Source organism: Caballeronia zhejiangensis (genome assembly GCF_000698575.1).
Taxonomy (GTDB): Bacteria; Pseudomonadota; Gammaproteobacteria; order Burkholderiales; family Burkholderiaceae; genus Caballeronia; species Caballeronia zhejiangensis.
On record NZ_JFHD01000013.1, the window covers coordinates 112,365 to 168,886 of the forward strand.

Sequence of the window (56,522 nt, forward strand, 5' to 3'; positions counted from 1 at the left end):
GTCCTTAGCCCTGTTATAGTGCATCCATCGCATCGGACATGTTCGATATTTCGAACGCATTTCCGATATGCCGAACACTTTACGGGATTGGTCGATTCATGGCAAGCACGGGTTCAGAGGGAAAAGCAGCCGATCTGGCGGGCGCAGGCGCAACACCGCCGCGCGTCGGAGAGATCATTCAACGCTTGCGCAGCGAACGGAAGCTGACCCTCGACGATCTGTCGCGCGCGGCCGGCGTGTCAAAGTCGATGCTGTCGGAGATCGAGCGCGACAAGGCAAATCCGACGATCGCCGTCGCGTGGCGACTGACCAATGCGCTCGGCATCAGCCTCGACCAATTGTTCGCGCAGCAAAGGCCCGCCGAAGCGATCCGCGTTTCGGGGCTGCATGAAATACCGACCCTGAGTGGGGACAACGGCGGCTATCAGTTGCGCGTGTGGGGACCGATTGAACTCGCCGGCAAGTTCGAGTGGTACGAACTTACGCTGCAATCGGGCGCCGCGCTCACGTCGAACGCGCACGAACCGGGAACGCGCGAGCATCTCACAGTGCTGAACGGTTCCGTTGAGGTCGATGCGTCGGGTGCGACGCGTCGTCTGAAGGCGGGGGAAACCGCGCGGTATGCCGCGGACGAGGCGCACGCGATCCGGAATGTCGGGCGCGCGGAGGCCAAGGCGTTGCTCGTCGTCATCCACGGCTGATGCGCTGAGCGTCCGGAACTTTTTGCGCATAAAGTCGGCGCGCCGCCGTGCGCCCGCCAATAAAAACGGGACGCGCATCGAGCACGTCCCGCTCAAAGCGGCGCCGGAGTCGCGGCGCCGGTTGGCCCGTCTTACGGGTTCTTTTTCACGCTGTCCTTCAGATCCTCGCGTGCATCGCCCACGCCTTTTTGGACCTTGCCGGCTGCTTGCTGCATGTCGCCCTTGGCTTCCTGAGCCGTGTCCCCCGTCATTTTGCCGACGCCCTCGTTGATCTTTCCCTTGACCTGCTTGCCAACGCCTTCGGCTTGATCCTTGTTCATGTCAGTTCTCCCGTGGTTTGCAGCGCTGTTGGCCGCGCGGTGCCGTCGAACGAACGCAGAAACTGCCTGCGCGTTCCGCTCAGGAGTTTCCCAAGCACGGTTAAACGATGCGCTTTGTCGGCAGGCGCGCATAGCCGCGCATGTCTGAAACGCACGTAGGCGGAATCGCACATACAGCCGGTTCGACTCGCGCGACGCTATTTTCATTGCAACAAGTACTGTATATTTGTACAGTACAATAAGACCGGCTGGAAGGGGTGGATCATGGAGTCGAATGGTGAAAACCTGAGCAGAAGGCAGTTCGCCCGCGCGGTGCATGACCTCGAGCGCATCACGCGTCAGATCGCGGGGCGTTACATCGATAAAGGAGTGCCGCTGACTTGGCGGCTGTTGCATGCCATCGAGGCGGAGGCCGTCGCGGACCTCGGATTCGCGGGACGACACGAAGCCGCCTTGCGCGAGCTGTTCGCGCGTCCCGATGACTTTCATTTCCCCGAAACCGATGACGTCGTCGACGTTGCATCCTCGGATGCCTTGCCCGCCGTTTTCGCCTTCGCCGTAGACGCCTACGAGCGCGCATCGCGACAGGATCGGCCGCGAGCAGTCAGCGCCGCGCATTGACGCATCCCCGCGGCACGCGACTGAACCCGCGTGCCCCGGTTCATGTCATCGCGCAGCGGATCGTTTCACGGCGCGAACTCCGCCGCGATGTCCGCATCCGAACGCGATTCGAGCTTGCCGTCCCGGCACGCAACGCGAAACACCTCGTAGTCCTTTTCCACCTGATCCGCGTAGGCGCGACCGTAGCGCACTAGAACTTCGGCCATTCGATCGCTGTTGCCCAGGTAGCCCGAGATTTCCGGCGCGCATCCGCCGGACTTCGCGTGCGCGCGGGCAAGCGCCCAGCCGCAAAGCACGGCGTATTCGCGAAAGACGTCGTCGCTGAAAGTATCGAGTTCTGCGGAGATTTTCATGTCGCGTAACTGGCGGATGTAGAGCGTGCGCCCGAGCGGTCCGGTCGCCCAGCCGAGAAACGGGTCCGTGGCGGCCTGCATCAGACGTTGTCCGTGAACGACGCGGTGCCCGTCGTGTTTGATATCGTCGGCGTGCTTCGCATGTTTCGTGAATCTCGCGACGACCGACGTCGATGCCTCCTTCATCTGCAGGAAAAGCGGCTTGTCGTGATGATCCGTGAGCAGCAAAACGAGGCAGCGCGTGCCGACGCTGCCCACGCCGACCACCTTGAACGCGACATCCTGCAGGCTGAATTGCGACAGCAATCTCGCGCGCTCCGGCGTAAGCGTCGCGACATAATCGCGCACGAGCGTCGCGAGCGCATCTTCACGACTGGCTTTGAGCGTCATCCAGCCGTCGTTCTTATCGATCAGCGTGCTCTTGCCGTGGATGTGAAACACGGCAGGCGGCGCATCGCGAATGCGCCACGTGTCGCCGGTTCGGTCGGCGAGTTTCGGCAGCATCGTTTCGTGCGTGCGGCGCGAAGCCCGTTCGATGCCGCGCTTGATGCGCCGCCGCGCGTCTTCGCTCTGCACGGCCTGGTACATGCGATCGAAGGTGATGCGCTCGTACCAGAGATCGAGCACGCTCATTTCAGCGTACTCGCGCAGATGCGTCTGATAACTGCGCGCGGCGACAAACGCGAACTCGTCCGCAGCCAGATCGCCGTGGCCGAGATGCCGGCCGGCGATCGTGAAGCTCGCGACCAACCGTTTCAAATCCCATTCCCACGGACCGGGCGCGGTTTCGTCGAAGTCGTTGAGATCGAAAATGAGCGCGCGCTCCGGCGTTGCGAAGCCGCCAAAGTTGGAAAGATGACAGTCGCCGCAGATCTGAATGGCGATGCCGCTGTCCGGTGTGCCGGCCAGGTCGTGCGCCTGAAGGATCGCGCTGCCGCGATAAAACGTGAACGGCGAAACGAGCATGCGGCCGTAACGCAAGGGAATCAGCGCATCGACGCGGCCTTTGCTGCTTGTCCGCAAAAGCTCGATGGGATCGCGATCGACATCGCCGATCGCCTCTTGCGCGGCCCGCGGTGTGCGTTCGCGCCTGGCGCGTCCATTCGCGCGACGTTCCTGCCAGGATTGCTGGGGCATCGCTCGCTCCTTTTTGCTCTTGTGTTCGTGGATGGAAGGAAGCCGTATAGACGACAGTAGTCGACGAAACGCACGCCCGCCAAGACAGTTATCGACACTTTGGCGGACACACGCGCTTGACGTCGCGCGCCCGAAGCCCGACCCTGTGCGCAGTGCAATACAGCGCGCAACGCGCCTTCGAACAATATGCCGAACACTTCCGATCTCTTCGACCAACAGCGCGCCGACTGGCAGGCGGACCCGCACGCCGCGTTCGATGCATGGCTCGCCCAGCAATCGTTCAGGGCGTCATCGGCCGATGTGTATCGCGCGCAATGGGGAAATTTTCTCGAGTGGCTGGCCACCAAACGCGCGACGCTGCATACGGTGCAACGTCCGGTCATCGAACAGTTCGTCGCGCAACTGGACATCCGACGCCCGCAGCGCATGCGGTATCTGCGGCTGATCGAGCGCGTGCTGGATCACGTTCGGGAAGTGGAATCGGCGGCGACGAATCCGGCGCGCTTCATCGCTCAGGACGGCGACGCGGCATGGCGCAAGGCACGCGACAACGAGCCGACGGGCTTTCTCACCCACGATGAGCGCGCGCTGCTCGTCGCGCATCTGTTTTCTCCGATCGGCGCCTTGCCGGCCGGGCAGCGCTGGCGCGAGCGGCGCGACCGGGCGTTGGTCGCCGTCTTTCTCGGCGCAGGCGTGAAAACGGGCGAAGCGGCGCAATTGACCGTCGATTGCTACGCGGCCGGCGCGCCTTACGTGACCGTCGACGCGTCGAATCCGCTGCTGATCCGGCAGGCGCGGCTCGCTCCGTTCGCGGTCGAACTGCTCGACAACTGGATCAGCGAGCGCAAGACGGCTGGCCTTGCAGGCGAATTGCTATTCCCGGCAGCACCGACGGGACGCTCCATGCACAAGGCGACGATGCTGCGCGCGATCGACGCCGTCGTGGCCGCGTCCGGGATAGCGGCATCGCGCGTCGCGCGCGCAAGTCCGCAGACCTTGCGCAACACGTACGCGGCGGAGTTGTTCGAGGATGGCACGGACCCCGATCGCGTCGGCCAGTGGCTCGGATTCCAGCAGACGATCTCGGTTCACCGGCTGCATCGTGCCTGGCAAGAATGGATGGGTGAGCAAATACGGGAGCGTGACATTGCTCACGCGCGCGCCGACGGGGAACGGCACATGTCCGTCGACGATCCCGAAAACCCTCACCTTTGACGCCGGCGCTCACTCGACGCGCGATTACGAGGTGCTGACACGCGCCGACCGGATAAATTCGTCGACGGCCGCAAGCTTCGATGCCGTGGCCCCGGACGTGCGCTCGCAGTTCGGGCAGGAAAGCTCGTATTCGTCTTCGTGGCGCTGCAGTTCCGGTTCGCCAGCCTCGCACGCCGGACAGGAAGTTGGCGCGGCGACGTGCGCGTCAATCTGCGTGCCGAGGCGGGCGATCTCGGCGGAAGTGAGGCGCCCCTGCGCCGCCAGCGACGCGATCAACGCGCCGACTTCCGCGCTCGCACCGGATTGAACCCGCCGTGCATCGCGCTCGAGAACTAGCGCATCGATTTCGTCGGACTGCGCCCGCACTTGCGACTCGAGCCGGTCGGCGCGGCTTCGGGCTGCGCTAAGTTGTTGAATGAAATCGAATTCTTTCTGACTCGCTTCGCGTGCGCTGGTCTGATAGGTGGCGGCCATGCCGCGCAGGGAGTCGAGTTCGACGAGCATCGGATGCACGCGCCGTTCGGCCTCCTTGACCGCGTCCTTGATCTGCTGAGCGTAGTGCTCGGTGCTGTGGCGCAGCTCGTTTTGAAGCTCGTCGATGCGGTCGCGCAGCCGTGCCGCAGCGTCCTGCTCGTGCTGCAGACGCGCCGAGAGCGTCTCGTTCTCCTTCTCCCATCGGGCGATGACTTCGCGCAAGCCCGCCTGAGCGTCTGTGCCTTGACTGCGCAGCGTCTTCAATTCGGCTTCCAGCGCCGCGATCTGAGCAGCGCCTGCTTCGGCGCGCGCCTCGGCACGCTGCTGAGCCCGCTCGATCGCCTCGCGACGAATATCGGCATCGCGAGCCTGGGCTTGCGCGGCCTGGATGGCCATGTCCAGACGGGCCTTTTCCTCGTTAAGGGCGGCACGCGCGGCCGTTTGCGCCTCGTCATATAACGCCGCCAGCAGTTCGCCGGCACGTTCCTGCAATGATTCCGGCATCGCCCCAGCGTCGATGCGAACGCGCAACGTCGAACGCAGACCGGCCCAGAACGCCTCGATGTCCTTGGGGATGTCGCTTGCGCTGCCGGTTTGAGTCAGTTCGCGGACAGTCGTAACCGAGGGCCGAACGCCCAGGTCGAAGAAGAGTCGCTTGCAGGCGTGTTGAGAGAGGTCTTGCCGCCGTGCGCCGGTGGCGCGCATCGCTTCGATTTCTTGGCGCAGCGTGTCGCGAGTAGATTGATCCATGGTGAAAATCTAGCAGTTCAACATGATGATCATAACGTTTTACGTGTTGATCGTTATGTTTTTCGTTCGATCGTTCACACCAACGTCGATAACAGAGCATTTAGGCCGTTTTCGACAACTTGGCATGGTACACATGTCCGCCGTCGTGAAACATCCTGAAGATATCCCTGCAAGTCGATGATTTGTCGCGGATTTTAGTCCCATACGCGCCATGGGTGTCTGTTTCACGCAGCTTTTCGTTTTTCTAATTACTGCGTGCAAAACACTGCACCGCTAGAGAGTATTAGAAGTAAACACCTTTGAACCTTGTTAACATCGTTAACGCCAGCCAGAACCCTTATCGGATAAGGCTTTGCCGGACGTCAGGTGAGATTGTACGGGAACTAGGGTGAAGCTCTGCGGGAGCGAACGGTGACGGGCTTCGGGATGATCGGTGAGGGCTCTCGGGAAGAATCGTGAGCGGGTTCGGGGAGGCTCCAAAATGATGGGTGAGTTTATTCGGGGGCACGCGCACGCTAACGCGTTGATTTCCGAGGGCGCCCCCCTGGTCTGTCGGCTTCGTTCGGTGAGAATTTTCGGGAGCATGCGAATCGCACTATTTTGGAGTCGATTCGGGTAAAGCTTACCGATCGGTGAGGGTTTTCAGGGTAATTCCCGAGAGAAAGGTGAGCGTTTTCGGGGGCGAAGGCTGCTTTTCGCTGAAATTTTCATCTGCCGACGCCTGAGGTGAGCTTTTCCGGGTGCGAAATGGAAGATGCACGTCTCGGTGCAGCCGTAGTCTCTTCTTGGATGGGCTCGCAGGGCCGGTGAGAGCGTCTAAGGTGAGCCTTTCCAGGAGTGTCTGCGCCTGCTTTTTTCAGTCCATCTTCCCTGTCATGCGCCTCGCATGGTGAGGCAATCCGGGATCACGCGCGCTGTACGAGAACTGTCGCTGCACTAGATGAGAAATCGCGCGCATGAAAAAACATATTAAAAACAGCTGGATAGACCAGGATGGTCTGTCGTTGCGTTTAGCGGAAACACGGTATGGTGAGGGAATGCGGGAGCTACGAGCGTCGGTGCGGGACAGTGCCAAGAAACCGTCGGTGAGGGTTTACGGGAGCCGCCTTCTTCACGTTTTGTGACGAAAGCGAGATAAGTGCCTGGGAGAGCACCATTTTTGAGCGATGACAGGAAAAGGTGAGGCTTTGCAGGACGCAGCAGGGTGAGCCTTTGCGGGACAGGCGATATGACGTGCAGCAGGTCAAAAAGTGATAGTTTTCGGGAGGCCATAGGCGGCGCGAAGCCCGTAGAACGGGGCTGAACGGGGGCGATCGGGTTGAGGAAAACTCGATGAGGTGAGACTTTTCGGGACCTGTCGATGCCGATCTGTTGAAGTGAGTGCGCCCCGTTATAACTTTGCACCGCACCGATGCGCGGCCGAAGCGGAGAAGGACGGACTTTTGGCTGTCTCTGCCGCGCCACACGTCGTTCAACGAGCCGAAAAATTTTTAAGGTGAGCCTATCCGGGAGACTGCTTGAGCTCCCGGATGGCGCCGAAAAACCGTCGCAATCCGTTTACCCGCGTGGACACTACAGCTAAAAGATACCTTCGATCGGTGAGCGGTGAGTGTTTTCGGGAGCGCACCGCAGTGAGCCGTGCTGTCTGTCTGGCAATCACCCCTGTGTGGTGAGGGTGTCCCTATAGACGGGCTTCACCCCAATCGGTATCCTTGCTCGCAATATCGATCTTGACCATTTCATGGCCACCAAGCGCGCAAAGAAAACCGATGTCGTTAGCCCCAGTTCGGCGGAACTGCGCAAGGCAGTCGAGGCCATTGCGATTCAGCCGAAAAGCGGCAAGATCACGCTGCTCACCAGAAAGTTGTTCAATGTGCTGCTAGCCGTTGCTCAACAAGCCGACGACTCCGGTGACACGTATCGCGCGCTGCTGTCGGATATCGTCGCAAATTCGGCGTTCGATTCGAACGACACTGCGCTCGTGAAGGAGCATTTGCGTCGCATGGTGTCGGTGCAGGTCGAATGGAGCACCGGCACATCGAGTCAGAAGCCGGGTCGCAAGTGGGGCATCTCGACGCTGATCGCCGACGCCGAAATCCTCGAAGATCCGACGACGCGCCGCGTCTGGGTCGAATTTTCATTCGCGCCGAAAATCAAAAAGAAGCTGCTGGATCCTGTGCAGTATGCGCGCCTGAGCCTGCAATTCCAGAGTCAGTTGCGCAGCAGCGCCGGCCTCGCACTCTATGAAATCTGCGTTCGCTATCTCACGAATCCCAGCCATCTGACGATGCGCGAGACGTGGGAATGGTGGCGGCCTATTCTTTCAGGAACGCCCGATACCGAAGCCGGCGACGAAGCCAAGCGCGAATACAAATACTTCAAACGCGATTATCTGCGGCCCGCAATCGCCGAGGTGAATGCGGTGACCAATATCTTCGTCGAACTGGTGGAACACCGCGAAGGGCGCCGCGTGGCTGAGATTCAGTTCCGCGTGACCGAACAAAAGCAGCCGATGCTCGCGCTGGACGAACATCCGAACGTCTTCGACAGCACGTTGGTGGATCGGATGGTGAAGATTGGCATTCCGCTCAAGGACGCGCAGACGCTGTATGCCGACAGCGAGGAAAACCGCATCCGCGCGGCGTTGCAGATGACCGAACAGCGCATGCGCAGCACGACTTTGCCGCCGGTTCGCAGCGGCGCGGCGCTTTTCAAGGACGCGCTCAAAAAGGGCTACGCGCCACCGGTAGAAGCGCTGCCTCCGGCAACGAGCGGTACGGCCTCCCGCACGCCGGCTGCCGCCGACGATCTCAAAGCCCGCTTGTTGAGCGAATTCTCGGCGTACCGCCGCAAGGAAGCGCGCGTGCTGTACGACGAGCAAGGTGAGGAAGAACGGGAGGTCGCGCGTCAATCCTTCGAGGAAGACGTTTTGCCGGGGCTCGGTGCCCACATGCGCGACGACTGGCGCAAGCGCGGACTGGATTCGAAGCTGGCGGAAACATCCTTCTTCGACTGGCTGGCGCGAAAGACGTGGGGCGAGCCGACCGATGGCGACTTGCTGGCATTTACGCTCAGTCAATCGCGCTAAAGTCTCCGCGGGCAACCGAAAACGTCCCAATTCGAAAATGGCCGCCGGTCCATGATCTCGGCGGCCATCGTGTGCATTTACTTCTTGGTCTCGACAGGCTGAAGCATCAGTTCGATCTGATGCAGCAGCTCATCGCGCTTCTCGCGCGACAAGCCGCGCAAACGCAACTCGAGACGATCTTCGCCGTATGACTTCAGATCGCCGACTGCGACGCCGTCCAGCTTGATTTCGAGGCGCTGCGCATAGCGTTGCCGGCCAGGCGTCTTCGGCGCTTCCTGAGCGTTCGCGCGGCCCTTGACGATATCGGCGACCTGCCGCGTGCTCAGGTCATCCGACGTGATCTTGTTGATCAGCCGCAGCGTGGCGTCGGTGCCGCGCGCGGCGTGATAGCGCACGATCTGATAGGCCATGTTCGAGCCGAATCGGTCCGGCCGCGCAACCATCTCGTGCATGACGTTCTCAGGAAGCTTCGCGATCGACAAAGCGACGGCGATCGTCGATTCGTCCAGCCCGAGGTGATCCGCCAGTTCGCGCTGGCTCTGGAAATGCTGTTCGTCGAGAAAGCGTCGCCAGACCACGGCGTTGTCGAAAACAGTCTGCGAGTCGCGCTGAACGTTCAGGTCATAACCGAGCTTGTAGCTCTGAATGCCGATCGGCAGATCGACGACCACCGCCTTCACGGTTTCCTTGTTTGCCTCTTTCAGTGCGCGCACGCGCCGGCCGCCATCGCTGACGAAGAACGTTCCCGGATTCTCGTAATCGGGAATGACGTGAATCGCCTGTTGCTGGCCCTGCTTCGCCAGATTGACGGCCAATTCCGCGATTGACGTCTTCAGATAGAAATGGCGCGGGTTGAACGGGCTGGGCTTGATCGACTTGAGCGGCAACTCGATTATCTGTCCGGCCGTGTAGCGGTTTGCACGGCGCCACGCACGATATTCATCGGACTCAGGTCCGGCGTTGATGTCGCCCGGCTCGTCGGCCACGAAGGCGCTCGATCGGCCGTTCGCGGCGGCCTGCCCCACATGTTGAATGTCGACGATGCCATCGATCGCATTCAGACGATCCAGCGCAGTGCGCTTCTCGCTGCTCGTCGTGTCGGGCCGAGCCTTGAAGCCCTTGGCAAATTGGGACGGTTTCATTCAGGGTCCTTTATGCGCATAAAGTCAGGAGAGCATGTCGAGGATCTCGTCCGCGACCGAGCGGATTTCCGCCGCTGCGAGGCGCGAGCCGCGATCGCTCATTTGAAGCACGGTCTGTCCAAGCGCCATCGCCTGCTTGTAACACTCGCGCGTTGGGATCTGCGTTTTCAATAAGGGAAAGCCGAGCTCTTCGAGCGCAACCTTGAGTTCGCGCGTGAGCATGCGCTTTTCTTCGGTCTTGTTGAGCAGAAAGACGGCGCGCAGATCTTCGTTCATCACCTGCGCTTGCTGAACGAGCTTGACAAGGCCGACGCTCGACCAATAGTCCGCCGGCGATGACGAAGTCGGAATCACCGCGACGTTCGCCGCCAGCAACACGACGCCAGATACCTTCTCGGTGATCGACGGCGGGCAATCCACGACGATGATGTCGTAGTCGCTGACGAACTTTCTGATTTCCCGATGAATCTGCCCGCCGGCCTCGGAGAGATTGACGACTGGAAACGGGATGCCGCTTGCGTCATCCGATGCGGCGCTTGACCAATGGATCAGCGTGTTCTGACCATCGGCGTCGACTACGAGCACACGCTTCTTTTTTTCGTGAAAGGCCGCACCGAGATGCATCGCAATCGTGCTTTTGCCGACGCCGCCCTTTTGTTGCGTGATCGCTATGATTTCCGCCGCCACGTTCCACTCCGTATTTTGAAGTCCGTTGAATTCTACATTGTCGTTGTTGTTTTTCCAGTGATATTCCGCAACAACTGACTCGCGTTAGCCGTTCGGCCGAGGTTTATGCGCATAAAGTCCTTGTCCGGCCGGCGGCCGGCGTCGGAAGTGCCCGACTTTATGCGCATAAAGCCGCCGCCATCCTATGGCGAGGCGGGTCTTACAAGCACCGCCGCCTCGCCTTTATGCGCATAAAGTCGCACTCCCTCGGTGGCCTGGACGCCAGTCATCACCTGCAAAACGAAATCGCCTATCCTAGGCGCTGACACAACTGCGCCTACGCCGGAGCCTCCATGACTGTTCGCAACCTGGACACCCTGTTCGCGCCGAAGTCGATCGCTGTCGTCGGCGCTTCCTGGCGTGCGGGCAGCATCGGCGAGATGGTCTGGGCGCGTGTGCAATGCGCTGGCTTCACAGGTTCTCTTTGGCCAGTCAATCCAAAATACGACTCGCTGACCGGCGAAACCGTGTACCGCGACGTCGACGCGTTACCGGAAGCGCCGAACGTTGCCGTGATTTGCACGCGACCGCACACTTGGCCGGACCTCATCGAGCGCCTCGGCCGACGCGGAACGAAAGCCGTCGTGATCGTCGGCGAAGCGAAGCAACGCGGAGAGTCTTCCGCAGCGGACGCCGACGAATGGACCGTTCGTACGCTCGCCGCCGCCCGGCCTTTTCTTGTGCGCGTGATCGGACCTGCCAGTCTCGGCGTCGTCACGCCGGCAATCGGCGCATGTCTCGGCGCGCCCGCATGCAGTGTCAAATCGGGCGGCGTCGCGTGGGTGTCGGGATCGAACGCGCTGACGAACGGCGTACTGGGATGGGCGCGTGCTCGCGGACTCGGCTTCTCGCGAATCGTCGCGCTCGGGGATGAAGCCGACGTCGATTCCGGCGACATCCTCGATTTCCTTGCAAGCGATGCATCGACGCGTGCGATTCTGCTCGCCATCGAAACGGTTCGGTCGGCGCGCAAATTCATGTCCGCCGCGCGCGCCGCCGCGCGAAACAAACCGGTGCTCGTGCTGCGCACGGGTCGCGATGACCCTTTCGACCGCCTCTACGGCGCGGCCTTCCGCCGTGCCGGACTCGTCCGCGTCGATTCGCTCGATGATCTGCTCGATGAGATCGAGACCTTGGGCATCGGCCGCGTCGCGACAAGCGATGTCGCAACTGTCATCACAAGCGACCGCGGCGTCGCAGCACTTGCCCAGGACGCCTTTGGCGCAGCCGGCGACGACCTCGCGCAATGGCCGATCGCCGCGCGCGACGCCGTCGCCGCCGCGCTGCCTCGCGCTCGCGCGGGCAATCCTCTTCTTCTCGGCGACGACGCCACGCCCGCGGATTTCGGCGCGGCGCTCGAAGCGCTCGCATCGCATCGCGAGACCGGCACAGTGTTCGTCGTGCATGCGCCGACGCATAGCGCGCCCGTCGCCGAAGTCGCCCGCACGTTGATTGCCGAGCGACGTCACGCTTATCGCGGATTGCTCGCGTGCTTTTTCGGCTGTGTCGATGCCGCCACGCGCGACGAGTTGCACGCGAACGGCATTCCCGTGCACACGACGCCGCATCGGCTGGCGCGCGGTTTTGCCCGGCTCGTCGATTTCCGGCAGGGCCGCGAACTCTTGATGCAAACGCCCGACGGCCTCCCCGCGAATATTCCCGAAGACATCGACGCCGCGCACAACGAGATTCGCACGGCGCTCGCAAACGGCATCGCCGAATTGAATGGCGAACGTGCGGCGCGCGTATTCGCTCGTTTCGGCATCTCGGTGAAACCGGGGCCGCCCGACTCGCTTACGAGCGATGCCGTCGAAATTCAGACGCGCCTGCTCAACCATCGCGTGTTCGGTCCGGTATTCGAATTCAAGGCCGAAGGCGCGCTCGGCCTTGCCGACGCACTTCACGAGTTTGCGTTGCCGCCGCTCAATCCCGTGCTTTCGCGCGATCTCGTCATGCGCTCGCCGCGTTCGCGCGAACTGCCCGCCGAGTCGCTGCTCAATGCGCTGACGGCGTTATCGCAACTCGTTTGCTATATCGAAGAAATCGTTGCGCTGCGTCTCACGTTGCGCGTGACGCGCGATTCAGTCGCCGTTCACGAACCGCAACTCACGCTCGGCGCGCATCGCAAGCCGCTGGCGATCGTGCCGTATCCACGCTGCCTCGAAGAGACGCTCGACTGGCGCGGCATGCGCGTCACCGTGAGGCCGATTCGTCCCGAAGACGAAGAAGCGCACGCGGCGTTCGTCGCGGCCAATACCGCCGAGGATTTGCGCCTGCGCTTCTTTGGCGCTGTCCGTAACTTCGATCATTCGCAACTCGCGCGCATGACGCAGATCGACTACGACCGCGAAATGGCGCTGATCGTCACGCGAGCGAACGGTGACGGCACGGGCGAGACGCTCGGTGTCGCGCGCGCGATCGCCGATCCGGACAACGAGACCGCGGAATTCGCCGTCGCCGCGCGCTCGGATATGAAGGGCAGGGGATTGGGCTCGCTGCTGCTGTCGCGCATCATCGACTACGCGAGACAGCGCGGCACCCGCTGGATGGTCGGCGAGGCGTTGCGCGAGAACGCCGGCATGATCGCGCTCGCACGCAACACCGGCTTCGAAGTGACGAAAACCGACGACCCGGGCGTCGTCGGTTTCAGGATGCGGCTGTGCGATGCGCCGTCACAGCCGCGCGGCGATTAAGCCGCGAATTTGGCGAGCGCGTCGTCGATCTGGGCGCGCGACAGCGAAAGCTCGTCGAGCAATGCTTCGGCGTACAAACTGCCCGTTTCCTTTTCGAGGCGCGCGATTGTCAACGCACAGCGCGACGTGTCCTTCAACGTCGCGATGAACGGCTTCACCGATTGCCCCGACGTGAACGCATCGAAGAGCGGCACGCGAATGTCGTCGGGCAGCGCGCGCGACGTCCACTGATACGGCTTGCCGTTGTACGTCAGTTGCGGCGGCAGCGTGCGCTCCTTCTTCGCGGCGGGAATCAGGCCGAATGTCCGTGCCGCATCGCCGATCTGCTCGGCCGAAAAAAGCTCGTCGGGCGTGATGTCGAACTGCGCGATATACGTTTCGATCGCCTGCATCGCGGCCGCGCGATCGTCGCGTTTCTTTTGCGCGCGGGCGACAATCTCGCGCAGTTCGTCGGCTTCTTCGGATGTGATCGTGAAGTTCGCCTGTTTTTGCTGCAGTTCGGTGAAGCGGAGGAATTCGGAGTCGGAAAGGAGTTTCGCCATCGGGAATGCGTCGGATTGGATACGGCGGCACGCCATCGCGGCGCGCCGTCTTTTTGAGAGGGCCGCCATTCTAACGCGCGAAGCGTGCGCCATTCAGTCGTGCGTCATCGAAAGCGACGCGGCTGCATTTTTCAGCAAGGACGTGACGTCTTCGATCGACGGCGCCACGTAATCGTCGATGCGCCGCAGGTACGGGCAGGTGAGGGCGGCGATCGCCTGGCCGGACGGCCCGAGCAGCGGATACGTCACGTCCGTTACGCCGAAAGTCTGCTGGCTATCCTTTTGCGAATAGCCGAGTTCGCGAACTTGCCGGTAGTCGGCGTCGAGCACGGCGCGATCGACCGCGAGTTCGCCTTTGACCTTCGTATGCTCGGCGAGCATGTGTTCGCGCTGTTCGTCGGTCTGAAACGCGAGCATGACGCGGCCGGAGCCCGTGTCGATCAACCCGACGCGCGAGCCGAGCCGCACTGAAATGCCCCACGTGCCGGGACCGTCCACTTGCGCGATGACGAGCAAATTTCCGCGATCGTAGACGACGAGATGCACGGATTGCTCGGCTGCATCTGCGAATCGCTGCATCGCCGGAAGCGCCTCGGCGATGAGCCGATTCATCGGCGGATGCCGATGCGCGAGCGCATACAGCTTCAGGCTCAACGAATAACGATCGCCTTCGGGCGAGCGCACAACGTACTGCCGCGCGACCAGCCGCTCCAGCATCCGATACATCTCACTCGCGTTGCGCCCGAGCATCTTCGTGATTTCCGCACGCGTGAGGCCCGACTTCTGTTCCGAAAGCAATTCGAGAATATCGAGCCCTTTATCGAGCGCGGGCGCGCGATAACGATCGGCGTCGTTGTCTTCCACGTCCATGTGCTGTCTGAGTTGGTTCATGAATTCGCGCGAGTTTAAGCCTTCCGTCAGGGAGCGCGATCCCATTCGCATGCGCCGGCTAGGGAAATCACTGATCGATCCGGGTTGCGTCATTGTTGACTTCGACTGGTGCGTCTATGAATATTACGTTCACTGATGAATCGTTGCATCCACGTTTTCCCGCGGCGACTTGCTTTGGACGTTCGGCGCAATCCTCCTTCTGAGATCGACGATGCAAGAAACCACCGACCCGCGCCTGATTCTTCTCAGTCCGGAAGACAACTGCCTGATCGCCGCCGCGCGCCTGCCCGCTGGCGAGACGCTAATGATCGAAGGCGAGTCTGTCACGCTCGCGACGACCATCGAGCTTGCGCACAAGATCGCGCGGCGCGCGTTGTCGAAGGACGAAAAGGTACTGCGCTATGGCGCGATCATCGGCCACGTAAGCGTCGATGTCGCGCGCGGCGAGCATCTGCATACGCACAACCTGGAAAGCGACTACCTACCCACTTACACGCACGACGCCGGACACGCCTACGTGCAGCACTGAACACTTCCATGGACACTTCCGCACTGCAGGGCTATCTCCGGGCGGATGGCCGCAAAGGCATCCGCAATGTCGTCGCGGTGGCGTATCTCGTCGAATGCGCGCATCACGTTGCGCGCGAGATCGTCGCGCACTTCCGTCCATCGTTCGATGATTTCGATTCCTTCGTTCCGCAAGTCGAACCGCCCGTGCATCTGATCGGCTTTCCGGGCTGCTATCCCAATAGCTACGCCGAAAAGATGCTGGAGCGCATCTGCACGCATCCGAACGTCGGTGCGGTGCTGTTCGTGTCGCTCGGCTGCGAGAGCATGAACAAGCACTATCTCGCCGATGTCGTGCGCGCGAGCGGCCGTTCCGCCGCCGTGCTCACGATTCAGGAAAAAGGCGGCACGCGCAGCACGATCCAGAACGGTCTCGACTGGGTGCGCGAGGCGCGCGCGACGCTCGCGGCTCAACAGAAAGTGCCGATGGCGCTCGACGAACTGATCGTCGGGACGATCTGCGGCGGCTCGGACGGCACCAGCGGCATCACGGCGAATCCGGCCGTGGGGCGCGCGTTCGATGCTTTCATCGATCAAGGCGCGTCGTGCATCTTCGAGGAAACGGGCGAGTTGGTCGGCTGCGAATTCCACATGAAACGGCGCGCGGCGCGGGCCGAACTGGGCGATGCCATCGTCGAATGCGTGCAAAAGGCCGCGCGCTATTACACGACGATGGGCCACGGCTCGTTCTCGGTCGGCAACGCGGACGGCGGACTGACGACGCAGGAAGAGAAATCGCTCGGCGCATATTCGAAGAGCGGGGCGTCGCCGATCGTCGGCATCATCAAGCCGGGCGATATTCCGCCGACCGGCGGTCTCTATCTGCTCGATGTCGTGCCCGATGGCGAGCCGCGCTTCGGCTTTCCGAATATCAGCGACAACGCGGAGATCGGCGAGCTGATTGCGTGCGGCTGTCACGTCATTCTCTTCACGACGGGGCGCGGCTCGGTCGTCGGCTCGGCGATATCGCCCGTCATCAAGGTCTGCGCGAATCCGTCGACGTATCGCAATCTGTCCGGCGACATGGACGTCGACGCGGGCCGCATCCTCGAGGGCCGCGCGACGCTCGACGAGGTGGGCCGCGAGATCGTCGACGTGACCGTTGCGGTGGCGGCGGGCGCGGCGTCGAAGTCGGAGGCGCTCGGGCATCAGGAGTTCATCCTGACTTACAAAACCTTCGAGCCGGTCGGCCCCGCGTGTTTGCCGAGCGCCGCGCGACGCGTTACTGTGGCGGCTTGAGTTTCGCCATCTCTAAATCATTCGGGGTTTGCAGATGACCGCAGAAGCGCAAGAGGCAGTTTCACGTCGACGCAGGATTGGCCGCACGTCGCTGGAAGTCACCGCGTTGTCGCTCGGCACCGCGCCGCTCGGCGGTCTGTATCACGAGCTGACGGAAGACGAGGCGCGCGCGACCGTCGATGCCGCGTGGCAGACGGGCATCCGCTTCTTCGACACGGCGCCGCACTACGGCCACACGAAAGCGGAGCATCGGCTCGGCGATGCATTGCGGCGTTATCCGCGCGGCGATTTCGTGCTGTCGACGAAAGTCGGCCGCCGCTTCGTGCCGCGCACGACGCCCGACGACGGCAGGGAAGGCTGGGCCGCGCCGCTGCCGTTTCAGGCGATTTACGACTACACCTACGACGGCATCCTTCGTTCATTCGAAGACAGTCAGATGCGGCTCGGCATGACCGATATCGATATCGTGCTGATCCACGATATCGGCCGCGTGACGCACGGCGACAAGAACGCGCACTACTGGAAGCAACTGACCGATGCAGGCGGCTTCCGCGCGCTCGAAGAATTGAAGCAATCGCGCGGCGTGAAAGCGGTCGGCCTCGGCGTGAACGAAGGCGCGGCAGTGATGGAAGCGATGGCCGAATTCGACATCGACTGTGCGCTGCTCGCCGGCCGCTACACACTGCTCGAGCAAAACACGCTCGATGATTTATTGCCCGAATGCGAGAAGCGCGGCGTGAGTATTTTGCTGGGTGGCGCGTTCAACTCGGGCATTCTCGCGCGTGGTCTCGATGCCAACGCGCATGGCGATCTCAAGTTCAATTACGGCGATGCGCCGAAGGACGTCGTCGAGCGCGTCGGCAAGCTGGAACGCGTATGTCGCGCGCATGGCGTTGCGCTGTCGACGGCGGCCATCCAGTTTCCTTATGCGCATAAAGTTGTGGCCACGGTTCTGATGGGCGCGCGCACGCCGGACGAAGTGCGCGTGAACGCTGCATCGTTCGCGACGCCGGTTCCGTCCGCGCTGTGGGACGCGTTGCGCGCGGAAGGTCTGCTTCATGCGAATGCACCGGTGCCGCGATGACATCGAATGTGAACATCGACGCGCATCAACACTATTGGGATCCCGCGCGCGGCGACTATGGCTGGCTCACGCCCGACATGAAGCCGCTGTATCGCGTGTTCGGTCCCGACGATCTCGCGCCGCTGCGCAAGGCGGCCGGCGTTCAGAAAACGGTTGTCGTGCAGGCCGCGCCGACGGTCGACGAAACGCGCTATCTGCTCGATCTCGCGCGCAGCGACGATTCGATCGCGGGCGTCGTCGGCTGGGTGCCGCTCGATTCGACCGATGCCGCGGCGATCATCGACGAACTCGCGCGCGAGCCGAAGTTCAAGGCCGTGCGCCCGATGCTTCAGGACTTGCCCGACGATACGTGGATCGAGCACGCGCCGCGCAAGGACGCGATCGAGCGTCTGATCGATCTCGATCTCGCCTTCGACGCGCTGATCTTCGCGCGGCATGTGCCGTCGCTCGTGAAGTTCGTCGAGCGATATCCAGAACTAAGAATCGTCGTCGATCATGGCGCGAAGCCGCCGATCCGCGACGGCATCGACGTGGGCTGGCAACCGTGGGCCGATGGCATCGCGCAACTCGCGAAACTGCCGCAAAAGCTGCATTGCAAATTGTCCGGACTCGCGACCGAAGCGAACCCGAACTGGACCGACGAAACGCTGAAACCCTACGTCGCGCATCTGCTCGAACATTTCGGATATGCACGGCTGATGTGGGGTAGCGACTGGCCCGTGCTCGACATGAATGGCAGCTACGCGGCGTGGCACGACACGGCGCGCAATCTCACGTCACATCTCGAAAAGGCGCAGCAGGACGCGATTTTCGGCGCGAACGCCCGCGCCTTCTATCGCCTAAGAAACGGCTGATATACCCGGCATGTCTCAAAAACACTTCCGACTGGAGCAGTAGATGGTACAAAGACTGGCAGGCAAGACCGCGCTGATCACGGCGGCGGGGCAAGGCATCGGGCTCGCGACCGCCGAACTGTTCGCGGCACAGGGCGCGCGCGTGATCGCCACCGACATCCGCACGGAATCGCTCGAAGGCAAGCCCTTCGAAGCGCGCAAGCTCGATGTGCGCGACCCGCAGGCGATCAACGCGCTGGCCGGCGAGATCGGCGCGATCGACGTGCTCTTCAACTGCGCGGGCTATGTGCACGCCGGCTCGATTCTGGAGGCGAGCGAGGAAGACTGGGACTTCGCCTTCGATCTGAACGCGAAGGCGATGTATCGGACGATTCGCGCGTTCCTGCCGAAGATGCTGGAAAAAGGCGGCGGCTCGATCATCAACATGTCGTCGGCGGCATCGAGCGTGAAGGGCGTGCCGAACCGCTTCGTGTACGGCGCGTCGAAGGCGGCGGTGATCGGCCTCACGAAATCCGTCGCCGCCGATTTCGTCACGCGCGGCATTCGCTGCAACGCGATCTGTCCGGGCACGGTGGAATCGCCGTCGCTCAAGGACCGCATCGCGGAGCAGGCGAAGGCGCAGGGCGCGAGCGTCGATCAGGTGCAGGCCGCGTTCGTCGCGCGCCAGCCGATGGGACGCGTCGGCCGCGCCGAAGAAATCGCGGCGCTCGCGCTTTATCTCGGCTCGGACGAATCGTCGTTCACGACGGGACAGATTCACATCATCGACGGCGGCTGGTCGAACTGACCGACCGCTCACGTTATTTGGAACCAGGAGGATCACATCAGATGAAGCTGCTTCGTTACGGCCCCAAGGGTCAGGAAAAACCGGGTCTCTTGGACGCCGAAGGCCAGATTCGCGACTTGTCGAAGGTCGTCGATGACATCGCCGGCGCGACGCTGACCGAAGCGGGCCTGGCCAAATTGCGCGCGACCGATCCGGCGACGCTGCCGGTCGTCGACGGCAATCCGCGCATCGGACCGTGCGTGGGGCGCGTCGGCAAGTTCGTGTGCATCGGCCTGAACTACGCGGATCACGCCGCCGAATCGAATCTGCCGGTGCCGACCGAGCCGGTCATCTTCAACAAATGGACGAGCGCGATCTGCGGCCCGAACGACGACGTCGAAATCCCGCGCAACTCGGTGAAGACCGATTGGGAAGTCGAGCTCGGCGTGGTCATCGGCAAGGAAGCGAAGTATGTCGATGAAGCCAACGCGCTCGATTACGTCGCGGGCTATTGCGTGATCAACGACGTTTCCGAGCGCGAATGGCAGCTCGAACACGGCACGCAATGGGACAAGGGCAAGGGCTTCGACACGTTCGGCCCGATCGGTCCGTGGCTCGTCACGAAGGACGAAGTCGCCGATCCGCAGAAGCTCGATCTGTGGCTCGAAGTCGACGGCAAACGCTATCAGAACGGCAACACGAAGACCATGGTCTTCACGGTCGCGCAACTGGTCGCGTATCTGTCGAAGGTGATGAGCCTGCAGCCGGGCGATGTCATCTCGACGGGCACGCCGCCGGGCGTCGGCATGGGCGTGAAGCCGAACGCGGTCTTCCTGAAGGCCGGCCAGACGATGAAGCTCGGCATTCAGGGTCTCGGCGAGCAGACGCAGAAGACCGTCGCGGCGCAGTAATCGGCCCGCAGCAACGACAAAAAACCTCGCCGCGGCGAGGTTTTTCGTTTCGGACGACGGGATTTGAAAAGTTCAGGCGTGATAGACGGGTTCCGCCGCAACGCCTTCGGAGATGCGCGTGATCGTGCCCTGCGCGACCGCGACGAGCCGCTCGGCGCCGCCATCGGTGACGAACACGTCGCACTGGCAGGTTGCCTGCGTCATGCCGGCATGGACGACGCGAGCACGCGCCATCAGCGTTCCGGAGACGGCCGGGCGCAGATAGTTGATCTTGTATTCGCCGGTGACGACCTTCGGCCCGAGCCGCAGCGCGCCCGCGAAGGTCAGGGCGTTGTCCACGAGATAACTCACCACCCCGCCGTGTACGAAGCCGTGTTGTTGCCTTAGCTCGTCCCTGATCGTCAGACACAGCGTGAGACTCGCTGAATCGACCTGCATCAGTTTTGTTCCGAGCAAGGCGCTGAACGGTTGCGCATTAAGCGCACCGCGCGCGATATCGACAATTTCGGCCATTCGGACACTCCTTGGGTGGGTTCGGTGCCGTCCTGCAAAGACAATAGGAAGCGATCGCGCGCACTGCAAGGAAGTCACGCAAAAATTGTGCAATGGTGCGTTTCGGGCGGCACGCGCGCTCTCCGATGACGATTCGCCGAAGCGGCGCGTTCCCTGCATTCGCATAGACAAGCCGCTGCGGCAAACGATTCAAGCTTTGTCGCCGACTGCCGTAAACCCGCAGTGTCCCCGCATCGGCGGGCCTTAATTCGGAAAGTGTGGGTGCTAGTGATGTTCGGAAAGATCAAGGTTTCATCGGGTTTGCTCGCCGTTCTGGTGGTGTTCTGTCTCTTTCAACTGGTGACCGAAGGGCTCGGTTTCTGGTCCCTGTCGCGCACGCATGACGATGTCGGCAGTCTGTCCAACATCGCGCTCAAGCAGGTCAACGCGGTCAACAAGACCACCCAGCATCTGATGGATGCGCGCATCAACCTGTCGCGCGCGGGCACGCGCATGGTGCGCGGCGGAAGCGAGCCGACGGAAATCGTCCAGCACGCGCGCGAGCAGATCGCGGCGGCGGACAAGTCGTTCACGGCGTTCCTGAACGCGCCGAAGACCGGCGATGAAAACACGGCGCGCATGAGCGCGCTGCAGGCCAAATACGCGGAGTATTCGAAGGCGCTGAGCGAGCTCGTGCAGTATCTCGACGCGGGCAATCTCCAGGCGTTCCTCGACCAGCCGACGCAAGGCTTCCAGGATCGCTATCTCGCGGAACAGCAGAAGTTCGTCGATTTCGGCGATGAAGCGGGCCGCGGCTATCTGTCGTCGATCGACACGCGCTACGCGTGGTTCCGCGCGGTCGGCATCGCGATTCTGGTGACGCTGGTCGCGGGCATCGCGCTCGTGCACGTCGCGCTGCGCCGTGCCGTGATTGAGCCGCTGGAACAAGCGGGCCGCCATTTCGAGCGCATCGCGAACGGCCGTCTCGACGAGCGTATCGAAGATCGCGGCACGAACGAAATCGGCCGTCTGTTCGCGGGCCTCGCGACGATGCAGGCAAGCGTCGCGAACACGGTGAAAACGGTGCGCGCAACGTCGGATTCGATCAACCTCGGCGCCGATGAAATCGCGAGTGGCAACGCGGATTTGTCCGCGCGCACGGAGAATCAGGCGGCGTCGCTCGAAGAAACCGCATCGAGCATGGAAGAGCTGACCGCGACGGTGCGCCAGAACGCCGAGCACGCGCGCGAGGCCAACACGCTCGCGGGCGAAGCGCTCAACGCGACGTCGCGCGGCGCGAGCGTGGTCGACGATGTCGTCGAGAAGATGCGTGGCATTGCGTCGAGCTCGGACAAGATCGCGGAAATCATCTCGGTCATCGACGGCATCGCGTTCCAGACCAACATCCTCGCGTTGAACGCGGCTGTCGAAGCGGCGCGCGCGGGCGAGCAGGGCCGTGGATTCGCGGTCGTCGCGGGCGAAGTGCGCGGTCTCGCGCAGCGTTCGGCGCAATCGGCGAAGGAAATCAAGGAACTGATCGGCGAGTCGGTCGCGCAAGTGAGCGACGGCTCGGTGCTCGTCGAGCGCGCGGGCACGGCGATGCGCGAAGTGTCGGCGTCGATTTCACGCGTCACGCAGATGATGGCGGAGATCAGCGCGTCGTCGCTCGAGCAGAGCGTGGGCATCGAGCAAGTGAATCAGGCGGTCACGCAGATGGACGAGATGACGCAGCAGAACGCGGCGCTCGTCGAGCAGGCTGCGGCTGCCGCGTCGTCGCTGCATGAGCAGACGCGGCAACTGAAGGCTGCGGTTTCGGTGTTTCAGCTCGTCTGAGTTCGCTTAAAGAGGCAAGGCCGCGTACGACGTCGCGAGGTGATACGGCGTCGTCGACGGCATCTCGGCGCGGCTGATCTCGCCCGTCGCCGAGCGGCATTCCACCCAGCCGGTTTCGTGCAGGAAGCGCGCGCGAAACCGCTCGATTTGCGGACCGACGGCGTCGCCGCGCGTCGCCAGCGCGCGCAGATATTCCGTCTGCGCCCAGATGCGCTGCGTCCCGTCGATCACGCGCCCGGTTTCGTCGATGGCGGCATGAACGCCGCCCGTCTGCTCGTCCACGCCGTGCCGCTGCGCGAAGTCGAACGCGCGCGCGAGCCGTTCGTTCAGCCCCGCCGCTTCGAATGCGGCGTGACCGCTGCCCAGCGCCAGAAAATACCACTCGAACTGATGGCCCGGCTCCAGCCGGTTGCCCGCCGTGCCCATCGGCAATTCGGCGATCGAGCCGCTCGGCTCGTGCACGAACGCATCCGCGACGGATTTCGCGAGCTGCGCGAGACGCTTGTCGTAGGCGGGCTCGCCGGTCGCTTCGCGCGCCGCGAGCCACGCTTCGGCGAGATGCATCAGCGGATTTTGCAGCGGCGTCTCGATGGTCGCGCCGAAATCCTCGGCAAGCACCGCGTTCAGCAGATCGCCGCCGCTCGAAAAGCGCGCCTCGACGAGCCGCGACGTTTCATCGAGCAGCGTGAAAGCATCGGCGGAACCGCTTTTCTTCGCGTAATGCGCGCACGCAAAAACGACGAACGCATGCGTGTAGAGATCCTTTTGACGCTCCAGCGGCGCGCCGCTCGCGTCCACGCTGTAGAACCATCCGCCGTTGCGTTTGTCCTGAAAATAGTGACGTAGCGATTCGAACAGCGTCGCGGCGTGCGCGAGATCGCCGGCTTCCGAGAACACGAAGAGCTGGCGCGCGCAGGCCATCGCCCGATAGCGCTTCGGCGGCAGCGGCGCGTGATCCCCCGGCGCGACGGCTTCATAGGCGAGCCCGAGCGCCGCGTTGAAGCCCGGACCGCGCCAGATGGGCAACACGATGTTCGCGTAATGCGCGCGCAATGGCGCGGCGGATTCCGGGTTCGCCGATTGCATCGCCGGCGATGCGTTTGGTTGCTGATCCTGCATAGGACGACTCTTATTGTTTCGGGGGATGCGCGGCCGTGAGGCACCTACGCAACGGGAAAGGATAGCAAAACCGGCCCGCAGCGCGACGCATTCGCGGGCGACTCACCGAGAGGAGGACGAGAACATGATAGGAAATATCGAACTCGTGTCGCGGCTCATGATGGCCGCGGCGCTCGGCAGCGTGATCGGCTTCGAGCGCGAGCGGCTTTCGTGGGCGGCGGGACTGCGCACGCACATGCTCGTGTGCGTCGGCTCGGCGCTCATCATGATCGTGTCGGCTTACGGTTTCGAGGATGCGCTGAAGTACGACCACGTCGTGCTCGATCCGTCGCGGGTCGCGGCGCAGGTCGTGTCGGGCATCGGCTTTCTCGGCGCGGGCTCGATTCTGCTGCGCGGCGAGATCGTGCGCGGCCTGACGACCGCGGCGAGCCTCTGGTCGGTCGCGGCCATTGGCCTCGCGGTCGGCGGCGGGCTCTATACGGCGTCGATCGCGGCGACGGCGATCATCCTCATCATTCTGGCGGGGATCAAGCCGCTCGAACGCCGCTTCATCAGCGTGAAGCAGCGCCGTCAACTGACGATGCTCGTCGATCGCGGCGCGCTCAGTTTTCATGCGCTGCACGAGGCGCTCGGGCCCGGCAGCGTGCGCGTGAAGCAGTTCGTCGTGCAGCAAAGCGATGATTCGCCCGATCTCGACGAGGTGCGAGTCGAACTGTCGCGTGCATCTGCGGTGGAATATCGCGCGATTTGCGATCGTTTGCGTCAACTCGACGTCGTGCGCGAGTTTCGTGAGGACGATGCCGCCTGAAATCGCCTTCGGGATGCGGGTTTGCACGCGCAGCCATGCGACAATGCGGCCTCTCGAAATAATCGCCGATGCGCCGGTGCGCCTTGCACGCCGGTTCGGGCAGCCGCCTTTCGAACCTATGTCAGATTCCGCAGTAAAGAGAGACGCCGACGCCTCGTCCCGCCGCCGGCGCGCAACGCAAAAGCATGAGATGCGGGCGCCGCAGACCAGCGCCGACACGGAAAAGAAACTCGCTCGCGCCGCACGTTCCGCGCAGCGTCTCGCACAACTGAGCGAAGGCGCGCGTGCGGGCGAAACGCTCGATCTGTTCGCCGAAGACGCCGAGCGCGCGCAACTTCAGGCGATGAACACCGATATCCGCCAAGGCACGTTCGAAGGTTTCGAACTGCCAGAAGTGTTTCTCGCGGCCGTGCAATCGAATGGCGGGAACGCGCCGGAATCCGTCGTCGCGAAAAGGGCGGCGCGTGGCGGCGTGACATCGGTTGCGCCGGAGCAGGGCCTCTTCGGGGACGATTCCCCTCTCATCGATGCCCCGCCGCCGGACGCGAGCCAACCAGCCGCGAGAACCGGCGCGATGGCCGCGGTGACGACGCGATCGGCGAGCATCAGCACGTCGGTTGCGCCGGAGAATGCGGCGCCATCGCTCGCCGCGCTCGCTTCAGCGCTCATCGCCCGCGATCGCGGGGCTCGCGGCGACCGCAACGAAGCGGCGCCGTTCGCGCAGCCCGGCATCCGCGATGCCGCCGCGCCCGAACTCGACCGCGCCCGCGCCACGGCGTTCGCGGACACCATCGACGCGCTCTATGCGGTGATCGCGGAGCAGCGCACTTCGACGGCCGCCCACGCGCGCCGCATGAAGACGATGCTGACGATCATCGTCTGCGTGATGCTCGTCACGGTGGCGACGGGCATCGCGCAAACGGCCGTACTGCTGCGCATGAACCACGATAGCAAGCTGCAGCAGGAACGCACCGAGCAACTGATGCTCAACCAGCAGGCGACGCTCGCGTCGCTCTTCGATACCGATTCCGCCAATGTCAGCGTGCGCCGTCCTCCCGACCTGACGGACGCATCACCGGTTCGGCCGATCAGCGCCGCGACGCCCGATCCCGCGCCGAAAAAGCACACGCGTCACGCGCACCATCGCGCCACTTCCTCGGCGCACTGACTCACGCTGTCAGATTCGCGCGACACGCCGTTCTGCGGCGGCGTGTCGCGCAGCCGCTCGTCCTCGGATCGGAATGCCGTCGTACGGGCTTCGCAGATCCGTCCCCGTTTCGAGGAGACGGCAAACCGGTAAAAATGTAGAAAAACTACCAAATTTCTTGCCACGAAATGTTGCATTGCACTAGAAATCGGTTAGGGACAACCCTATAATCCTCTCTAAGGGAAAACCCTCTGTAACTAACCGGAGTCAGTCATGAGCTACCTCTTCGCCCTGCTGCAAAAATTTGCTTCGATGTTCGAATCGGCCCACCTGCCGATGGACAAAGATTACTCGTATCAAGCGCGTTTCCGTGAATCCGAGCGTCAGCGCAAGGCGCGCGGCACGGCTTTCGGCTTCCGCCTGTAATGCGCAGCTGACGGCGGCGCGGGAAACACAACACCAGCAACTTACGACGGCACGAGCCGTACGACCCGCCCGCCAGTTTTCCGTTTTATGTAGTTTTTCTAGCAATTCCACATCGCTTCGGCTTCGTGCCGGACGCATCCTTCTTCGCCCTTCCTGCGCGACGCCAGTCTTTTCTTTCTTTCGTATTGCTGACGCGCGGTTCGCAAGCCGCCTGCATCGCAAAAAGGCTTCGCGACTTGTTCATGCGCGACATGCCGAAAATCGCAAGATCGTTCGCTGCGCTTCCCGCAAACCCTTATCCAGCAAGGATTCGATCGACCGCTGGCACTTTCGCGCTTATTCCGGTGTCGTATTTCCACATGTGGTTGTCGCAAATAGTCGGCTGATGTGACTTTTTTCTGGCAACTATGTATGCACAGCGCGGACGCACGTCCGCACACGCCAGGAGATATTCGATGAATTCCCCCAAGGTGGTAGTCGAAGGACTGTGCAAGGTTTTCGGCAACAGTCCCAAACAGGCGCTGGACATGCTGGCCGGTGGTGCGACGAAGGAAGAGGTTTTCAAGCGCACCGGACAGATCGTCGGCGTCCATAACGTCTCCTTTGACGTCAAGGAAGGTGAGATTTTCGTGCTCATGGGCCTTTCCGGCTCGGGCAAATCCACGCTGATCCGGCTCATCAACCGGCTGGTCGAGCCGACGGCGGGCAAGGTGCTGATCGATGGCCGCGACGTGGCCGCCGTGCCGCGCTCCGAACTCACGTCCCTGCGGCGCAAGGACATGAGCATGGTGTTTCAGTCCTTCGCGCTGATGCCGCAGCGCACGGTTCTTTCCAACGCCGCATTCGGCCTCGAGGTCGCGGGCGTCGGCAAGAAGGAGCGCGAAGCGCGCGCCATGACCGTGCTGGAGCAGGTCGGCCTGGCTCCGTTCGCCCAAAAGTTACCTGCGCAACTATCGGGCGGCATGCAGCAGCGCGTGGGTCTCGCCCGCGCGCTTGCCGTGAATCCTTCGCTGATGATCATGGACGAAGCGTTCTCCGCGCTCGATCCGCTGAAGCGCAAGGAAATGCAGAACGTGCTGCTCGATCTGCAACGCGAGCAGCGCCGCACGATCCTGTTCGTGTCGCACGATCTCGAAGAGGCGATGCGCATCGGCACGCGCATCGCGATCATGGAAGGCGGCCGCGTGGTGCAGATCGGCACGCCGCAGGAAATCATCACGAATCCCGCGGACGACTACGTGGAAGCGTTCTTCGAAGGCATCGACACGAGCCGCTATCTCACGGCCGGCGATCTGATGCAGACCGACGACGTGCCGCTCATCAAACATTCGCCGCAAATCGACGCATCGAGCGTCGCGGCGACGCTCAACGGCAGCGCCGACTACGCGTTCGTGCTCGACGCCGAGCGCCGCATCCGCGGTTTCGTCGGACGTGATGCGAACGGCAACGCCGCGCCGCGCATCAATCCGATCGAATGCATCGAGCGTCACGTCGCGCTCGACGAGGTCGTGAATCGCGTGGTCGCAAGTCCCGCCCCGCTGCCGGTCGTCGAAGCGGACGGTTCGTACTGCGGTTCGATCAACAAGACCAATGTCCTGAAGGTCCTTACGCACCATCGAGGTTCCCATGTCTGAAATCATCCCGCTTGGCAGTTGGGTGGACCACGGCGTCCACTATCTCCTCGATCACGACGCGAAGACCTTCGACTCCATCGGCAAGGTCATCGAAACATTCGCTGCGGCCGTCGAGCACGGCCTGCAGGCCATTCCGATGTGGGCGCTCATGGCGATCTTCGTCGGCATCGGCTTGTGGCGAGTGGGCTGGCGATTCGCCGTGTTCGTCCTCGCGTCGCTGTTGCTGATCTACGCGACGAACTTCTGGGATCAGATGGTCATCACGCTCGGCCTCACGCTGTCCTCGACGTTCATCAGCTTGCTGCTCGGCATTCCGCTCGGCATCTGGACGTCGAAGAGCAAGTACGTCGAAATGGGCGTGCGCCCGGTGCTCGATCTGATGCAGACGATGCCCGCCTTCGTCTACCTGATTCCGGCCGCGATGCTGTTCGGTCTCGGCCGCGTGCCGGGGATTCTCGCAACCGTCATCTTCGCGATGCCGCCGGCCGTGCGCCTCACCGCGCTCGGCATCAAGCAGGTGAATCGCGAGATCGTCGAAGCCGGCCAGGCATTCGGCTGCACGCCGTTCCAGCTGCTCTACAAGGTGCAGATTCCGAACGCGCTGCCGTCGATCATGACCGGCGTGAACCAGACGATCATGATGGCGCTGTCGATGGTCATCATCGCGTCGATGGTCGGCGCGGGCGGTCTCGGCAACGACGTGCTCGCATCGATTCAGCGTCTGGATATCGGGCTTGGTTTCGAGAGCGGCTTGTCGGTGGTGTTGCTGGCGATCATCCTCGACCGCATCACCGAGAGCTTCGGACGAGCGCCCGGCATGGCACGCGCCCCGCTCTTCGCCGGTCTGAAGAGCGTGATGAAAGTGCGCCGCGAGCCGGCGGCGCAACAAGGCTAACAAGGCACACGACCCATGAAGCGCGACGCGATCGTTCCGGCGGGTACCGAATCACCGTTGTCCAGTCTTTCGCGCTTCGGCTTTCTCACGCTGCCGAACTTCTCGATGATCGCGTTCACGAGCGCGGTCGAGGTGCTGCGCATGGCCAATTACGTCGGCCGCGCGCAGCACTACAGCTGGTCGATCATCACGCCGGACGGCGAGCCCGCGCGTGCGAGCAACGGCATCACCATCAAGCCGACGATGACGCTCGACGAAGCCGGCATGCCCGACGTGCTGATCGTCTGCGCGGGCTGGCATGTCGCCGATTATGTCGACGACAAGGTGATCGGTCTTCTGCAGCGCGCGCATGAAGCGGGCATTCCGCTCGGCGGAATCTGCACCGGGCCGTATGCGCTGCTCGCGGCGAAACTGCTCGATGGTTATCGCTGCACGCTGCACTGGGAAGACATGTCGCCGGTCAACAAGCGCTTTCCGCATGTGCGCTTCGCCGACGAGCTCTTCGTGATCGACCGCGACCGCCTGACGTGCACGGGCGGCACCGCGCCGCTCGACCTGATGCTCAATCTCGTCGGCATGCGGCTCGGGCAGGCGCATGCGGCGCAGGTGTCGGAGCAGTTCATCGTCGAGCGAATTCGCGGATCGACGGATTATCAGCACATTCCCGTCGATGCGCGCGTCGGCTTCTCGCGTGCGGAACTCGTCGAAGTGGTGCGGCTGATGGAGGCGAACATCGAAGAGCCGTTGTCGCTCGAAGAACTCGCGCGGCTCGTGCATCTGTCGCAGCGGCATTTGCAGCGCATGTTCAAGATGTTCCTCAACGTATCGCCGACGCATTACTACCTGACGTTGCGATTGCGTCGCGCACGCGAACTGTTGCGCAACACCGATGCGTCGATCGCGCGCGTGACGAGCATCTGCGGCTTCCATTCGCCGTGTCACTTCAGCAAGGCGTATCGCGCGCAGTTCGGACATGCGCCGAGCGTCGAGCGGCGATTATCGGCCTGACTTTTTCTTTTTCTTTTTTGGCCGCGCGGGCTTCGTATGAAAGCCTCGCGTGCGGGCCGCGTCATGCCTTGAAAATAACTTCGGAGAGAGATCGATGAAACGATTGTGGATCGCGGCAGCTTTGCTATCTGGTTTGTCGGGAGCGTATGCAGCCGAGCCTGCCGCGTGCAGGAACGTGCGCTTTGCGGATGTCGGCTGGACGGATATCGCCGCGACCACCGGACTTGCATCGACCGTTCTTCAGGGCTTGGGCTACAACCCGACGAAGACGATCGCGTCCGTGCCGATCACGTTCGCGGGCGTGAAGAGCAAGCAGATCGACGTGTTCCTCGGCTACTGGTCGCCGACGATGGACCCGATGATCGATTCGTTCAGGAAAGCGAATCAAGTGAAGGTCTTGCCGACGCCGAACTTGACGGGCGCGAAGTACACGCTCGCGGTGCCGGATTATGCGTATCAGGCGGGCATCAAGAACTTCAACGACATCGCGAAAAACTACGACAAGCTCGACGGCAAGATCTACGGCATCGAGCCGGGCAACGACGGCAATGCGCTCATCAAGAAGATGATCGACAACAACCTGTACGGGCTCGGCAAGTTCAAGCTCGTGGAATCGAGCGAGGCGGGCATGCTCGTGGAAGTGAATCGCGCGATTCGCGACAAGAAGCCGATCGTGTTCCTCGGCTGGGAGCCGCATCCGATGAACGTGCAGATGAAGATCGACTATCTCGCGGGCGGCGACGATGTCTTCGGCCCGAACTATGGCGAAGCAAAAGTGCTGACCGTCACGCCGACGGATTACGACACGCGCTGTCCGAATGTCGCGAAGCTCGTGTCCAACCTGCAGTTCACGACGGATATCGAGAACCACGTGATGCTGCCGATCATGAACAAGACGGATGCGAACAAGGCGGCGCGCGAATGGCTGAAGGCGAATCCGGCGGTGCTCGATAAATGGCTTGCGGGCGTAAAGACGTTCGACGGGAAGGATGGGTTGCCGGCAGTGAAGGCGTATGTCGCCGGCAACTGAAAACTGACGCAGTGATTCAACGAAGGCGCGTCAGGTCCGATAATCCGGCTTCGCGCCTTCGATCATTCTCAACGCCGCTTGCCACTGCAACGCCATGATTCCATCGGCTTCATCGCGCCGATATTGCTCTGCAGTCAACTCGCAAACCCTCTGCGACGGCAGATTCAATTCCGCATTGCCCGCCAGCGCGCGAATCTGAATCTCGCAAGCGCGTTCAAGAAAGTACATTTCCTGGAACGCTTCCGGAATGGACTTTCCGCACGACAATAACCCGTGATTCTTCAGGATCATCGCGTTATGCGAGCCGAGATCGTTGACGAGGCGATCGCGCTCCGCGAGGTCCAGCGCAATGCCTTCATAGTCGTGATACGCGATATGTCCGTAATACTTCAACGCATGCTGACTGATCGGCAATAAGCCCTGCTTTTGCGCCGATACCGCCGCGCCCGCCGCCGTATGCGTATGCACGACGCAAAACACATCGGGCCGTGCCATGTGAATCGCGGAGTGAATCGTGAAGCCCGCCGGATTCACGAGATATCGCGCGGGATCATCGCGTGCGCCCGCTTCGACCGGCCGCCCTTCATGATCGATCTTCACGAGATCCGATGCGCGCATCTCGTCGAAAAGCACGCCATAACGGTTGATCAGAAAGTGATGATCGGTGCCCGGCACGCGCGCGCTGATGTGCGTGAAGATCATGTCGGTCCAGCGAAAATGCCCGATCACGCGATACAGCGCCGCGAGATCACAGCGCACTTTCCATTCTTCCTGCGAGTATCCGTGAGTCTCCATGCCGTTCCTCCTTGGTTTGATGAGCCGCGGAAAACGTATTCAGATCCTGCTAGATTGCCTGCGCGCGGCCCGGGAAAGTTTCGTCGTAATCCATTGCGTGATTTGCATCCGGCGCATCCGGCGCGCCGCCCTGCTCGCGATACATCATCGGCGGCAGGCCGAATTGCTTGCGAAATTCGCGGCCCAGATGCGATGCGTCGGAAAAGCCGCAACTCGATGCGATATCGGCGACCGTCTTGTCCGAACTCGTCAGCAGCCACGCCGCCGTGCGCAGCCGCACCTGCTTCGCATACGCCTGCGGCGCCTTGCCCGTCTCCGCCTTGAATAACCGTTCGAGTTGCCGCGTCGAAAGATCGAGCTTGTGCGCGAGTTCATCGAGCGTAAGCGAACGGCCGACGTGCTGCTCCATCAGCAGGATCGCACGTTTTACTTTCGGATGCGTCGCGGGCGCGAGACCCGGCGGATGCGGCTGCGGCGCGTTGCCCTTCTGCATGTCATCGACGAGCAGGATGCGCAGCGCCTTTTGCACCGTCGCCGTTTCGAAGTGACGCAGCAGAATGGCGGCGGCGACATCGATCGATGCGCGCCCGCCCGAACACGTAATGCGCCTTCTGTCGATGACAAAGAGCCGGTCCGCGACGAGCGATTGCTCATCCGCGTGCGGGAATCGCTCGACGAAGTCCCAATAATGAAACCAGCTCACGCAGATGCGATGGCCTTCGAGCACGCCCGCGCGCATCAGCGAGAACACGCCGGTGCACATGCCGACGAGCGTTGCATTTGAGGCAGCCGCGCGGCGGATGAACTGCAGCGTCGCATCGCTCGTCGCGGGGCCGGAATGCAGCAGGCCGCCGACCACGACGACGTAATCGAAAGGCTCGGCCTGATCGTAGGTTTCCCACGGCGTGATCTGTATGCCGCAACTCGCGCGAACGGGCGCGAGCGTCTCGCCGATCACGCTCCACGAGCAGCGCACCGGTCGGCTGAAATCGCCTTCATCGGCGGAAAGGCGCAGCAGATCGACGAAACCGGAGAACGCGGTCAGCGTGAAATTCGGCAGCAGGATGATGCCGAAGCGGATGCGCGATTTCGATTGACCGTCGACAGACGACGACGGAAGAGATTCTGCGGCGTTCATGCGGGAGACATGCGGCTGGACGTTATCCAGCGAGCATATCACTCGGCCGCGAGCATCGGGCGTGCGTCAGAAATGGAACGCGGCCGGCGTCGTGTGACGCCGGCCGCGCAAATAACCATGAATCGAAGCGGTGCGCTTCAGCCGCCGAGCACCGCGAAGCCCCAGGCGAAAGCGCCGCCGATGAGCGCGCCCGCCGCGCGGCCGAGCACGCTCGCGATCGTGTAATCGGCCCAACGCTGTTCGACTTCGGCCTTCAACACGCCGAAGTAGCGCAGGGCGGGATCGATCGAGCAGAGCAGCATCAGCGCGATCCAGACGGGCACCTGACGCGTGAGCACCCGATCGACGGCGAGCAGATCGACTGCCTGAAGCGTGCCGACGACAGCCACGCTGATAAGGAAAGCGAGAATCCAGGATTTGAAGAACTGGTCGGGTAAGGCGTGAGTTTCCATCAATGCGAACCGGATAAGCAAGAAAAGGCGGAAAGGACGAGTGATCCGAAACCTGTAGGCGTGGCTCACCTCAAGACCTAGGGAATATACCGATGCCTGTCGGCGCGACGCTTCGGACCAGTCTCAAAAATGCGGGATGTGCAACGAAGATGCGCAAAAACGCGCCGGGCGCGAAATGCTCTGTTACGCGCCGTCGCGCTTGCGTCGCCGGGCCTGAAATCATCGGAAATCCGACGTCGTCCACGCGCGAAAAACGGCGCTGACGCCGCGATCCCATTTCGATGGCGTTTTTGTTCTATCGGGTCTTTTCTGGGTTTGGTGCAATGAGCGCCATACCGGAACATCTCGCCAACCCAAGGGACACGCCAATGAACGTCAGCGTCTTCGATCTGTTCAAGATCGGCATCGGACCGTCGAGCTCGCATACCGTCGGGCCGATGATCGCGGCGTGCCGCTTCGCGTCGCATATCGAAGACGCCAATCTGCTCGCCTTCGTCACGCGCGTGCGCGCCGAGCTGTTCGGCTCGCTCGGCGCGACCGGCAAAGGCCACGGCACCGACAAGGCCGTGCTGCTCGGCCTCGAAGGGAATCTGCCCGATCTCATCGATCCGGACGTCATCGCGCCGCGTCTCGCGGAAATCCGCGCGACGAAGCGCCTGAAGCTGCTCGGCAAGCACGATGTGATGTTCGAGGAGCGCGAGCATATCGGCTTCTATCGCAAGCTGATGCCGGGCGCGCCGGGATCGAGCATCGTGCATCCGAACGGCATGCGCTTTCAGGCGTTCGACGAGAACGGCCAGCTTCTCGTCGAGAAGGAGTATTACTCGGTCGGCGGCGGCTTCGTCGTGAATCGCGAAGGCGATCGCGTGAACGGCTTGCGCGCGGCCAATACGGTGCCGTATCCGTTTCGCACCGGCGACGATCTCATGCGCGTCTGTCAGGAGACAGGTCTGTCTATCGCCGACGTGACCATGCAAAACGAATGCGCGAATCGCAGCGAATCCGAAGTCCGCGAAGGCATGCTCGCGGTGTGGCGCGTGATGGCCGCGTGCGTGGAGCGCGGCTGCAAGGAGCGCGGCGAGCTGCCCGGTCCGATGCAAGTCAAGCGCCGCGCCGCCGATCTGTCCGCGTCGCTGCGGTCGCGCTCGGAAGAGTCGCTGCGCGACCCGCTGTCGATGCTCGACTGGGTCAATCTCTATGCGATGGCCGTCAACGAAGAGAACGCGGCGGGCGGCCGCGTCGTCACCGCGCCGACCAATGGCGCGGCCGGCGTGATTCCCGCCGTGCTGCATTACTACGTGAAGTTCATGCACGGCTCGAACGATGACGGCATCGTGCGCTTCCTTCTGACAGCCGCGGCCATCGGCATCATCTACAAGGAAACGGCGTCGATCTCGGGCGCGGAAGTGGGTTGCCAGGGCGAAGTCGGCGTCGCCTGTTCGATGGCCGCCGCCGCGCTCGCCGCCGTCATGGGCGGCACGCCCGCGCAAGTCGAAAACGCCGCGGAAATCGGGATGGAACACAACCTCGGCATGACGTGCGACCCCGTTGGCGGCCTCGTGCAGATTCCGTGCATCGAGCGCAATGCGATGGGCGCGATCAAGGCGATCAACGCCGCGCGCATGGCGATGAAGGGCGACGGCAAGCATTACGTGTCGCTCGATTCGGTCATCAAGACGATGCGCGAAACCGGCGCGGACATGAAGACGAAATACAAGGAGACGTCGCGCGGTGGCCTCGCCGTGAACGTCATCGAATGCTGAATTCAGGACCCCACGAAGGAAGAGAAACACCATGAGCCGCTATTCCATCTTCAGCCTCTTACGCAACGGCATGTCGTATCACGAGAACTGGGAGCGCCAGTGGCGAAGTCCCGAGCCGAAGCGCGAGTACGACGTGGTGATCGTCGGCGGGGGCGGTCATGGTCTCGCGACCGCGTATTACCTCGCGAAGGAGCACGGCATCACGAACGTCGCGATTCTCGAGAAGGGCTGGATCGGCGGCGGCAATACCGCGCGCAACACGACCATCGTGCGCTCGAACTATCTGTGGGATGAATCGGCGGCGTTGTACGAAAAAGCGATGAAGCTGTGGGAGGGCCTCTCGCAAGACCTCAACTACAACGTGATGTTTTCGCAGCGCGGGGTGATGAATCTCGCGCATACGCTGCAGGACGTGCGCGATACCGAGCGCCGCGTGAACGCGAACCGTCTCAACGGCGTCGATGCCGAGTTCCTCACGCCGCAGCAGATCAAGGAAATCGAGCCGACGATCAATCTCAACAGCCGCTATCCGGTGCTGGGCGCGTCGATTCAGCGTCGCGGCGGCGTCGCGCGTCACGATGCGGTCGCGTGGGGCTTCGCGCGCGGCGCGGATCGCGCGGGCGTCGACATCATCCAGAACTGCCAGGTCGTGGGCATTCGCCGCGACGGCAGTCAGGTGACGGGCGTCGATACGACGAAGGGTTTCATCAAGGCGAAGAAGGTCGCGGTCGTCACGGCGGGCAACACGACGACGCTCGCCGACATGGCCGGCGTGCGCCTGCCGCTCGAAAGCCATCCGTTGCAGGCGCTCGTGTCGGAGCCGATCAAGCCGGTCGTGAACACGGTCGTGATGTCGAACGCGGTGCATGCGTACATCAGCCAGTCCGACAAGGGCGACCTCGTGATCGGCGCGGGCGTCGATCAATACACGGGCTTCGGTCAGCGCGGCAGCTTTCACATCATCGAAGGCACGCTGGAAGCGATCGTCGAGATGTTCCCCGTGTTCTCGCGCGTGCGGATGAATCGTCAGTGGGGCGGCATCGTCGACGTATCGCCGGATGCGTGCCCGATCATCTCCAAGACCGACGTGAAGGGTCTGTACTTCAACTGCGGATGGGGCACGGGCGGCTTCAAGGCGACGCCGGGTTCGGGCTGGGCCTACGCGCACACGATCGCGAAGGACGAGCCGCATCCGCTGAACGCGCCGTTCTCGCTGGATCGTTTCTATACCGGTCATCTGATCGACGAACACGGCGCGGCTGCCGTGGCCCACTAATCGCATTAGGAGCGAAAAACATGTTGCTGATCGAATGCCCCTGGTGCGGGCCGCGCGCCGAAACCGAATTTTCCTGCGGCGGCGAAGCGGATATCGCGCGCCCGCTCGACACGGACAAGCTCTCCGACCGCGAGTGGGGCGACTACCTCTTCATGCGCAAGAATCCGCGCGGCGTGCATCGCGAGCAATGGAATCATGCGCAAGGCTGCCGCCGCTGGTTCAAAGTGCAGCGCGATACGGTTTCATATGAAATTCAAGGCTACGAGACGTTCGACCGTCCGCTGGCTGTGATGCATGACAACGGAGGCACGTCGAAATGAGCCAGAAAGACCGACTCGGCATGGGCGGGCGCATCAATCGTGCGATTCCCGTCACCTTCACGTTCAACGGCAAGACGTATCAGGGCTTCGAAGGCGATACGCTCGCGTCCGCGCTGCTCGCGAACGGCGAGCGCTTCGTCGCGCGCAGCTGGAAGTATCACCGTCCGCGCGGGATCATCACGGCGGGCGTCGAAGAGCCGAACGCAATCGTGCAACTCGAAACCGGCGCGTACACCGTCCCGAATGCGCGCGCTACCGAAGTCGAGCTGTATCAAGGGCTCGTCGCGCAGAGCGTGAACGCGAAGCCGAACATCGAAAACGATCGCATGGCGGTCAATCAGAAGATCGCGCGCTTCATTCCCGCAGGCTTCTACTACAAGACGTTCATGTGGCCGCGCAAGTTGTGGCCGAAATACGAGGAAGTGATTCGCGATGCAGCGGGTCTCGGCGAAGCGCCGAAGCAACTCGACGCCGATCGCTACGACAAGTGCTTCGCGCATTGCGACGTGCTCGTGATCGGCGGCGGACCTTCGGGTCTCGCGGCGGCGCATGCGGCGGGTTTGTCGGGCGCGCGCGTGATTCTCGTCGACGATCAGCGCGAACTCGGCGGATCGCTTCTGTCGTGCCGCGCGGAGATCGACGGCAAGCCCGCGCTGCAATGGGTGCAGAAAATCGAAGGCGAACTGCGCAAGATGCCCGATGTGAAGGTTCTTTCGCGCAGCACGGCGTTCGGTTATCAGGATCACAACCTCGTCACGGTCACGCAGCGTCTGACGGAACATCTGCCGGTATCGCGCCGCAGCGGCACGCGCGAACTGATGTGGAAAGTGCGCGCGAAACGCGTCGTGCTCGCGACCGGCGCGCACGAGCGCCCGATCGTTTTCGGCAACAACGATCTGCCGGGCATCATGCTGGCGTCGGCGGTGTCGACGTATCTGCATCGCTATGCGGTGATGCCGGGCCGCAACGCCGTTGTGTTCACCAACAACGACGACGCATATCAATGCGCGCTCGATCTGAAGGCGGCAGGTGCGGATGTGACCGTCGTCGATCCGCGTCCGGCGGAATCGAAGGGCACGTTGCCGGCGGCCGCGCGACGCTACGGCGTGCGCGTGCTGAACAACGCGGTCATCACGGCTGCGCGCGGCAAGCTGCGGGTTGCATCGGTTGAAGTGGCTTCGTACGACAAAGGCCAGGTCGGTCAGAAGCAGACGGACCTGCCATGCGATCTCGTCGCCATGTCGGGGGGCTGGAGCCCCGTGCTGCATCTCTTCGCGCAATCGGGCGGCAAGGCGCACTGGCACGAAGAGAAAGCGTGCTTCGTGCCGGGCAAGGCGATGCAACTGGAGAGCAGCGTCGGCGCATGCGCGGGCGAGTTCTCGCTGTCGCGCGGCATTCGCCTCGGCGCGGATGCGGGCGCGGAAGCGGCGCGCGCCGCGGGTCATATCGTCGTGAAGCCGGCTGCCGTGCAAGTCGCTGAAATCGTCGAAGCGCCGATGTTGCCGCTGTGGATCGTCGGCAACAAGGAATTGTCGACGCGCGGTCCGAAGCAATTCGTCGACTTCCAGAACGACGTGTCGGCGGCCGACATCTATCTTGCGGCGCGCGAAGGCTTCGAATCGGTCGAGCACGTCAAGCGTTATACGGCGATGGGCTTCGGCACCGATCAGGGCAAGCTCGGCAACATCAACGGCATGGCGATTCTCGCGCAAGCCTTGGGCAAGACGATTCCCGAGACCGGCACGACGACGTTCCGCCCGAATTACACCCCTGTCACTTTCGGCACGTTCGCGGGCCGCGAGCTGGGCGAGTTTCTCGATCCGGTGCGCAAGACCGCGATCCACGAATGGCACGTCGAGAACGGCGCGATGTTCGAGGATGTGGGCAACTGGAAGCGTCCCTGGTACTACCCGAAGGCGGGCGAGGACATGCACGCGGCGGTCGCGCGCGAGTCGCTCGCGGTGCGTCAGAGCGTCGGCATTCTCGATGCATCGACGCTCGGCAAGATCGACATTCAAGGCCCCGATTCGGCGAAGCTCCTGAACTGGATGTACACGAATCCGTGGAGCAAGCTCGAAGTCGGCAAGTGCCGTTACGGGCTGATGCTCGACGAGAACGGCATGATCTTCGACGATGGCGTCACGGTGCGTCTCGGCGAACAGCATTACATGATGACGACGACCACCGGCGGCGCGGCGCGCGTGCTGACGTGGCTCGAACGCTGGCTGCAGACCGAATGGCCCGACATGCGCGTGCGTCTCGCATCGGTGACGGATCACTGGGCGACCTTCGCGGTCGTCGGACCGAACAGCCGCAAGGTGCTGCAGAAAGTGTGTCACGACATCGACTTCGCGAACGCGGCGTTCCCGTTCATGAGCTATCGCGATGGCACGGTGGCGGGCGCATCGGCGCGCGTGATGCGGATCAGTTTCTCGGGCGAGCTCGCGTATGAAGTGAACGTGCCCGCGAATGTCGGACGCGCGGTGTGGGAAGCGCTGATGCTCGCGGGCGCTGAATTCGACATTACGCCGTACGGCACGGAAACGATGCACGTGCTGCGCGCGGAGAAGGGCTACATCATCGTCGGCCAGGATACGGACGGCTCGATGACGCCCTACGACCTCGGCATGGGCGGGCTTGTCGCGAAGTCCAAGGACTTCATCGGCAAGCGCTCGCTCACGCGTTCGGACACTGCAAAACAAGGGCGAAAGCAGTTCGTCGGCCTGCTCACCGACGATCCTTCGTTCGTGCTGCCGGAAGGCGCGCAGATCGTCGCGGGACCGTTTCAGGGCGATACCGCGCCGATGCTCGGACACGTCACGTCGAGCTATTACAGCCCTATTTTGAAGCGCTCGATTGCGTTGGCCGTCGTGAAGGGCGGTCTGGAGAAGATCGGCGAATCGGTCATGATTCCGCTCGCGAACGGCAAGCGGGTCAACGCAAAAATCACCAGTTCGGTGTTCTACGACAGCGAAGGAGCACGTCAGCATGTTGAATGAGATCAAAGGTTCCTCGACGGTCGTCGATCGCGCAATCAGCGGACAGGGCGTGTGGCAGGAGTCTCCGCTCGTCGGCGCGGATGCGTTGATGAAGACGCATCAGTCGGGCTCGCCGAAAGCGTTTCGTCTGGCCGAGCGGCCGTTCCTCGAACTCGTGAACGTGCGTGGCGATACGCGCGATCCGGCGTTCGCGAAGGCGGTGCAGAGCGTGATCGGCTGCACGCCGCCCGAGAAGGCGAACACTATTGCGCGCGGCAACGGTTATACGATGCTGTGGCTCGGTCCCGATGAATGGCTCGTGCATTCGGATACGGCGCACGATGCATCGCGTCCCGCGCCGCTCGAAGCGAAACTGCGCGACGCGTTCGTCGGACAGTTCTCGGCGGCGGTGGATATCGGCAGCGGTTATACGGTGCTCGAAATCGACGGACCGAAGACGCGTGAGGTGCTTTCGCGCGGTTGTCCGCTCGATCTGCATCCGAAGGTTTTCGGCGAAGGACAATGCGCGCAGAGCCATTACTTCAAGGCATCGCTTACGCTCGTTCCGCTGGGCGGCGATCGCTTCGAGATAATCGTGCGCCGCAGCTTCGCCGATTACTTCGTGAAGATGATGCTCGACGCCGCCGCGCCGTTGCTCTCATGAAGCCGTTCGAACCGCTTGCCGCGGGTGGCCTGGGCTGGCGCGTGATCGTCGATGAGTTGATCGTGAAGACGCGCGTCGGCTTGTATGAGCATGAGCATGAAGGGCCGCAGCCCGTGTGCATCGATGCGAGCCTGCGTTATCGCGGCATGCCGCATGAATCGGACGATGGTCTCATTGATTACGAGGCGTGGTGCAATCGGGTGAGCGCGTTTCTTGAAGGGAAGGCGCATACGCGCTTGCTGGAGACGCTCGCGGTGGAGATCGCCGCGTTGTCGTTCGAAGAGTGGCCGGCGCTGGATGCGCTTACTTTGGTGCTGCACAAGCCGAAGATTCGTGAGGGCACGAAGCGGCTTGGGCTTGAACTCGACTGGCGTCGGGCGGATTTCGATGCTTGGCGGTCGCGCGTCGATGCGTGGGATGCGGCTGTAGTCCGGCGATGAACGCGTCGCGTGATTCGGCTGCGCAGCTCTCCGAACGTGCATGCAAGAAGCATGATGCGGATGCGGCGCTTAAGCTGCTGGATCGAAGTATCGCGCTGAAGCATCGGCGGATTGCGTTGATTCGGTATCTGCATGCGCAGTATCTCGATGCGCCGTTAGAGGCCAGGCATCATGAGTATGTGAGGGTCGTGGCGGCGCGGTTGAGCGCGGAGGCGGTGGTTAGGGTGGTGGAGGCGGCTAGGGGGAGGTTTGGGGGGAGTTGAAGCTCCGCGGGGGCGGAGGAATGACTTTGATGTTTTTGCCGTAGTTGTTCGGCATGGGGATATCTCCGCGAGGGCGGAGGAACACGAAGATCGAGCCGTGCGCGGTTCGTAAGGTCGGGTCTATCTTCGCGCACGCGCAGGAACCTTTCGCGCGAGTAAACACAGATCGCGGAATCCGGGCCTATCTCCGCGGACGCGGAGGAACCTCTCGGACGAATTCCAGCGCGCGCTTTTCGTAGGGTCTATCTCCGCGGACGCGGAGGAACCCGAATGCCGAGCGCGGCAAAAAGAGGATCGAAGGGTCTATCTCCGCGGACGCGGAGGAACCCGGTACTGATCCAACAATATCAAGCGCTTCAACGGTCTATCTCCGCGGACGCAGAGGAACCGCCGAAAAGGTAAGGACGGTGGGCCGCTTCAAAGGTCTATCTCCGCGGACGCGGAGGAACCTCTACACACAATCTTCATGATTTGAAAAAACAAACGACCGATTCGTTGTCTCGAACCGACCGTGCCGCGGAGAGTATGGCTATCAGTCCTGCTGCTGTCAAACGTCGGATTTTCGAACGGAATGTTCTGCGGTAACGCTGTTCGGTCGCGCAGCAAAGAATTAAGCCAATTCGTATGGCGGCGGAAGCAAATCTTCCGTAAAAGATAGGTATCCAAAATAAATCACGAACGCGCAAAAAATACTTATCGGCAGCACATGCAAACCGAGGCCACCAAAAACGATACCTGCATCGCGTGGGGCAAGCGGCCGCGCGACGGCGACGAGCACTCGCCATTTCATCCGCTATGCGATCACATGCTGGATGTGGCCGCATGTTTCATGGCAATTGCGCGGTGCGGACGAATCCGCGATGCTTTGACGTCGACCGCTGGCCGAGCATTGAGCGAGCAGGACATCGAGCGGCTTGCCGCGCTTACTTATCTGCATGACGTTGGTAAAGCCAACAGCGGCTTTCAGGCGAAGCGCTGGAAGGGCCCGGCACCGCGCGAATGGCCGCAGAAGGCGGGACATGGCTCCGAAGCACTCTACGCGTTCAGCTGCGATGAAGCACTGCTTGCAGGATTGCCCATCGAGGCGATGTCGAACTGGGCGGGCGGCGTCGATGAGCTCTTGCATGCAAGCCTCGGCCACCACGGTCGTCCCATCCCCGAGCCAAAAGGAGTCGACCCGCTGATATGGCGTCCCGTGCGCGACGCTTCGGGGCACGAAATCTACCGTCCCGCAAACGCGCTGAAGCAAATCGGCGATGCGTTGCGTCGGCATTTCCCACTCGCGTTTGCTTCGGGCGGTGAACCGCTGCCGTCCACGCCGTCGTTCGTTCATCTGTTTGCGGGTCTCGTGCAACTGGCCGATTGGCTAGGCTCCGATACGCGTTTCTTCGAGTACAGCGAACCGGGCTCCGCCCGAACGCTGCAAGCCGCACTTGAGCGCGCGTCGAGAGCCGTGGGCGCAATCGGATTGGAAACATCGGCACTGCGCGCACAGTTGATCCGAGATGGATTCTCTTTCCAGTCCGCCTTCGGCATAGAAGCGCCGCACGCCACTCAAAGCGCGTTAGGCGAGGAAGGACTCGGTCCACTTCTCGTACTCGAATCTGAAACCGGCAGCGGCAAGACGGAAGCGGCGCTCTGGCGCTTCGCGAAGCTCTTCGAGGCGGGCAAGGTCGATTCGCTTTACTTCGCGCTGCCTACGCGCGTGGCCGCCACGCAGGTCTATGAGCGTGTCCGCAAGTTCGTCGCGCGTCTCTGGCCAACGTATGCGCCGGTCACTGTGCGCGCCTTGCCGGGCTATGAAAGCGCGGATGGCAATGAAAAGTCGGCGTTGCCGGACTTCAAGGTCTTATGGTCCGATCATCCCGACGAAACCAAGGCGCATCAGCGCTGGGCAGCCGAGTCGTCGAAGCGCTTTCTCGCGGCGACGATCGCCGTCGGCACCATCGACCAGGCTTTGCTCGCGGCCCTGCAAGTGCGACATGCCCATCTGCGTCATGCAGCACTTTGCCGGTCCTTGCTGGTCGTCGATGAAGTCCACGCGTCCGATACCTACATGTCGCAAGTGCTCGAACAACTCCTGGAAGCCCATCGTACAACGGGCGGACATGCTCTGCTGCTGTCCGCGACGCTCGGTTCAAGCCAGCGCGCGCGGTTCCAGAGCATTGCAAACGGCGGCAAGCATGTCAGCGCGCCGGGGATCGAAACAGCCGCGGATGCGGAGTACCCAGCGCTAACGGACGGTACGAGCATCAAGAAATTGCGGGCGTCGGGCGAGCCCAAGACGATCCACTGGCAAACCCTCAACGCAATCGACGACCATGCGCGCGTCGCCCGACTCGCCTTCGACGCCGCGAAACAAGGTGCGCGCGTGCTCATCGTCCGCAATACGGTTCCAGCCGCGATCGCGACGCAAAAGGCGGTAGAAGCATTGGTGAACGCATCCGGCGATCGCGCATGGCTATTCGATATCGATGGCGTGCCGACGCTGCATCACAGTCGCTTTAGCCGACAGGACCGACCGCGTCTCGATGCGCGCGTCGAGGAACGCATGGGCAAGATCCGCAATGGCGTCCACGCGTGCATTGTTGTCGGCACACAGACGCTCGAACAAAGTCTCGATATCGACGCGGACATGCTCATCACGGATATCTGTCCGATGGACGTGCTGTTGCAGCGCATCGGCCGTCTGCATCGTCACAAGCGCGAAGGGAAAGATCGAAGGCCGGATGGCTTCGAGCGGGCTCGCGCATGGGTCCTGATACCCGAGAGCGGTTCCTTCGAAGCGTGCCTCGACGCCCCGCGCAATGGTCTTGGACGGCTGAAAAATGGCGGAGGCGTCTATCCCGATCTGCGCATGATCGAAGCGACGCGTCGTCTTATCTCCGAGAAGCCGAGCCGTATGATTCCGCTCGAGAATCGCGAACTGGTCGAACGCGCGACGCATCCCGATTGCCTGCGTTCGATACAACAGGAGCTTGATGCAGCTTGGGAGCAACAGGCGCAGCAACTCGAAGGCGGCAAGGGTGCGGAGCGAACCATCGCGCGGCTTCATGCGCTTCCCTACGACGCGGCTTTCGCCAAGCTCGCATTCCCAGAAGGCGAAGAACGCATTGCAACGCGTCTCGGCGCGGTTGACAAGCTCGTGGAATTCGACCCACCCGAACTCGGACCCTTTGGCGAAGACGTGCGTCAAATCGCGATGCGCTTTCACATGCTGCCGAACGGGCTTGACGCGGACGCCACGCCAATTTCCATCATCCGTCGCGACGACGGCGGTTTCGAGTTTGACTTGGGCGCAGCGCGTTATTCGTATAGGCGGTTCGGCGTCGAGAAGATCGGCCCACGCAAGAGTTGACGGCTTTCCATGACCATCCAATTCAGTTTGCTGGATCACGCGCTGATTCGCTATCGCACCAGCCACGGACAGGAACGGCACGCGACGTTGCCAGAACTATTCGTCGCGTTCAATCATGACGAAGTGTGTGCATTTCCCGCGCTGCGTCCACATCAACGACATCCGTGGCATGCGATTCTTGTGCAACTCGCGGCCATCGCGCTTTACAACGCGAGTCGAAAGACACCGTTCGCAACCGCCGCCGACTGGCGCGCAGCCCTGCTTGCTTTGACGCCGGACGATGGCGACGGCGCAGCGTTCGCGCTCGTGACACCGGACGATCGTCCCGCATTCATGCAGCCGCCGTGCGGACGCGGAACGTCGCTTATGTGGAAGAAGCGAATCGCAACGCCGGATGCGCTCGATATGCTGGTGACATCGAGAAATCACGATCTGAAAGGCCATCGCATGCTTCATGCGGAGGCGGAGGACTGGATCTATGCGCTCGTCAGCTTGCAGACGCAAGAGGGCTTTCTTGGCGCGGGCAACTACGGCATATCGCGAATGAACGGCGGCTTCGCCAGTCGCCCCGCGGTCGGTGTGGTACCGGTCGGGCGATGGGGAAAGCGCTGGACGCGCGATGTGCAGGTACTGCTTCGGAACCGCGAGGCAATCGTCAAGGAACACGCGCTGAAGGAAAACGGCGGCGTCGCACTTGTGTGGCTTCAGCGTTGGGAGGGCGACAGCAGTCTCTCGTTCTCCGAACTCGATCCCTTCTACATCGAAGTTTGCCGGCGCGTCCGATTGCAGGTCCAGCACGATGCGCTCAACGCGATCGCCACGGGCAGCAAGGTCGTGCGTATCGCTGCGAACGAACGTTGCGGCGTGACTGGCGACGCGTGGACGCCGATCAATGTAGTCGAGGGCAAGGCGCTTTCGATCACCCCGCGGGGTTTCGACTACAAGCTCGCGACCAAGCTCGCGTTCTCGACCAAATACAAGCCGACTATCGCGCGAGAGTTATTGGAAGACGACGGGAAAGAAGGGCTGTTCATTCTCGCGCAAGGCATCGCGCGCGGTAAGGGAAAGACCGAGGGACATCACGAACGGCGCATTCCCATCCGGGAGAAGACGCGTGGCTTGCTGCTGCGGCAAGAAAGCAATGTGATCGAAGAAGCGGCGGAAGAGCGCATCCGGGCAATCGATGACGTCCGCAAGACGCTTTGGGGCGCCTTGTGCCTGCTCTTGGGCAACGGCGACCAGAACGTCAGCGATGACACGAAGAACAAAGCCAACCATTTCGCGAGAGCGTTCGAGCAGGGCGAAGACCGCCGTTTCTTCGACGATCTCAGCAACGAGATCGAAGCCGCCGATGGAGAAGCGGAGCACGACCAATGGCTCCTCGCGCTCGTCGATCGTGCCGCGGCGGTGCTGGAGCAGGCATTCGTCGCGGGCCCGCGCAGCGCGGAACGTGTCTATCGCGCGCGCGGTGCGGCGCTCTCGCGTTTTCATCTCGGGTTGCGGTTCGGAAAGGCGCCGCCGCGAATCGCTCGCGTGTTGAAGCAGCGCGATGAAGCACGCAGAGCGACGCAACCCGAATCGTTCGAGGAGGTTTTAGATGAATCAAATTGACGGCATTGCGCGAGAAGGATCGCGTGTCTTCGGCTACCAGGCGCAAGCGCTCGCCCGTTTCATCGATGCGGGCAAACAAGGCGAAGGCGCCTTGAAAGCGGACTACGTCGCGCTCAAGCGTCTCAATCCGGACGCCGATGCGCTGACCGTGCAGCAGATCGCGGCGCTCACGCGCGCATTGCATCGTGCGAAGGTGGACTGCCAGCAAATGAGCGTCGAGCGCTGGAAGCGGTGGGCCGTGATTGTGAACGGCATCGCGCTGACGGGCCACCACGTCCCGGAGAATGGCGAGGAAAAGGTGAACGCGCGATTCGGCGTTCAATTGCGGCGCGCGCATGTGTCCGATGCTCGCGTGACGAGGCTATTCAACGCGCGCGGCGACGCATTCTTCCCGCTCTTGCAGCGCGTTCTTCGCTTGATGGAAAGCAGGAAGGTCAAGCCGAACTGGGCTGATCTTGGCACGTTCGTCCTCAATGAGAGCGCGGAGGATTCCAGGGGAAAACGCCGCGCGGAAGCGTTGCGCATCAGGTTCGTTCATGACCACGCGAGCGCCAAAGCTTGACGGTCAAACAAGCCACGACCGCCAATCGCCCGATCACGCCCACTCAATCAGCAACAGAAGGACGAACATGACTCAGCCGCGCTTCATTCAGATTCACACGCTGCAAAGCTACTCTGCCGCGCTTCTCAACCGTGATGATGCAGGACTCGCCAAACGTCTCCCGGTGGGCGATGCCATCCGCACGCGCATTTCGTCGCAGTGTCTCAAACGTCACTGGCGCATGGCGGACGATCATCATTCGCTCGCGCGGCTCGGCGTACCGATGGCGATTCGCTCGCGCATCACGCTAACGATGATTCGCGACGAGCTGATCAAGTTGAACGTCCCTGAGAATCTCGCTCAGACCGCAGCCGAAACGTTGCGTGACGCGGGCCTGCTTGATAAGGGCGGCAAGAAACTCAAAGGAAAGGATGCGCTGGAAACCGGTCAGGCTGTATTGCTTGGTAAGGCGGAAATCGACTATCTGGTGCAGCGTTGCACGTCGCTGACGCAGGAATGTCCGGACGAAAAGGCTTTGACGTCAGCGGTCGAGCGTTTCTTGAAGGACGAGAAGTCGAATATCGAAGCGCTCAAGCACGGCAGCGGTCTGGAAGCGTCGCTCTTCGGCCGCATGGTCACATCGGATGTGCTTGCATCGCGGGATGCGGCCGTGTACGTCGCGCACGCGTTCACTGTCCACGAAGCACAGGTCGAGAACGACTATTTCACCGTCGTCGACGATCTGCTGCGCGAGACCGGCGAACGCGGCTCCGCGGGCATCTTCGACACGGAACTTGCGTCGGGTCTTTACTACGGCTATGTGGTCGTGGATGTGCCGCAGCTCGTCGCGAATCTCGAAGGCATCGGCATTGCCGAGTGCTTCGACGCGCATCCCGAGCGGCGTGAACTCGCGGGACGGGTCGTCGACAGCCTGTTGCATCTGATCGCGACCGTCAGTCCAGGCGCGAAGCGCGGATCGACCGCGCCGTTCGGTCACGCGAGCCTGATGCTTGTCGAAACGGGCGATTGGCAGCCGCGCAGTCTCGCGGGCGCGTTCGAAACGGCCTTGAAGCTGAAGGGCGGAAACATCCGCGAGCAAGCGATCAGGCAACTCGCGCGGGAAATCGAAAAGCACGATGCGGCGTATGGCGCACCGCTGGATCGGCGGTATCTCGCGCTCGACGACGAAACGCCGGTGCCGAAGGCCCAACGTCTGTCGCTCGTCGAACTTGGCAAGTGGGTACAGAATCGCATCGTCGAAGGAGCTTGAGATGCCGCGACATCTGCTGATGCGCTTGCGCGCTCCACTCGTGTCGTTCGGTGGCGAAACGATCGACAGTCACGGCGTGATCCGTGACTTCCCGGCTTTGTCGATGGTGACGGGGCTGATCGCCAATGCGCTCGGCTACGATCGCAGCGACTTCCCTTCGCACGACCGCTTGCAGGCGCGCCTGGTGATGGGCACGCGGCTCGACGCCAGCGGCGCGCGGCTTGTCGATTTTCAGACGGCGCAGCTCGGCAAACGCGACGAGGCATGGACGACGCGCGGCGCGCCCGAGACGCGTCGGGGCGACGAGGATTCGTACAAGAGCCCACACTTGCGCCATCGCGAGTATCACGCGGGACTCGATGCGCTCGTCGCCATCCGGCTCGAACCCGCGGACGAGCAACCGGCGCTCGATGACATTGCTGATGCGCTCGATCGACCGAAGCGTCCGCTTTTCATCGGCCGAAAGCCTTGTCTGCCGACGACGCGCGTGTTCGTCGACATGATCGACGCCGATGATCTGCTCGACGCGCTCAAACGTGCGCCCGCGTCCGAACTGTGCGATTTCCGCTTTCAACTGCCCGAAGGCCAAGGCGCATTTCAACACTCCCAATCGCTCGACGTCTGCGACGAACGCAACTGGAAAACCGGCGTGCACGGTGGATGGCGGCGCGTGCTCGAAGGCAGCGAGCCGCAAGTGATTGCCTCGGAAAGCCAAATGAATTCGTCGGAACGAGCCGCATGACAACGTTCAATCTGATGCACTGTCAGCCCGATCCGCGCAAGTTCGTGTTGTGGGCTTCACGGCAAGGCGGGCTGCCGGCGGGCGGCGATTTCGGCTACGCATTGCATGCGGCGCTCCATCGCGTGTTCGGCGAACGCGTGCCGAAGCCCTTTTACTATCGCGATGCACGCGCTGGTCTGCTTGCCTATACGCAAAGTTCAGCCGAAGAACTGCGCGAGGCCGTTGCGTTGTGCGCGGCGCCCGATCTGGCGGATGCGCTCGGCCTCGACGCAGGGCCGAGAAGTCCCGGTCTCGGCGTGCGCTCGTTTCCGCTGCGATGGGACGGGGGCCGCGCGCTGGGTTTCGAAGTCCGCGTGCGGCCGATGCGTCGTTTCAAGAAGGACGACCGAAAGCACGGGACCGAGCGCGATGCGTATCGCGAGCCCGAAGCGCGGAGGGAGGACGAAAAAGATCTGACACGCGAGGCTGTCTATGTGCGATGGCTCGCCGAGCAATTCGGGGCGACCGGAGCCGCGAAACTGATCGAAGCGCGCATGACGCGTTTTCAACTCACGCCCGTGATGCGGCTGACCCAAGCGACAAGCCAACCACCCGCCGGACGACGCCAGCCGCGCACGAGCATCGGTCCGGATGCTACGTTCAGCGGTCATCTGCGCGTCGAGGACACGGAGGCGTTCGCGCGATTGCTGATGCGCGGCGTCGGGCGTCATCGCGCGTTCGGGTTCGGGATGTTGCTGCTCAAGCCGGCGTCGGTTTCGGTGTGAGTCGCGCGAGAAGGCCGTGCTGAAGGGCCGGCTCGGACTCGATACATCGCGCGTTCCGCACGCGGATCGACATGGTCTTTTGTGGCTCGAACGCGGCGAGCTGAACGTGATCGACGGATGTCTGCACTTCACGAGCGGACAGCACGTTGATCAGATTCCGCATCAGTCGGTGTCGATGATTCTGCTCGGTCCCGGCAGCAGCGTGACGCACGATGCGCTGCGTCTGCTCGCGCGTCACGGTACGTTGCTCGCGGCGGTTGGCGTCGATGGCGTGCGTACTTACACCGCGCCGCCTTTGATGCCGGACCGTTCGAGCGTCGCGCGGCGGCAGGCGGAGTTGTGGGGCAATTCCCGACGGCGTCTGAGCGTCGCGCGGCATATGTACGCGTTGCGTTTGGGCGAGGTGCTGCCGCATCGCGATCTCGATACGCTGCGCGGCATCGAGGGCGCGCGGGTCAAGACCATCTATCGGCTGCGGGCGCAGCAGTTTGGCATCGAGTGGGACGGACGTCGTTACGACCGCGCGAATCCCGAGGCCGCCGATCTGCCCAATCAGGCGATCAATCATGCGGCGACGGCGGTGCAGGCGGCGGCTGCCATCGCCGTGCAGGCGCTTGCGGCGATACCGCAGCTCGGGTTCATTCACCAGGATTCGGGGCAAGCGTTCGTGCTCGATATCGCCGATCTTTTTCGAGATGACATCACGCTTTCGATCGCATTCGCCGCTGCTAAAGAGGCCGGACGGAGCGATCAGACCATCGACCGACTCGTGCGGCGCGAGGCGGCGCGCGTCTTTCGGAAGAAGGCTGTCATTCCCGCGATGATCGATCGCGTGAAGCAGGTGCTGCGTCTGGATGAGACGCTGGAGGACAACGATGGCGCTGGTCGTGGTGGTGACGTCTGACGTCGCGGACCGGTTTCGCGGGTTTCTGGCGTCGGTGATGCTGGAGGTGTCGGCGGGTGTCTATGTGGCGCCGCGCATGAACAAGGGCGTTCGCGAGAGAACGTGGTCGGTGCTTGCCGAGTGGCATGGACATGAGCCGCGCGGTAGCGTCGTGATGGTTTGGCGGGATTTGGATGCGGCCGGCGGCATCGGGATCGCGCATCTTGGTGAGCCGCCGCGCGAGCTTGTCGATGTTGATGGGATGTATGTCGTGCGGCGGATGTTGGCGGGGTAGGGGCGTTTTGTTCTTTGAAAATTGGGGAGGTGAGACTGGATCGGTTTGGGGGATTCCTCTTTGGGATCATGGTGTTACGAGGCAGAGGTTCCTCCGCGCGCGCGGAGATAGACCCAAAGGGAGCGACGCCGCTCGCCCATTCCCAAAGGTTCCTCCGCGCGCGCGGAGATAGACCCCAGAGGCGCGACCCAATCAAGTGCAGCGGGTCGGTTCCTCCGCGCGCGCGGAGATAGACCCCTGTGCCGGGTGAAGGTCCGGTCTCTGTTCCCGGTTCCTCCGCGCGCGCGGAGATAGACCTCAACAGGGCTGCGTCAGGAAGCTGTTTCGGAGGGTTCCTCCGCGCGCGCGGAGATAGACCCTATGAAGCGATTATTGAAGGCTTTATCGAAATGGTTCCTCCGCGCGCGCGGAGATAGACCTCTGGTTGCACTTGCGCGTCATCACGACTTGGCGGTTCCTCCGCGCGCGCGGAGATAGACCTTGCCGTATTCATACATCGGTTCAGGCCGCGCAGGTTCCTCCGCGCGCGCGGAGATAGACCGCCAGGTAAGGCTGCCGACGGTGCAACCCAGAAGGTTCATCCGCGCGCGCGGAGATAGACCCTTTCCCGGCAAGACGACGCCGGCCGCAGTCGCGGTTCCTCCGCCCGCGCGGAGATAGACCGCGCAGGGAAGCCGATCCGGATCTCTTCGAAGCGGTTCCTCCGCTCACGCGCAGATAGCCCGTCGCCGACTCCCGGCTGCTGCACGATCAGATCGTTTCCTCCGCCCAAGCGGAGCTCCCCCTCAAACCCCCACCAACCCCCCCACCACCTCCCGCGCCCGTTTCCCCCGCGCCACAAAATAAGCCGTCTCCGCCCGCCCCAACGCAGCAACGCCTCTAATCCGATCCGCAATCTTCTCCGCCAACATGATCGTCGGCGCATTGAGATTCCCGGTCGTGATCTGCGGCATGATCGACGCATCCACGACGCGCAATCCTTCCATCCCATGCACGCGTCCTTCGCCGTCGACGACAGCCATATCGTCATAACCCATCTTGCACGAGCACGAAGGGTGAAAAGCCGTCTCCGCCTTCGCCCTCACGAACGCATCGAGTTCCGCATCGCTTTGCAGATCATCCGACGGATGCAACTCCCGCCCGCGATATCGCGCGAGCGCGGGCTGCCGCATGATCTCGCGCGTAATCCGAATGGCATCGCGAAACTCGCGCCAGTCGAGCGGATCGGCCATGTAGTTGAAAAGAATGCTCGGATGCGCGTTCGGATCGCGCGACTTGAGCTTCACGCGCCCCCGACTCGGCGAGCGCATCGATCCGACATGCGCCTGGAACCCATGCATCTTTATCGGATTCGAGCCGTTGTAATTGATCGCGACCGGAAGAAAGTGGTACTGGATGTTCGGCCAAAGATCCTCGTCGCGCGTGCGGATGAAGCCGCCCGCTTCGAACTGATTGCTCGCGCCGATGCCCGTCCCGTTCAGCATCCATTCGAGCCCGATCGCCGGCTGATTCCACCACTGCAACGCCGGATATAAGGACACCGGCTCCTTGCATTCGTACTGCATGTACATCTCGAGATGATCCTGCAAGTTCTCACCGACGCCCGGCAGATCATGCACGACAGGAATCTCCAACTCCTTCAGCCAGTCAGACCGTCCGACGCCCGAGCGCTGCAACAACTGAGGCGATGCAATCGCGCCGCTGCACACGAGCACTTCGCGCCGCACATGCGCCGTCACGCGCTGCCCGCCATGCAGATAAGCAACGCCGATAGCCCGCTTACCCGAGAACAACACGCGATCCGTGATCGCATGCGTCACGATGGTCAACCCGGCACGATGCTTCGCGCGATCCAGATACCCGCGCGCCGTGCTCGCACGACGTCCCTTCGCGGTCACGGTGCGATCCATCGGACCGAAGCCTTCCTGCTGATAACCGTTGAGATCCTCGGTACGCGGATAACCCGCCTGCACGCCCGCCTCGACCATCGCGGCGAAAAGCGGATTGTTGCCGGGCTTGCTCGTCGTCACATGCACGGGACCATCGCCGCCGTGATACGCATTCGGTCCGATATCGCGCGTCTCCGCTTTGCGGAAGTACGGCAGACAGTCGAGATAACTCCAGTTCTCGAGACCGGGCATCGACGCCCAGTTGTCGTAATCGAGCGCATTGCCGCGGATATAACACATGCCGTTGATCAGCGACGATCCGCCCAGCCCCTTGCCGCGCCCGCACTCCATCCGACGGTTGTTCATATGCGGCTCGGGCTCGGTTTCATACGCCCAGTTGTATCGCCGCCCTTGCAGCGGATAAGCCAGCGCCGCAGGCATCTGCGTGCGAAAGTCGAAGCGATAATCCGGCCCGCCCGCTTCGAGCAGCAGCACCGTCACGTCTTCGTCTTCCGTGAGACGCGACGCGAGCACGTTGCCCGCCGATCCCGCACCGACGATGATGTAATCGTATTCGTTCGCGCTCATCGCACATGCTCCTTAAAACACAGGCTGATAGGGACCGAGCTCGACCTGCACGGACTTTATGCGCGTAAAGGCGCTCAGCGTGACGATGCCGTTTTCGCGCCCGACGCCCGATTGCTTGTATCCGCCGACGGGCATTTCCGCCGGCGACTCTCCCCACGTATTGATCCAGCAGATGCCCGCTTCGAGCCGATGAATCACGCGATGCGCGCGCGACAGGTTCTCCGTCACGACGCCCGCCGCGAGGCCGTAGTCGGTATCGTTGGCGCGCGCGATGACTTCGTCTTCGTCATCGAACGCGAGGATGCTCATCACAGGCCCGAAAATTTCTTCGCGCACGATGCGCATGTCGTCGCGGCAATCAGCGAACACGGTCGGCTCGACGTACTGGCCGCGCGCGAATGCGCCGTCGGTCATGCGCCCACCGCCCGCGACGAGCCGCGCGCCTTCGCGCTTGCCGCTCTCGATATACGTCAGCACCTTCTGCAACTGCGCGGCGCTCGCCAGCGGCCCGAAATTCGTCCGCGGATCATCGGGCGCGCCGATGCGAATGCGCTCCACGCGCTCCATCACGAGCGCTTCGAACTTGCCGATGACACCGCGTTCGACGAACACGCGCGTGCCGTTCGTGCATACCTGTCCGGAACTGAAGAAGTTCGCGCTCGTTGCGATATCGGCGGCGCGTTCGAGGTTGGCGTCGTCGAATACGATGAGCGGCGACTTGCCGCCGAGTTCCATCGTCACTTCCTTCAGCGTCGATCCGCCCGCGCGCGCCATCACTTTCTTGCCGGTTTCGACGCCGCCCGTGAACGATATCTTCTCGATGCCCGCATGTTCCGCGAGCATCGCGCCTACGCGTCCGTCGCCATGCACGACATTGAAGACGCCCGCGGGCACGCCCGCTTCCGTATAGATTTCCGCGAGCTTCGACGCAGTCAGCGGCGTGATTTCGCTCGGCTTGAAGATCATCGCGTTGCCCGCCGCGAGCGCGGGCGCGGATTTCCAGCACGCGATCTGAATCGGATAATTCCACGCGCCGATGCCCGCGCACACGCCGATCGGTTCGCGCCGCGTATAAACGAACGACGATTCGCGCAGCGGAATCTGCTCACCTTCGATGGCCGTCGCGAGCCCCGCGTAATACTCGATGACATCCGCGCCCGTGACGATATCGACGGCGCGCGTCTCCGCGATCGGCTTGCCGGTATCGCGTGTTTCGATCGCGGCGAGTTCGTCGTTGCGCGCGCGCAGCAGATCGACCGCGCGGCGCAGGATGCGCGAGCGCTGCATCGCGGTCATCGCGGCCCATTCGCGCTGGCCTTCGCGCGCCGATTTCACCGCGCGATCGATATCCGCCTGCGACGCCCGCTGCACGCGCGCGAGCGTTTCGCCGGTCGCGGGATCGAGCGTGTCGAAGGTTTCGCCGCTTGTCGCATCGACGTATTCGCCGCCGATATAAAGCCGTTGCTCTCCGAATGCGGACATGTCGCGCTCCTTTCCTTGAATGTGATTAATCAGCCGTGCGCTTCCAGCACGAGGTCGATGTATTCGTAAGCGAGCCGCAGCGCGCCCTTCGTGTCGAACGGCTCGCCGGCCAGCGCGCCGCGCAGCCACAGGCCGTCGATCAGCGCGGCGAGGCCGCTTGCGGCGCGGCGCGCGGCGGGCTTCGTCAAGGCACGCGCGAAATCCGCGCACAGGTTCGAATGCAGACGCCGCGTGTTCACGCGCTGCAGCCGGCGCAATTCCGGCTTGTGCATGCTTTCCGACCAGAACGCGAGCCAGGTTTTCATGACGGGCCCGTTCACCTGTTCCACATCGAAATTCGCCGCGACGACCGCGCGCAGTTTCGATCGCGGATCGGGCTTCGCGGCTTTGCGGCGGCGCGACGTGCCTTGCCATAGCGAGCGCAGCACATGGCGCATCGTGGCTTCGAGCAGACCGTCCTTGTCGCCGAAGTAATGGCTGACGATGCCCGTCGACGTGCTCGCGCGCTGCGCGACCGAAGCGAGCGTCGCGCCGGAAAGTCCCGATTGGTCGATGGTATGCAACGTGGCGTCGATGAGTTGCGCGCGGCGGATATCGCGCATTCCGAGCTTGGGCATGGTCTTTTCGTGACTGACGATGTGCGCAGATACTATTTTTTTTATTTTGAACGGTCAATCAATAAAAACCGGGTCGAAAGGTTTTCTGCGCGCGATGTCGGTTTCAGTCAAACGTGCGTCGCATTGAGTGCGAGTCGCGGCGTCGCGAGAGCGCTACCCTCGTTGCACGGGCGCGGTCATCGGTCGGATGGTTCGCGCATGCCGTCCACGAAACAAGGAGACGATCAATGAGCAGCAATCGCGGCGTCGTGTATCTGGGGCAGGGCAAGGTCGAAGTGCAATCCATCGACTATCCGAAGATGGTCGATCCACGCGGGCGGGACATCGGCCACGGCGTCATTCTGAGGGTCGTCAGCACGAACATTTGCGGCTCGGATCAGCACATGGTGCGCGGCCGCACGACTGCGGAAGTCGGCCTCGTGCTCGGCCATGAGATTACGGGCGAAGTGATCGAAGTGGGGCGCGATGTCGAGACGCTTGCCATCGGCGATCTGGTTTCGGTGCCATTCAACGTCGCGTGCGGCCGTTGTCCGACGTGCAAGGCGCAGCATACGGGCGTGTGCCTGAACGTGAATCCGTCGCGTGCGGGCGGCGCGTATGGCTATGTCGACATGGGCGGCTGGATCGGCGGTCAGGCGGAATACGTGATGGTGCCGTACGCGGACTTCAATCTGCTGAAGTTTCCCGACAAAGCGCAGGCGATGTCCAAGATCCGCGATCTGACTTGTCTCTCCGACATTCTTCCGACGGGTTACCACGGCGCGGTGATGGCGGGCGTGGGGCCGGGCTCGACTGTGTATATCGCGGGCGCGGGGCCGGTCGGGATGGCGGCGGCTGCGTCGGCGCGCTTGCTGGGCGCGGCTTGCACGATCGTCGGCGACATGAACGAGGAGCGTCTTGCGCATGCGCGCGCGATGGGCTTCGAGACGATCAACCTGTCGAAGGATGCGACGCTCGGCGAGCAGATCGAGCAGATTCTCGGCAAGCCGGAAGTGGATTGCGCGGTCGATTGCGTCGGTTTCGAAGCGCACGGTCACGGCAGCGATGCCGGTCACGAAGCGCCCGCGACGGTGCTCAATTCGCTGATGGAGATTACGAAGGCGGCGGGCGCGATCGGGATTCCGGGTCTTTACGTGACTGACGATCCCGGTGCGGTCGATGCTGCGGCGAGGAAGGGGAGTTTGAGCATTCGCTTCGGGCTGGGCTGGGCGAAGTCGCATTCGTTCCATACGGGGCAGACGCCGGTCATGAAGTACAACCGCAATCTGATGCAGGCAATTTTGTGGGATCGGTTACCGATTGCCGATATCGTCAATGTGACGGTGGTTTCGCTCGATGAAGCGCCGGATGGGTATCGGAAGTTTGATGGCGGAGCGCCGAGGAAGTTTGTTATCGATCCGCATGGGTTGTTGAAGGCGGCTTGAGCCTTTGTTTTTGCCCCCGGCGGGTTGGGGGCCTTCGGTTTTCTTGTTGTTGCCGGATCCCGTGATCGCGTCGGTCTATTAGCACGGCCCCCGTGCGGGGCGGCACCTACTTTCTTTGCCGCTGCCAAGCTGGGTTTGGCGTTTCGTTTCGTTTCTTTTCGCCGGATCCCGTTTTCGTGGCGGTCTATTAGCGTTGCCCCTGTGCGGGGCGGCACTCACTTTCTTTGCTGCTGCAAAGAAAGTAAGCAAAGAAAGCAGCTCGTCACGGCCCGCGGTCACACGCAATTTGGGTAGTCCTCTCGTCACAGGCGGCACTCGCCTAAAGGGTGCCCTCAAACACCTAATCGGGCTTGGCTCGCGCACGGTCCGCCGCCCGAAAACGCTGAGGACACTGGTTCAGCACGAAAGAGCTTCGGCACAGCGCTACGCGCTGCCGCCCGGTATGCAAGGGAAACCAACGTGCGGCAAGTGCAGCGAGATTGAGACGTTAGTAGCGAAGCACG

At 62.4% G+C, this 56,522-nt stretch carries 49 protein-coding genes, 2 pseudogenes and 1 CRISPR repeat array; of the genes and pseudogenes, 35 read left to right on the plus strand and 16 right to left on the minus strand.

The window, feature by feature from the left end; translation table 11 throughout:
* Window positions 1–98: 98 nt before the first annotated feature.
* Complete coding sequence (locus tag BG60_RS18220) at window positions 99–701, plus strand: helix-turn-helix domain-containing protein (RefSeq protein WP_008354212.1); 603 nt, start codon at window positions 99–101, stop codon at window positions 699–701.
* 131 nt (window positions 702–832) lie between these two features.
* Here the strand turns inward: BG60_RS18220 and BG60_RS18225 are convergent, their stop codons facing one another.
* The gene (locus tag BG60_RS18225) at window positions 833–1,021 is read right to left on the minus strand and encodes a CsbD family protein (protein ID WP_008354211.1); all 189 of its coding nucleotides are present in this window, start codon (window positions 1,019–1,021) and stop codon (window positions 833–835) included.
* 264 nt (window positions 1,022–1,285) lie between these two features.
* Between BG60_RS18225 and BG60_RS18230 the strand changes: the two genes are divergently transcribed.
* Complete coding sequence (locus tag BG60_RS18230) at window positions 1,286–1,642, plus strand: DUF2471 family protein (protein WP_008354210.1); 357 nt, start codon at window positions 1,286–1,288, stop codon at window positions 1,640–1,642.
* Between the two features lie 65 nt (window positions 1,643–1,707).
* Here the strand turns inward: BG60_RS18230 and BG60_RS18235 are convergent, their stop codons facing one another.
* Window positions 1,708–3,132: a DUF2252 domain-containing protein gene (locus tag BG60_RS18235; RefSeq protein ID WP_008354209.1), complete on the minus strand. Its 1,425-nt coding sequence runs from the start codon at window positions 3,130–3,132 to the stop codon at window positions 1,708–1,710.
* Window positions 3,133–3,318: 186 nt separating this feature from the next.
* On the opposite strand from BG60_RS18235, the gene BG60_RS18240 reads away from it, so the two are divergent.
* Window positions 3,319–4,347, plus strand: a complete 1,029-nt coding sequence (locus tag BG60_RS18240; protein WP_008354208.1) for a tyrosine-type recombinase/integrase — start codon at window positions 3,319–3,321, stop codon at window positions 4,345–4,347.
* A gap of 24 nt (window positions 4,348–4,371) precedes the next feature.
* Here BG60_RS18240 and BG60_RS18245 read toward each other — a convergent pair whose 3' ends face one another.
* Complete coding sequence (locus tag BG60_RS18245; RefSeq protein WP_008354206.1) at window positions 4,372–5,571, minus strand: DNA-binding protein; 1,200 nt, start codon at window positions 5,569–5,571, stop codon at window positions 4,372–4,374.
* Between the two features lie 1,741 nt (window positions 5,572–7,312).
* Here BG60_RS18245 and BG60_RS18250 point away from each other — a divergent pair.
* Entirely contained in the window at window positions 7,313–8,659 is a 1,347-nt protein-coding gene (locus BG60_RS18250) for a replication initiation protein (RefSeq protein WP_008354205.1), read from the plus strand.
* A gap of 77 nt (window positions 8,660–8,736) precedes the next feature.
* Here the strand turns inward: BG60_RS18250 and BG60_RS18255 are convergent.
* The 3 genes and pseudogenes from BG60_RS18255 to parA all read right to left on the minus strand — a co-directional run.
* Window positions 8,737–9,618, minus strand: a pseudogene (locus tag BG60_RS18255) (ParB/RepB/Spo0J family partition protein); the annotation flags it as partial.
* A gap of 77 nt (window positions 9,619–9,695) precedes the next feature.
* Window positions 9,696–9,801: pseudogene (locus tag BG60_RS40145) on the minus strand (ParB/RepB/Spo0J family partition protein); the annotation flags it as partial.
* A 24-nt stretch (window positions 9,802–9,825) separates the two neighbouring features.
* A complete protein-coding gene (parA, locus tag BG60_RS18260; protein ID WP_008354203.1) occupies window positions 9,826–10,488 on the minus strand; it encodes a ParA family partition ATPase in 663 nt (220 codons plus the stop codon).
* 332 nt (window positions 10,489–10,820) lie between these two features.
* Here parA and BG60_RS18265 point away from each other — a divergent pair, with 332 nt between their 5' ends.
* The gene (locus tag BG60_RS18265) at window positions 10,821–13,220 is read left to right on the plus strand and encodes a GNAT family N-acetyltransferase (protein WP_034472272.1); all 2,400 of its coding nucleotides are present in this window, start codon (window positions 10,821–10,823) and stop codon (window positions 13,218–13,220) included.
* On the opposite strand, the gene BG60_RS18270 is transcribed toward BG60_RS18265, so the two are convergent.
* Window positions 13,217–13,762 (minus strand): hypothetical protein, encoded by a 546-nt coding sequence (locus BG60_RS18270; RefSeq protein WP_008354201.1) that lies wholly within the window; start codon window positions 13,760–13,762, stop codon window positions 13,217–13,219. The two genes, BG60_RS18265 and BG60_RS18270, sit on opposite strands and share 4 nt — an antisense overlap.
* A 93-nt stretch (window positions 13,763–13,855) precedes the next feature.
* Window positions 13,856–14,653 (minus strand): IclR family transcriptional regulator, encoded by a 798-nt coding sequence (locus tag BG60_RS18275; protein WP_372492614.1) that lies wholly within the window; start codon window positions 14,651–14,653, stop codon window positions 13,856–13,858.
* Window positions 14,654–14,864: 211 nt separating this feature from the next.
* On the opposite strand from BG60_RS18275, the gene BG60_RS18280 reads away from it, so the two are divergent.
* Genes BG60_RS18280 through BG60_RS18305 form a run of 6 tightly spaced genes read left to right on the plus strand, consistent with a single transcriptional unit; the run spans window position 14,865 to window position 20,074 of the window.
* Window positions 14,865–15,182, plus strand: a complete 318-nt coding sequence (locus tag BG60_RS18280; protein ID WP_034472282.1) for a UxaA family hydrolase — start codon at window positions 14,865–14,867, stop codon at window positions 15,180–15,182.
* An 8-nt stretch (window positions 15,183–15,190) separates the two neighbouring features.
* Entirely contained in the window at window positions 15,191–16,459 is a 1,269-nt protein-coding gene (locus tag BG60_RS18285; protein WP_008354198.1) for a UxaA family hydrolase, read from the plus strand.
* 34 nt (window positions 16,460–16,493) lie between these two features.
* Window positions 16,494–17,543, plus strand: coding sequence for an aldo/keto reductase (locus tag BG60_RS18290; RefSeq protein WP_034472274.1), 1,050 nt, complete (start codon window positions 16,494–16,496; stop codon window positions 17,541–17,543).
* 8 nt (window positions 17,544–17,551) lie between these two features.
* Window positions 17,552–18,397 (plus strand): amidohydrolase family protein, encoded by an 846-nt coding sequence (locus tag BG60_RS18295; RefSeq protein ID WP_008354194.1) that lies wholly within the window; start codon window positions 17,552–17,554, stop codon window positions 18,395–18,397.
* A gap of 43 nt (window positions 18,398–18,440) precedes the next feature.
* Complete coding sequence (locus BG60_RS18300; protein WP_008354193.1) at window positions 18,441–19,184, plus strand: SDR family oxidoreductase; 744 nt, start codon at window positions 18,441–18,443, stop codon at window positions 19,182–19,184.
* Window positions 19,185–19,225: 41 nt separating this feature from the next.
* Complete coding sequence (locus BG60_RS18305) at window positions 19,226–20,074, plus strand: ureidoglycolate lyase (protein ID WP_008354192.1); 849 nt, start codon at window positions 19,226–19,228, stop codon at window positions 20,072–20,074.
* A 72-nt stretch (window positions 20,075–20,146) separates the two neighbouring features.
* Here the strand turns inward: BG60_RS18305 and BG60_RS18310 are convergent, their stop codons facing one another.
* Complete coding sequence (locus BG60_RS18310) at window positions 20,147–20,587, minus strand: PaaI family thioesterase (RefSeq protein ID WP_008354191.1); 441 nt, start codon at window positions 20,585–20,587, stop codon at window positions 20,147–20,149.
* A gap of 270 nt (window positions 20,588–20,857) precedes the next feature.
* Between BG60_RS18310 and BG60_RS18315 the strand changes: the two genes are divergently transcribed.
* The gene (locus BG60_RS18315) at window positions 20,858–22,399 is read left to right on the plus strand and encodes a methyl-accepting chemotaxis protein (RefSeq protein WP_008354190.1); all 1,542 of its coding nucleotides are present in this window, start codon (window positions 20,858–20,860) and stop codon (window positions 22,397–22,399) included.
* A 6-nt stretch (window positions 22,400–22,405) separates the two neighbouring features.
* Here the strand turns inward: BG60_RS18315 and BG60_RS18320 are convergent, their stop codons facing one another.
* Window positions 22,406–23,518, minus strand: a complete 1,113-nt coding sequence (locus BG60_RS18320; protein WP_008354189.1) for an AGE family epimerase/isomerase — start codon at window positions 23,516–23,518, stop codon at window positions 22,406–22,408.
* 124 nt (window positions 23,519–23,642) lie between these two features.
* On the opposite strand from BG60_RS18320, the gene BG60_RS18325 reads away from it, so the two are divergent.
* The 7 genes from BG60_RS18325 (at window position 23,643) to BG60_RS18350 (ending at window position 30,466) form a co-directional block, all read left to right on the plus strand.
* Window positions 23,643–24,326 carry an MgtC/SapB family protein gene (locus tag BG60_RS18325; protein ID WP_008354188.1) on the plus strand — a complete coding sequence of 228 codons (684 nt, stop codon included), beginning with the start codon at window positions 23,643–23,645 and terminating at the stop codon, window positions 24,324–24,326.
* A gap of 190 nt (window positions 24,327–24,516) precedes the next feature.
* Entirely contained in the window at window positions 24,517–25,494 is a 978-nt protein-coding gene (locus BG60_RS18330; protein WP_008354187.1) for a hypothetical protein, read from the plus strand.
* Window positions 25,495–25,746: 252 nt separating this feature from the next.
* Window positions 25,747–25,899, plus strand: coding sequence for a hypothetical protein (locus tag BG60_RS39045; protein ID WP_008354186.1), 153 nt, complete (start codon window positions 25,747–25,749; stop codon window positions 25,897–25,899).
* A gap of 455 nt (window positions 25,900–26,354) precedes the next feature.
* Window positions 26,355–27,533, plus strand: coding sequence for a quaternary amine ABC transporter ATP-binding protein (locus BG60_RS18335; protein ID WP_008354185.1), 1,179 nt, complete (start codon window positions 26,355–26,357; stop codon window positions 27,531–27,533).
* Window positions 27,526–28,428, plus strand: a complete 903-nt coding sequence (choW, locus tag BG60_RS18340; protein ID WP_008354184.1) for a choline ABC transporter permease subunit — start codon at window positions 27,526–27,528, stop codon at window positions 28,426–28,428. Before BG60_RS18335 ends, choW begins: the two co-directional genes overlap by 8 nt.
* A 15-nt stretch (window positions 28,429–28,443) precedes the next feature.
* On the plus strand, window positions 28,444–29,436 hold the full coding sequence (locus BG60_RS18345; protein ID WP_008354182.1) for a GlxA family transcriptional regulator: 993 nt from the start codon (window positions 28,444–28,446) through the stop codon (window positions 29,434–29,436).
* Between the two features lie 94 nt (window positions 29,437–29,530).
* Entirely contained in the window at window positions 29,531–30,466 is a 936-nt protein-coding gene (locus BG60_RS18350) for a choline ABC transporter substrate-binding protein (protein WP_033535840.1), read from the plus strand.
* Between the two features lie 30 nt (window positions 30,467–30,496).
* Here the strand turns inward: BG60_RS18350 and BG60_RS18355 are convergent, their stop codons facing one another.
* The 3 genes from BG60_RS18355 to BG60_RS18365 form a co-directional block, all read right to left on the minus strand.
* Window positions 30,497–31,261, minus strand: a complete 765-nt coding sequence (locus BG60_RS18355) for a class II aldolase/adducin family protein (protein ID WP_008354180.1) — start codon at window positions 31,259–31,261, stop codon at window positions 30,497–30,499.
* Between the two features lie 49 nt (window positions 31,262–31,310).
* On the minus strand, window positions 31,311–32,399 hold the full coding sequence (locus BG60_RS18360; protein ID WP_008354179.1) for a GlxA family transcriptional regulator: 1,089 nt from the start codon (window positions 32,397–32,399) through the stop codon (window positions 31,311–31,313).
* 137 nt (window positions 32,400–32,536) lie between these two features.
* Window positions 32,537–32,851, minus strand: a complete 315-nt coding sequence (locus BG60_RS18365) for a hypothetical protein (protein ID WP_033535841.1) — start codon at window positions 32,849–32,851, stop codon at window positions 32,537–32,539.
* A 368-nt stretch (window positions 32,852–33,219) separates the two neighbouring features.
* Here BG60_RS18365 and BG60_RS18370 point away from each other — a divergent pair, with 368 nt between their 5' ends.
* From BG60_RS18370 to cas2e, 15 genes are all read left to right on the plus strand, one after another.
* Entirely contained in the window at window positions 33,220–34,614 is a 1,395-nt protein-coding gene (locus tag BG60_RS18370; RefSeq protein WP_008354177.1) for an L-serine ammonia-lyase, read from the plus strand.
* A gap of 31 nt (window positions 34,615–34,645) precedes the next feature.
* Window positions 34,646–35,890: a sarcosine oxidase subunit beta family protein gene (locus BG60_RS18375; protein ID WP_008354176.1), complete on the plus strand. Its 1,245-nt coding sequence runs from the start codon at window positions 34,646–34,648 to the stop codon at window positions 35,888–35,890.
* 20 nt (window positions 35,891–35,910) lie between these two features.
* On the plus strand, window positions 35,911–36,210 hold the full coding sequence (locus tag BG60_RS18380; protein WP_008354175.1) for a sarcosine oxidase subunit delta: 300 nt from the start codon (window positions 35,911–35,913) through the stop codon (window positions 36,208–36,210).
* Window positions 36,207–39,209, plus strand: a complete 3,003-nt coding sequence (locus tag BG60_RS18385) for a sarcosine oxidase subunit alpha family protein (protein ID WP_008354174.1) — start codon at window positions 36,207–36,209, stop codon at window positions 39,207–39,209. Before BG60_RS18380 ends, BG60_RS18385 begins: the two co-directional genes overlap by 4 nt.
* Window positions 39,199–39,852, plus strand: coding sequence for a sarcosine oxidase subunit gamma (locus BG60_RS18390; RefSeq protein ID WP_008354173.1), 654 nt, complete (start codon window positions 39,199–39,201; stop codon window positions 39,850–39,852). Before BG60_RS18385 ends, BG60_RS18390 begins: the two co-directional genes overlap by 11 nt.
* Entirely contained in the window at window positions 39,849–40,292 is a 444-nt protein-coding gene (locus BG60_RS18395; protein WP_008354172.1) for a dihydroneopterin aldolase, read from the plus strand. Before BG60_RS18390 ends, BG60_RS18395 begins: the two co-directional genes overlap by 4 nt.
* Window positions 40,289–40,555 (plus strand): hypothetical protein, encoded by a 267-nt coding sequence (locus BG60_RS39560; protein ID WP_008354170.1) that lies wholly within the window; start codon window positions 40,289–40,291, stop codon window positions 40,553–40,555. The genes BG60_RS18395 and BG60_RS39560 overlap by 4 nt, the downstream gene beginning before the upstream one ends.
* A 706-nt stretch (window positions 40,556–41,261) precedes the next feature.
* The gene (locus BG60_RS18405; RefSeq protein WP_034472276.1) at window positions 41,262–43,913 is read left to right on the plus strand and encodes a CRISPR-associated helicase/endonuclease Cas3; all 2,652 of its coding nucleotides are present in this window, start codon (window positions 41,262–41,264) and stop codon (window positions 43,911–43,913) included.
* 9 nt (window positions 43,914–43,922) lie between these two features.
* Window positions 43,923–45,524, plus strand: a complete 1,602-nt coding sequence (locus BG60_RS18410; protein WP_008354168.1) for a CRISPR-associated protein Cse1 — start codon at window positions 43,923–43,925, stop codon at window positions 45,522–45,524.
* Entirely contained in the window at window positions 45,511–46,086 is a 576-nt protein-coding gene (gene casB, locus BG60_RS18415) for a type I-E CRISPR-associated protein Cse2/CasB (protein WP_008354167.1), read from the plus strand. Before BG60_RS18410 ends, casB begins: the two co-directional genes overlap by 14 nt.
* A 67-nt stretch (window positions 46,087–46,153) precedes the next feature.
* Entirely contained in the window at window positions 46,154–47,335 is a 1,182-nt protein-coding gene (cas7e, locus tag BG60_RS18420) for a type I-E CRISPR-associated protein Cas7/Cse4/CasC (protein WP_008354166.1), read from the plus strand.
* Between the two features lies 1 nt (window position 47,336).
* Window positions 47,337–48,077 (plus strand): type I-E CRISPR-associated protein Cas5/CasD, encoded by a 741-nt coding sequence (gene cas5e, locus BG60_RS18425; protein WP_008354165.1) that lies wholly within the window; start codon window positions 47,337–47,339, stop codon window positions 48,075–48,077.
* Window positions 48,074–48,841, plus strand: coding sequence for a type I-E CRISPR-associated protein Cas6/Cse3/CasE (cas6e, locus tag BG60_RS18430; RefSeq protein ID WP_008354164.1), 768 nt, complete (start codon window positions 48,074–48,076; stop codon window positions 48,839–48,841). The genes cas5e and cas6e overlap by 4 nt, the downstream gene beginning before the upstream one ends.
* A gap of 16 nt (window positions 48,842–48,857) precedes the next feature.
* Window positions 48,858–49,745: a type I-E CRISPR-associated endonuclease Cas1e gene (gene cas1e, locus BG60_RS18435; RefSeq protein ID WP_008354163.1), complete on the plus strand. Its 888-nt coding sequence runs from the start codon at window positions 48,858–48,860 to the stop codon at window positions 49,743–49,745.
* Window positions 49,717–50,019, plus strand: a complete 303-nt coding sequence (gene cas2e / locus BG60_RS18440) for a type I-E CRISPR-associated endoribonuclease Cas2e (RefSeq protein ID WP_008354162.1) — start codon at window positions 49,717–49,719, stop codon at window positions 50,017–50,019. The genes cas1e and cas2e overlap by 29 nt, the downstream gene beginning before the upstream one ends.
* Before the next feature lie 86 nt (window positions 50,020–50,105).
* Window positions 50,106–50,743: direct repeats of the CRISPR family, unit length 28 nt; unit sequence GGTTCCTCCGCGCGCGCGGAGATAGACC.
* A 61-nt stretch (window positions 50,744–50,804) separates the two neighbouring features.
* Here the strand turns inward: cas2e and betA are convergent.
* Genes betA through betI form a run of 3 tightly spaced genes read right to left on the minus strand, consistent with a single transcriptional unit; the run spans window position 50,805 to window position 54,595 of the window.
* Complete coding sequence (betA, locus tag BG60_RS18445) at window positions 50,805–52,496, minus strand: choline dehydrogenase (RefSeq protein ID WP_008354160.1); 1,692 nt, start codon at window positions 52,494–52,496, stop codon at window positions 50,805–50,807.
* A 12-nt stretch (window positions 52,497–52,508) separates the two neighbouring features.
* A complete protein-coding gene (gene betB, locus BG60_RS18450; protein WP_008354159.1) occupies window positions 52,509–53,978 on the minus strand; it encodes a betaine-aldehyde dehydrogenase in 1,470 nt (489 codons plus the stop codon).
* A gap of 29 nt (window positions 53,979–54,007) precedes the next feature.
* The gene (gene betI, locus BG60_RS18455; RefSeq protein ID WP_008354158.1) at window positions 54,008–54,595 is read right to left on the minus strand and encodes a transcriptional regulator BetI; all 588 of its coding nucleotides are present in this window, start codon (window positions 54,593–54,595) and stop codon (window positions 54,008–54,010) included.
* A gap of 227 nt (window positions 54,596–54,822) precedes the next feature.
* On the opposite strand from betI, the gene fdhA reads away from it, so the two are divergent.
* A complete protein-coding gene (gene fdhA, locus BG60_RS18460; protein ID WP_008354157.1) occupies window positions 54,823–56,019 on the plus strand; it encodes a formaldehyde dehydrogenase, glutathione-independent in 1,197 nt (398 codons plus the stop codon).
* Window positions 56,020–56,522: the final 503 nt, after the last annotated feature.

What these genes read in the sequence shown, in the direction of transcription:
- BG60_RS18230 (WP_008354210.1), top strand. Translation starts at nt 1,286, where the DNA reads ATGGAGTCGAATGGTGAAAACCTGAGCAGAAGGCAGTTCGCCCGCGCG.
- BG60_RS18410 (WP_008354168.1), top strand. Translation starts at nt 43,923, where the DNA reads ATGACCATCCAATTCAGTTTGCTGGATCACGCGCTGATTCGCTATCGC.
- BG60_RS18310 (WP_008354191.1), bottom strand. Translation starts at nt 20,587, where the DNA reads ATGGCCGAAATTGTCGATATCGCGCGCGGTGCGCTTAATGCGCAACCG.
- BG60_RS18240 (WP_008354208.1), top strand. Translation starts at nt 3,319, where the DNA reads ATGCCGAACACTTCCGATCTCTTCGACCAACAGCGCGCCGACTGGCAG.
- BG60_RS18305 (WP_008354192.1), top strand. Translation starts at nt 19,226, where the DNA reads ATGAAGCTGCTTCGTTACGGCCCCAAGGGTCAGGAAAAACCGGGTCTC.
- cas6e (WP_008354164.1), top strand. Translation starts at nt 48,074, where the DNA reads ATGACAACGTTCAATCTGATGCACTGTCAGCCCGATCCGCGCAAGTTC.
- BG60_RS18300 (WP_008354193.1), top strand. Translation starts at nt 18,441, where the DNA reads ATGGTACAAAGACTGGCAGGCAAGACCGCGCTGATCACGGCGGCGGGG.
- BG60_RS18355 (WP_008354180.1), bottom strand. Translation starts at nt 31,261, where the DNA reads ATGGAGACTCACGGATACTCGCAGGAAGAATGGAAAGTGCGCTGTGAT.
- BG60_RS18405 (WP_034472276.1), top strand. Translation starts at nt 41,262, where the DNA reads ATGCAAACCGAGGCCACCAAAAACGATACCTGCATCGCGTGGGGCAAG.
- BG60_RS18390 (WP_008354173.1), top strand. Translation starts at nt 39,199, where the DNA reads ATGTTGAATGAGATCAAAGGTTCCTCGACGGTCGTCGATCGCGCAATC.
- BG60_RS18380 (WP_008354175.1), top strand. Translation starts at nt 35,911, where the DNA reads ATGTTGCTGATCGAATGCCCCTGGTGCGGGCCGCGCGCCGAAACCGAA.
- BG60_RS18265 (WP_034472272.1), top strand. Translation starts at nt 10,821, where the DNA reads ATGACTGTTCGCAACCTGGACACCCTGTTCGCGCCGAAGTCGATCGCT.
- cas7e (WP_008354166.1), top strand. Translation starts at nt 46,154, where the DNA reads ATGACTCAGCCGCGCTTCATTCAGATTCACACGCTGCAAAGCTACTCT.
- BG60_RS18360 (WP_008354179.1), bottom strand. Translation starts at nt 32,399, where the DNA reads ATGAACGCCGCAGAATCTCTTCCGTCGTCGTCTGTCGACGGTCAATCG.
- BG60_RS18335 (WP_008354185.1), top strand. Translation starts at nt 26,355, where the DNA reads ATGAATTCCCCCAAGGTGGTAGTCGAAGGACTGTGCAAGGTTTTCGGC.
- BG60_RS18250 (WP_008354205.1), top strand. Translation starts at nt 7,313, where the DNA reads ATGGCCACCAAGCGCGCAAAGAAAACCGATGTCGTTAGCCCCAGTTCG.
- choW (WP_008354184.1), top strand. Translation starts at nt 27,526, where the DNA reads ATGTCTGAAATCATCCCGCTTGGCAGTTGGGTGGACCACGGCGTCCAC.
- BG60_RS18345 (WP_008354182.1), top strand. Translation starts at nt 28,444, where the DNA reads ATGAAGCGCGACGCGATCGTTCCGGCGGGTACCGAATCACCGTTGTCC.
- BG60_RS18395 (WP_008354172.1), top strand. Translation starts at nt 39,849, where the DNA reads ATGAAGCCGTTCGAACCGCTTGCCGCGGGTGGCCTGGGCTGGCGCGTG.
- BG60_RS18275 (WP_372492614.1), bottom strand. Translation starts at nt 14,653, where the DNA reads ATGAACCAACTCAGACAGCACATGGACGTGGAAGACAACGACGCCGAT.
- betI (WP_008354158.1), bottom strand. Translation starts at nt 54,595, where the DNA reads ATGCCCAAGCTCGGAATGCGCGATATCCGCCGCGCGCAACTCATCGAC.
- BG60_RS18225 (WP_008354211.1), bottom strand. Translation starts at nt 1,021, where the DNA reads ATGAACAAGGATCAAGCCGAAGGCGTTGGCAAGCAGGTCAAGGGAAAG.
- BG60_RS18375 (WP_008354176.1), top strand. Translation starts at nt 34,646, where the DNA reads ATGAGCCGCTATTCCATCTTCAGCCTCTTACGCAACGGCATGTCGTAT.
- cas2e (WP_008354162.1), top strand. Translation starts at nt 49,717, where the DNA reads ATGGCGCTGGTCGTGGTGGTGACGTCTGACGTCGCGGACCGGTTTCGC.
- BG60_RS18285 (WP_008354198.1), top strand. Translation starts at nt 15,191, where the DNA reads ATGGACACTTCCGCACTGCAGGGCTATCTCCGGGCGGATGGCCGCAAA.
- BG60_RS18270 (WP_008354201.1), bottom strand. Translation starts at nt 13,762, where the DNA reads ATGGCGAAACTCCTTTCCGACTCCGAATTCCTCCGCTTCACCGAACTG.
- fdhA (WP_008354157.1), top strand. Translation starts at nt 54,823, where the DNA reads ATGAGCAGCAATCGCGGCGTCGTGTATCTGGGGCAGGGCAAGGTCGAA.
- BG60_RS18315 (WP_008354190.1), top strand. Translation starts at nt 20,858, where the DNA reads ATGTTCGGAAAGATCAAGGTTTCATCGGGTTTGCTCGCCGTTCTGGTG.
- cas5e (WP_008354165.1), top strand. Translation starts at nt 47,337, where the DNA reads ATGCCGCGACATCTGCTGATGCGCTTGCGCGCTCCACTCGTGTCGTTC.
- BG60_RS18245 (WP_008354206.1), bottom strand. Translation starts at nt 5,571, where the DNA reads ATGGATCAATCTACTCGCGACACGCTGCGCCAAGAAATCGAAGCGATG.
- betA (WP_008354160.1), bottom strand. Translation starts at nt 52,496, where the DNA reads ATGAGCGCGAACGAATACGATTACATCATCGTCGGTGCGGGATCGGCG.
- BG60_RS18325 (WP_008354188.1), top strand. Translation starts at nt 23,643, where the DNA reads ATGATAGGAAATATCGAACTCGTGTCGCGGCTCATGATGGCCGCGGCG.
- BG60_RS18330 (WP_008354187.1), top strand. Translation starts at nt 24,517, where the DNA reads ATGCGGGCGCCGCAGACCAGCGCCGACACGGAAAAGAAACTCGCTCGC.
- BG60_RS18365 (WP_033535841.1), bottom strand. Translation starts at nt 32,851, where the DNA reads ATGGAAACTCACGCCTTACCCGACCAGTTCTTCAAATCCTGGATTCTC.
- casB (WP_008354167.1), top strand. Translation starts at nt 45,511, where the DNA reads ATGAATCAAATTGACGGCATTGCGCGAGAAGGATCGCGTGTCTTCGGC.
- betB (WP_008354159.1), bottom strand. Translation starts at nt 53,978, where the DNA reads ATGTCCGCATTCGGAGAGCAACGGCTTTATATCGGCGGCGAATACGTC.
- BG60_RS39045 (WP_008354186.1), top strand. Translation starts at nt 25,747, where the DNA reads ATGAGCTACCTCTTCGCCCTGCTGCAAAAATTTGCTTCGATGTTCGAA.
- BG60_RS18370 (WP_008354177.1), top strand. Translation starts at nt 33,220, where the DNA reads ATGAACGTCAGCGTCTTCGATCTGTTCAAGATCGGCATCGGACCGTCG.
- BG60_RS18220 (WP_008354212.1), top strand. Translation starts at nt 99, where the DNA reads ATGGCAAGCACGGGTTCAGAGGGAAAAGCAGCCGATCTGGCGGGCGCA.
- BG60_RS18385 (WP_008354174.1), top strand. Translation starts at nt 36,207, where the DNA reads ATGAGCCAGAAAGACCGACTCGGCATGGGCGGGCGCATCAATCGTGCG.
- BG60_RS18280 (WP_034472282.1), top strand. Translation starts at nt 14,865, where the DNA reads ATGCAAGAAACCACCGACCCGCGCCTGATTCTTCTCAGTCCGGAAGAC.
- BG60_RS18320 (WP_008354189.1), bottom strand. Translation starts at nt 23,518, where the DNA reads ATGCAGGATCAGCAACCAAACGCATCGCCGGCGATGCAATCGGCGAAC.
- BG60_RS18235 (WP_008354209.1), bottom strand. Translation starts at nt 3,132, where the DNA reads ATGCCCCAGCAATCCTGGCAGGAACGTCGCGCGAATGGACGCGCCAGG.
- BG60_RS18350 (WP_033535840.1), top strand. Translation starts at nt 29,531, where the DNA reads ATGAAACGATTGTGGATCGCGGCAGCTTTGCTATCTGGTTTGTCGGGA.
- BG60_RS18290 (WP_034472274.1), top strand. Translation starts at nt 16,494, where the DNA reads ATGACCGCAGAAGCGCAAGAGGCAGTTTCACGTCGACGCAGGATTGGC.
- BG60_RS39560 (WP_008354170.1), top strand. Translation starts at nt 40,289, where the DNA reads ATGAACGCGTCGCGTGATTCGGCTGCGCAGCTCTCCGAACGTGCATGC.